Below are 56648 nucleotides of genomic sequence, written 5' to 3' on the forward strand. Positions count from 1 at the left end.
CACGCGCCTCCTGCGCGAATGGCAGGGTGTCGAACAGGTTGTCACCGTCACCGCCGATGGCTTCGAGTGGCAGGGGCGGCCCTACAAGTCGCTGTCGGCCATCGCTCGCGCCATCACCGGCACGCGCTGGAACGGCTGGGTCTTCTTCGGGCTCAAGAACCACAGGGGCCGGACATGACGAAGCTGCCGGAAAAATCGAAACCCGTCCGCAAGCTGCGCTGCGCGGTCTACACCCGCAAATCCTCAGAGGAAGGGCTGGAGCAGGAGTTCAACTCGCTCCACGCCCAACGCGAGGCCTGCGAAGCCTATATCGCCAGCCAACGCTCCGAGGGCTGGGTGCTGGTCCGCGATCAGTATGACGATGGCGGCATCTCGGGCGGCACGCTGGAACGCCCCGGACTGAAGCGGCTGCTGGAGGACATCGAGGACGGGCTGGTCGACGTGGTCGTGGTCTACAAGATCGACCGGCTCAGCCGCTCGCTGGCCGATTTCGCCAAGCTGGTCGAGGTGTTCGACCGCAACGGCGTGACCTTCGTGTCGGTCACGCAGAGCTTCAACACGACCACGTCGATGGGGCGGCTGACGCTGAACATCCTGCTGTCCTTCGCCCAGTTCGAGCGCGAGGTGACGGCCGAGCGCATCCGCGACAAGGTCGCCGCCAGCCGGAAGAAGGGCATGTGGATGGGGGGCGTGCCGCCCTATGGCTACCGCGTGGAGAACCGCAAGCTGGTGATCGACGACGAGCATGCCGAGCACGTCCGGTGGATCTTCGCCCGGTTCATCGAGATCGGATCCTGCACGGTCCTCGCGCGCGAGGTGGCGAAGCGCGGCATCCGGACGCCGCGCGGCAACCGGATCGACAAGAAGTATCTCTACCGGATGATGTCGAACCGCGCCTACCTCGGCGAGGCGGTCCACAAGGGCGACAGCTACCCCGGCGAGCACGACGCGATCATCGACCGCGAGACATGGGACCGCGTCCACGCCATCCTGCAGGAGAGTCCCCGGAAGCGCGCCGCCCGGACCCGCGCCGACACGCCCGCGCTGCTGAAGGGGCTCCTGTTCGGGCCAGACGGCGCGGCATTCTCACCGACCCACACCCGGAAGGGCGGGAGACTGTACCGCTATTATGTCAGCCAGACGGTGCTGAAACATGGCGCCGGATCCTGTCCTATCGGGCGCGTGTCCGCGGGCGAGGTCGAGACGGCTGTCATCGACCAACTGCGTGCAGTCTTCTGCCAGCCCGAGATTATCGCGGGCACGTGGAAGGCAGCACGCGCCGACGCCAGCATCAGCGAAGCCGACGCCCGAGCAGCTCTGCAGCAGCTCGATCCGCTGTGGGACGAACTGTTCCCCGCGGAACAGAGCCGCATCGTGGCGCTGTTGGTCGAGCGCGTCGAAATCGGCATAGATGGGCTGAACGTCCGACTGCGCGTCGATGGGCTCGGAGGTCTGGCTCGCGAGATGCTGGCCGGGGGCATTGGGGAAGCCGCATGACCCGCGCGGCTCCGATCCCCGAGACGGTGACGCTCCACGTACCGTTCCGCGTCGTGAAGCGCGGCGGGCGGAAAGAGATGCAACTGCCGAACGGTGCATCGCCGCCACGCCGGACGGACAACACGCTGGTTAAGGCGCTGGCGCGAGCGTTCCGCTGGAAGCGCATGCTGGAGTCCGGCGACTTCGCCACCATCGCCGAACTGGCCGAGCGCGAGGGCATCGCAACCTCCTACATGACGCGTGTCCTGCGGCTTACGCTGCTGGCACCCGACATGATTGAGGCAATCCTGGACGGCACGCAACAGCCGGAGGTGACGCTGGCGCAGGTGCTGGAGCCATTTCCATTAGCGTGGGCAGAGCAGGCTGGTCGCCTAGACCAACTGGTTGAGGCGAGGTTTCTTTCAGCTGCTATCATCCGACGAGACTGACCTTCAGCAGCTTTTCTTTCGGCAGCGCCGCGGTCCGTTTGTTCTCGGAGTCGGACAGGCACAGCGACGCTTACTAGACGACGATGAAGAGACATACGTAGCAGCCGCGGACAAAGAATGCGGCTGGACGTAAACAAGTCACCCCTTTACATCCCTTTTGTTATCAATGGGGACTTCAGAGGGAGGATCCAAGAGGAACGAAGATGCCTACGGCCTTAGAGCACAACGAAAAAATGTCGCGTAAAAGCGCTCGGGTCCACCGGCATTCCCTCGTGGAGGCTGGGCGGCTTCCGGTCGAACAGCTCGTCGCATTCGCCATTCGCGAGGGGCGTCGGCCTCGGCCGATCTACACCGCACATAAATGGTTCGCACGCAGACTTGGATCGGTCTTTCGTAGCCTCCTTATCGGCGTTACCTCCGGGCCGGATGCCGATTTCAACGAGCTATACTATGGAAGTGCGGACCTCACCGACCTGAAGGTGCTGGATCCGTTTGTCGGCGGTGGCACATCGGTGTTCGAGGCGTCCCGACTCGGTGCCACGGCATATGGCTGCGACGTGGATCCCGTAGCCTGCGCCGTAAGCCGCTTGGAGTTGGGGGCCGCCGACCTGCCAGATCTCGGTCCGACCATCGCCGAGCTGAAGGCGAAGGTCGGGAGCCGCCTGGCCGAATTTCACCGTAAGGACGACGACGTGGTGCTGCATCATTTCTGGGTGCAAGTCGTGGAATGCGCCGGCTGCGGAAGCCATTTTGACGCGCATCCCAATCATGTGCTAGCCGACGATGGTACCACGCGCCACGCCTTCTGCTCTGCCTGCGGCACGATCCACGATCTGCCGACGCGCACCGCGTCGTTCGAATGTGTCAATTGCGGACACCATACCGACTGCGATCGAGGATCCGTCCTGCGGGGACGGGCCGCATGCCCGCACTGCAAGCATGCCGACCAGCTGATCGAGTATGGACGGCGAGGCGGAGCCCCGCGCTGGCGGCTGTTCGCGGTGGAGACAGTCGCGCGAGGAGTTGGTACGCGCATGGTTCCTATGTCAGAGCGTATGTTCCGGAAGGCAACTGACGAGGACGTAAGCCAATACGAGCGTGCGGAAGCGGCGCTGGTGGATGCAGAACTAGCAGGAGATGTGCTGATCCCAGACGACCGGATCGACACTTCGGGCTGGTCCGACGAGCGCCTAAGCGCCTATGGTTATGGCCGCTGGCGTGACCTCTTTAATGCGAGGCAATTGCTGCACCTCGGCCTGCTTGCAAAGGAAATCGCACTTCTCGACCAGCCTCTGCGCGGCGCCGTCGCGATGGCGTTCAGCGACCATCTGACCACGAACTGCATGATGGCGTCCTACGCGGGGGGCTGGCGGCGCCTTACGCCACTGTTCTCGCTTCGGGCGTTCCGGCACATCCAGCGACCGGTTGAACTCAATCCTTGGATCGAGCGCGCGGGTCGAGGCACGTTTCCGAATGCGGTCCGCAAGCTCAACGCTGCGGCCGCCTACGCGCGTAGCCCCAAGGAGCCGATTGGCGCGAAGTCCTTTGTCGACGTGCCCACCCGGGCCCGTCGGCGAAAGACCCAGATTCACATGGGAACGGCAGGCAATCTTGCCTTTCTAGCAAGCGGATCAATCGACGTTGTCATGACGGATCCTCCCTACTTCGACAACATCGCCTATTCGGAACTCGCGAGCTTCTTCGGCCCTTGGCTGAAATGTCTAGAAGTGCTCGATGCGCGCGAACAGCACGACATTCTGGCCAACAGCCTCGTCGCTAACAGATCCCGTGTCGGGAGCGTAGAACGCTACACCGAGGGTCTTGGTCAGGCTTTCGTGGAGATCTCCCGGGTGCTGAAGCGCAACGGAATCGTCGCGTTCTCTTACCGGCATACCGACGCTCCTGCCTGGCAAGCGCTCGCGGAAGCTATAGCCCGCACGGATTTGCGGATCACGAGCGTCCTTCCGATGCCAGGTGAGGCAGGCGCTGGCCTTCATGCGCAGGGCGAGCGCGGGCTGTGGGACGCGCTGTTCGTCCTTCGTCACGGAGCAGGTCCTACGCCCATCTTGCAGGTTAGCGAGCTAGAGGTCGCCGATGTCGAAGCGGAGGTCGAGGGGTGGCTCGAGCGGTATGGTGAACTGACGCTACCGTTCAACGCGATCGACGCAGCCGCGCTGCGTAGAGCCGCGCTTGTGGGCAAAGCTCTGGCGCCGCGGCGAATACTGGGGAGGTCAAAATGGATCGCCCTTGAGGACGCGCTGCGCTGAACTTAGACTGCGCTGACGTTTTTTGGAGGAAAGTCGTTGCCATATCTAAGCAAGCGGGTCATTAGCAATTATTTCCGCACCGACTGCCCTCGTCAACTTCGTCTTCTCCTCTCTCCAGAAAACCAGCAGTACCAGTCGGAGCGCGATGCCCAAGGCATGCCGCCGAAGACCGTCGCGCGCGCCGGAATGGCGGCGTTAACTCAGGAGGGCAGCCGCTGGGAACAGGAGAAGCTGAAGGATCTTCAGAGCACCTTCGGTGGCACGTCGGTCATCGGCACCATGACTGGAACGGAGTTTCAGGATCAGAAGCTTCAGAACGTGATGTCCAAGGCGCAGCCTGGCGCCTTCTTGGTGAGGCCCGAGTTCGACGTCGGCCCAAGCTTCCGGACGGCGATCGGCATCGATGCCCTGGTGGCCACGCACTCGCTGGGCTTCGCCAAGCTAGTGCCAGATCTGATCCAAGTGCTTTCCCCCGCGGACGTGGGTCGGATCGTGGAGGCGAATGGTTCCGTCCACGACGCGGATGGCCGAATCGGCCTGCGGGTGATCGACATCAAGATGACTGCGGAGCCAAGCGCGTCTTACTTCGCCGAGATCACGTATTATTCGCTCGCACTGGCCGGATGGCTTCACGATAACGGTTACGCTGACCGGTTTGCCGTCGTCGCCGAGGCGGCTATCTGGCCGGGATCGCACGACGCTGCAGCGATCGTCCGGCTCAAGGCAGAGAGAAGCAAAGCAGGGTTTACGCCGACAGCCGACGAGTTGGCCGCCGCCTTGGCAGATGACATTGAGACGCTAGAAATCGACGTTTTTTCGCCGCGCCTCAGGCACTTCTTCAACGTGGAACTTGCCGAGGCACTGGCCAGCCCTTGGAAGGACCTCGACTGGCACGTGGGCACTGGCTGCAGCGGGTGCGAGTACCTAGGCTATGCGTGGAGCGCGACCACCCCTGAGCATCCGGATCACTGCATGCCGATGGCGAAGGCGCAGGGGCATCTCAGTTCTATAGCCTTCCTGCCTCGCGGCGCTCGGCGCGCGCTTGGCGATCGCAAGATCAATACTACCGCCTCGCTGGCACCATTGAAGTCCGACGACTTGGCCTTTGACTGCCATCCTAAGCTGCGCGCCACACGGACGGTAGTTGCGGGACGTGCGCAGTCGCTGGCGACCGGCAGCAGCGATATTCCTGCGGGTTCGGGCACGTCGGCCGTCATCCCGAACTGGGCGGACCTCAACCTCTATCTTTCGGCCGACTTCGACGTCGGGAGCGGCCTGACGCTCGCCTTCGGCGTCGGCGGCTACTCGAATGCGAGTGGACAGCGGGAGAAGATCGCCGCGCAGGTCTTTGTAAATGACACCCGCAGCGTCCAGAGCGAGAGCCGAGAACTGCTGAGCTTCCTTGCCTATGTTGAGAAGGCGCTTTCCGACGCGACCAAGGCCAAGGCGGACGCAACAGTACAAATCTACATTTGGGACAGCGTCACCTACGAACACATGCTCCGCGTAATTGGTCGCAACCTCCATCACATTCTTGCCGACGGCAGCCTGAAGAAGCTTGCATGGCTGTTCCCGCCCGAAGAGATTATCGAAAATGCCAAGCTGCGCTCGGTTAGCGCGCCGATCACCATTGTCCGCAACGCGGTCCAGGCGCTCGTAGCGGCGCCTATTCCCCATTACTACTCGCTGCTTGGACTGGCACGAGCCTATGCACCTCCGTCGAAGCAGGGCGCGACACCGTTCGAGTTCCGCGTGCCGGTGATCTTCGAGGATCCGCTATCTGATCAGGTACCCTCGGAGCGGGCGCACGAGATCTGGACCCGTATGGGTCAGCCTCGTCCATGGAGTCAGCAGGTCACCCAACTGCGCTCGACGGTAACGATGAAGCTGCACGCGCTTCATTCCATCTTGTGGCGACTTCGCCTCGACCTTAAGGGCCAACTACGCAGCCGAGCTCCTAAGATCACGGACATCAAACCGCCGGCGATGCTGCGCAGCGTGAGTTCTGACGGGCAGATCTGGTACGCCTACGCTCGGCTCAACGCGCAAGTCGTGGGCCTAGAGCACGGCATATCTTTGGCCATGCCCGTCCACGAGCGGGAGGCGAAATACCTCGCCGCGCGGCTTGAGGCGGAGCTTACGGGACTTGACTTGGCGCGCGCCGCGCGGACGCTTGGCGTCACGCTGCGTCCTGGGTTACGGGTTTACACGCTTGGGGAAGGATCACGCGAAGCCAAGTTCGAGGAAGGGGACTTCCTCTGCGCACTCTCCCCCGATTCAGTGCCAGACTTCTATTCTCGGCGGCTCAGCGACTTCACTGGCGGCGTGCCGCTTGCTCCGGATCTACCAAGCTGGATCAACGAATTCCGATCCCCAGGAACACTGACAGCGACGCAGCTGCTCGCCATCGACCGCGACGCCCGGCTTGTCGCAGTGTATTTCAAGCCCGAGGTCGATGCCTACCTGCGACGGATCGAATCCACGCTTGACCTGCGCCGCGACGTCGTCCTCGACCGACAGGTGCAAGACTTCCTGACGGGAAGGCTCGAGACCGCGCTAAAGGCCATTGGCAACCCGCCCGTGGCGATTAGCGCCGGCACGCCGACGGCCAACGTCATCGGGAAATCGGCACCCAAGACCGCTACCGCCCATGTGCCCGTGGCGGACGTGCTCTGGGATACACAAAAGACGGCGCTCGCTCTCACGGGCAGGAATGCCGCCGTGACTCGGACGACACTAGAGGCGCTCGGCACCGAGCTCAACGACAGCCAGTGGGACGCATGGCGGGAAGCGATGGAGAAACGCCTCGCCCTCATCTGGGGTCCGCCTGGCACAGGGAAGTCGCAGACGCTACGCGCCATTCTGCTTGGGCTGCTGCTGGAAGCTCACGCCGCCGGAAAGGCGATCCGGATCCTGGTGACGAGCAATACCTACGACGCGGCCGACAACGTTGTACTGCGCACCTTCCGACAGATCGTTTCGCTCGGAGAGGCGACGACCGGCAAAGTGCGCTTGGCCCGTCTGCGTTCCGGCTCAAAGGAAGATGCTCCGGGCCTGCCGGAGGGCGTCAATCTCCTCAACGATAAGGATGCACCTGGCATCCGGAACCTGCACGATCTGCTGACTGCCGGGACGACTTCCGCGATCGTGTCGGCGCCGCCGCAGCAGGTAACCAAGTTCGCCGGCCTAAGGGGCAACTTCGCGCCACCTCTCTTCGACGTGGTCCTGATCGACGAGGCGTCGCAGATGGACATGGCCAACGCCGTGCTTGCCTTGGCGCCGCTCGCCGAAGGAGGCTCAACGATCGTCGTCGGGGATCCCAAGCAGTTGCCGCCCATTCACGCGGTGCAGGCGCCACTTGGCCTCGAGAAGCTCGTTGGATCCGTCTATGACTTCGTCGCGGACCATCGCGGAGTGACCTCGAAGGATCTGCTGGAGAACTACCGTTCGAACAGCACGATCGTCGGCCTAGGGCGCTTCGCTGGCTATCCAGCCGGTCTTACCGCCCACTTCCCGGATCTGCGCATGCGGCTGGAGACACCGCTCCCTGCGGCGGTGCCGGCGAACTGGCCCGGGAATCTCGCGTTCGGTACCGAGTTTGCCCGGCTGCTGGAGCCTAGCCAGCCCATTTCTGCCTTCATCTATCCGGAAGGGCGCAGCAGCCAGTGGAATGACTTTGAGGCCCAAGCTGTGGCGGCGCTGCTCTGGATGCTTCGGGGCCACCTAGGTATCGGTCTCCATGGCGACCCGCAGGCGAGCAGTGCGGGGCTACATAATGCGACCAGTTTTTGGACGGACGCCGTTGGCGTGGTGACACCGCACCGCGCCCACAAGGCGCTGATAGTGTCCAAGCTGCAAGCATTATTTGAACCTCTCGGCGACGAAGGCAGGCTCATCCGCGACGCGGTGAACACCGTGGAACGCTTCCAAGGACAACAGCGTGACATTATCATCGCCAGCTACGCTCTGGGCGATCCCGATGCGATCGCCGACGAGGACGAGTTCCTCCTGTCGCTCAATCGGTTCAATGTTATGGCCTCACGACCACGCGCCAAGCTCGTAGTTTTGGCTAGCCAAGAGGTAATCAATCATCTGCCTGGCGATTTAGAGGTAATGCGCGATTCGCGACTTCTGAAGTACTTCGCCGAGACATTTCTCGACGATCGCACCGACTGCGATATCCCGTTCATGGATGGAAATAGTGTCGTGCGAAAAAGCGGCTCGTTCAGGGTTCGCAACTAGATGCTATTTGAGCAAAGTGAACGAACGGCCGAGTCTGAGATCAAAACATATTCTCCACCAGGAGAACGCGCCGCAGCAACTTTTCGCCGCTCCGCACCGACAAGGTCGACTGGGACCAATCACCGTGACGTTCGATAGCGTGGTTGCTCCCGGCGAACGCGGCGAACGACAGCTTCGGGCTGAACATCTTTGATTTGAGGCGGGTCCCACTTTTGGCAAATGTTCGATTTCTGTTCCATTTCATCGGATGCCACTGACGTCGAAGTGTTCAGCCTACAGCGCCGAAAGCCACTTAGTTTCAGAGCCTTGCAAGAAGTTCACCAAATCCGCGCAGTCATCAGGTCCGGAGAATATCGGCCCTAAGAGAACGCTTCCGGGCCATCGCGCACCGGGGCCAGTGCTCAGCCCCTCGCGCATAACCCTCGAAAACAACGAGAAAATCCGGCCGCAGCCGGATCGGGAGAACGCTTTCGCAAGGGCAAGTGGCGGAGGGGATGGGCCTGAGAGACAACCTTCTCCATCTAGGGAAAGTCATCGCAGGGTGAGTTGAGGCCAGCCTTTCGGACGTAATATCAGTCTATTACGAGAAGTCGCCGCTAACGCGGCCGACTTGATGCGTCCGCTCGTGCGGGATGTTGATGATTTGACGCCAGCACACGAAATGGCGCTCATAGCATCGGCAGTGAAACTCGAGGCGGCCTCGTCGTTGCCGGCGTAGTCGGCCGCGACCGCATAGCCGGCGTCAATGAGCGCGATCGAAGCCGCAGGCGACGGCGCGCTTGCGCGTCACGCTCGCATGACCGCGTTTTCCCGAACTCACGCGAACCCGTAATTCGGCTTCTGCTCGGTCGAGTTGAGCCACGCAGGTGGACCACGGGCCGTGCCGCCGCGCGCAAGTCAGCATTCCGGAAAATTCACGGCGAGGCCGCCAAGCGAGGTTTCCTTATACTTCTCACGCATGTCTAGCCCCGTCTGCCGCATGGTCTCAATACAATTGTCCAGCGGCATGAAGTGGGTTCCGTCGCCGTGCAGCGCCAGCGAGGCTGCCGAGACCGCTTTGATCGCGCCGAGCCCGTTGCGCTCAATGCAGGGAACCTGCACCAAGCCCCTCACCGGATCGCACGTCATGCCGAGGTGGTGCTCAAGCGCGATCTCGGCGGCATTCTCGACTTGGGCGTTGGTCCCGCCGAGCGCCGCGCACAGGCCGGCGGCGGCCATCGCCGAGGCCGAGCCGACTTCGGCCTGGCAGCCGAGCTCCGCGCCTGAGATCGAGGCGTTCTCCTTGACGATGCCGCCGATCGCTGCGGCCGTCAGCAGGAAGACCTCGACCCCGGGGTCAGTCGCGCCGACGCAGTGGCTGCGATAATAGCGGATCACAGCCGGCACCACGCCGGCGGCGCCGTTGGTAGGCGAGGTCACGACCCGCCCGCCGGCGGCGTTCTCCTCGTTGACCGCCAGCGCGTAGGCGGCGAGCCAGTCGTTGACCGCGTGCGGCTGCGCCGCGCTCGTGCCCCGCGCCGCGACCAGGCGGTCATGGATTGCCTTGGCCCGACGCTTGACCTTCAGGCCGCCAGGCAGCTCGCCCTCAGTCCTGAGCCCTCGGTCGATGCAGTTCTGCATCGTGGCGTGCAGGGCGGCGAGCCCCTGCCTCACGGCCTCGGGACTTCGCGCAGTCTCCTCGTTGGCCAGCTTCATCTCGGCGACCGTTCTGCCGGATTCGCTCCCCATCCGGAGCATCTCCGCCGCGCTGCCGAACGGGTAAGGATAGCCGAGCGATTGCTGCTGGGCGCCTGGCGGGGCGGATTTCCGCGACCGCGAGGCCAGCAGTTCGGACTCTGTAGCGATGAAGCCGCCGCCGATCGAGTAGTAGGTCTCCTCGAGCAGGACCGCGCCGTTGCTGAGCGCGCGCAGCTTCATGCCGTTTGCGTGCATCGCGAGCGGCGGACCGTAGTCGAAGATGACGTGGCGCTCGGGATCGAAGGCCACCTCGGGCAGGCCGGGCGGCGCGAGCCGACCGGTCGCGCGCATCTCGGTCAGCCGGGCCTCTGCGACATCGGCGTCGAGGCTCGCCGGCTCGAACCCCATCAGCCCGAGAATCACTGCACGGTCGGTGGCGTGCCCCTTCCCGGTGAACGCCAACGAGCCGTAAAGCTGAGCCTCAAGCGCCGTGAGCTTTGCCGGATCGAAGGCGGCGCCGCCGTCCTGCACCGCCTTCAGGAACGCCGCCGCCGCCGTCATCGGTCCCATGGTGTGGGACGACGACGGGCCGACGCCGATCTTGAAGATGTCGAACACGCTGATGAACATGTTTCCCCCTTCCGCCGGTCGGCCTGCGGCGATCAGCCGAACATGCTGTAGAGGATGCCGGACATGGCGATGAGGCCCGCGACGACGACGAACACGTTGCTGATCTGTCCACGGTACTTCGCGAGCGCGGGCACCTTGTAGATCGCGTACATCGGCATGAGGTAGAGGATCGCCGCGATCACCGGCCCCGCCAGCGTCTCGATGATGCCGAGGATGCTGGGGTTGAGGATCGCCACGCCCCAGGTCGTCAGGAACATGAAGACGGCGATGGCCTTGACGAGCGCCGGATCGGCGATCTTGCGCGCGTCGGGATCATACTGGCCGCGGACGATGCCGTGCAGCCCCTCGGTCGCGCCGAGGTAGTGGCCGAAGAACGAGGACACGATGGCCAGGAACGCGATGATCGGGCCGAAATAGGCGATGAACGGGCTGCCGTGCACATTGGCCAGATAGGACAGCACCGGCAGGTTCTGCGCCTTCGCCTCGGCCAGCTGCGTCGGGCCGAGCGCCAGCACGCAGGAGAACACGAACAGCATGACGAACCCGACCAGCACGGTCGCAGTCCGGCCGAGGATCTTGTCCGCCTTTTCCGCCGCATCGGATCCATAGTCCCGCTTCAGCGAAACCGAGAACTGCGAGATCGCCGGGGAGTGGTTGAAGGCGAAGACCAGCACAGGGATCGTCAGCCATACCGTCGCCAGCATGCTGCCGGGGGACGAGACCTGCGTCACGGTGGAGAGGTCCCAGCTCGGGATCAGATAGAGCGAGAGGAGCACGAGGATCGCCGCGAGCGGATAGACCAGCGCTTCGGTCACGCGCAGCATGATCTCCTGCCCGGCCATCATCACGGCCATCATTCCCGCGACCAGCAGGCCGGAGAGGATCCAGCGCGGGAGCGGGTCCATGCCGAGCTGGTTGACCATGAAGCTGTCGACGGTGTTGGTGATGCCGACGCCGTAGATCAGCACGATCGGGTAGATCGCCAGGAAGTAGAGAATCGTGATCGCCTTGCCGGCGCCGGATCCGAAATGCTCGACGACCACCTGGGTGATGTCGCTGCCCGGGATCGCGGACGAGCACACGAACCGCGACAACCCGCGATGCGACAGATAGGTCATCGGTCCGATCAGGACGGCCATGATGATCAAGGGCCAGAAGCCGCCGCTCCCCGCGTTGATCGGCAGGAACAGAATGCCGGCGCCGACCGCGGTTCCGAACAGGCTCAGGACCCATTTCGTATCGTGCTTCGACCAGGCTAGCGGCTTCGCGCCCTTGTTCGCCATCATGGCGTCGGTATGGCTTGTCACGACGTCCTCCTCCTCCGCTTCTATTTTGTCTTTGCAGGCGGCGTTCCGCCGCCTGGTTCTTTCCCTCGGTTCCTGCGCGCGCCTCAGGCCGGCTCGATGCGCGCGAGGGGCGCGCCGAAGCCGATGGGCTTGCCCGCCTCGGCCAGATGCCGGAGCCGGCCGGAGCGCGGCGCCTCGACCCGCGTCTCCATCTTCATCGCCTCCATCACCGCGATCACCGCGCCGGCGGCGACCTCCGCCCCGTCCTCAGCCTGCCAGACCTGCAGCGTTCCGGCAACAGGGGCCGTCACGACGTCCTGGCCTGCCGCCCCCGGCGCCTCCGCCGCCGCGGCAGCGCCGGGACCGGAACCGGAACCGGCGGCGAGCATCCCCGCCGGCAGGCCGATCTCGACGCGCCGGCCGTCGATCTCGATCGCGAAGCGCAGGAACGGCGCGGTCGCCGCCGGGGTCACCCGCGCCTCCCCGCCGATGGCCGCGAGCCGGTCGGCGAAATCCGTCTCGATCCAGCGGGTGTGGACGGCGAAGTCGCCCCCCTCGGCGCGGAACTCGGGCGCCGCGATCGCCGCGCGGTGGAAGGGCAGGACCGAGGCGACGCCGCCGATCTGGAACTCCGCCAGGGCGCGCCCCGCTCTCGCGAGCGCCTCCGTGCGCGTGGCGCCGGTCACGACGAGCTTCGCCATCAGCGAGTCGAAGCTGCCCGGCACCACCGAACCGGCGACGACGCCGCTGTCGAGCCGGACCCCGGGGCCGCCAGGCGCGTCCCAATCCGTCACCGGTCCCGGCGTCGGCAGGAAACCGCGGGCCGGGTCCTCGGCGTTGATGCGGAACTCGATCGCATGGCCGAGGGGCGCCGGGACCTCCTCGTCGGCGAGCCGCGCGCCGGCAGCCACGGCGATCATCGCGCGCACCAGGTCGACGCCGGTCGTCTCCTCGGTCACCGGATGCTCGACCTGAAGCCGAGTGTTGACCTCGAGGAAGGAGAGCGTGCCGTTCGCCGACAGCAGGAACTCGACGGTGCCCGCCCCGCTGTAGCCCGCGCGCGCGCAGATCGCCCGGGCGGAGGCGTGGATGCGGGCGCGCTGCTCCTCGGTGATGAAGGGCGCGGGCGCCTCCTCGATGAGCTTCTGGTTGCGCCGTTGCAGCGAACAGTCGCGGGTGCCGAGCACCTTGACCTGCCCGTGCCGGTCGCCGAGCACCTGCGCCTCGATATGCCGGGGCCGGTCGAGGAACTGCTCGATATAGCATTCGCCGCGGCCGAAGGCGGTCAGCGCCTCGCGGGTGGCGGACTCGAAGAGCTCCTCGACCTCCTCAAGATTCCAGGCGACCTTCATGCCGCGCCCGCCGCCGCCATGGGCGGCCTTTATGGCGACGGGCAGGCCATGCGCCTCGGCAAAGGCGCGGGCCTCGGCCGGGGTGGCGACCGGGCCGGGGGTGCCGGCAACCAGCGGCGCGCCGACCGCCTCGGCGATGCGCCGCGCTTCGATCTTGTCGCCGAGCGCCTCAATCACGTGGGGATCGGGGCCGACCCAGATCAGGCCGGCTTCCTGCACGGCGCGGGCGAATTCGGCGCGCTCCGACAGGAAGCCGTAACCCGGATGCACCGCGTCGGCGCCCGCGCGCAAGGCGATGGCGATGAGCTTGGCCGCGTCGAGATAGGTTTCCGCCGGGCGTTCGCCGCCGAGCGGATACGCCTCGTCGGCGAGCCGGACGAAGAGCGCGTCGCGGTCGCTGTCGGCATAGGCGACGATCGGGACGATCCCCTCGTCACGGCAGGCGCGGATGACTCGAACGGCGATCTCGCTGCGATTGGCGATGAACAGGCGGCGGATCGGACGCAGCGCGGCGCCGGGCTCGAACAGGGTCGTCGTCATGGCGTGGCCTCGATCGGGCTGAAGGGATGGTCGGCGGTGAAGCGGATGCGCGCGCCGGGGGGGATCTGTCCGGCGAGCGGCAGCGCGTCGGGCAGCACGGTGGCAATGACCGGATAGCCGCCGGTCAGCGGATGGTCGGCGAGGAACAGCACCGGCTGGCCGGAATGCGGCACCTGGATCGCGCCGTGCTCGGTCCCCTCAGAGGGCAGTTCGCGCGCGTCGTCGCGCACGAGCGGGTCGCCGGCGAGCCGGACGCCGACGCGCGAGGATTGCGCCGTCACCTCCCAGTCCTGGGCAAGCAGCAGCGCCACCGCAGCGTCCGGGAACCAGTCGGCGCGTGGGCCGAGGGTGACGGGCAGCAGGACCGTCTCGCCGGCAGCGGGCAGCCACGTGTGCGCGGCGGGCTCGCCGTCGACGGCGAGCGCTGGGTTGTCGGCGAAGCCGATCGCGGTGCCGGCGCCGAGCGGGTCCGGGCCGATCCCCGCGAGTGTGTCGGTCGCGGCCGAGCCGAGCAGGCGCGGCGCGTCGAAGCCGCCGCGCCGCGCGAGATAGCTGCGCATGCCGCGGGCGGGCGGCGGAATCACCAGAACCTCGCCGGGGTCGAGCGCGAAGGGGCGGGTCACGTCGACGGGGATGCGCGCGGGGCCGGCCTCGATCTCGGCCCGGTCGGCGGCGCCGTCGAGCACGAGCGTCGCGGGCGCATCGACGCTGAGCCGCGTCGGGCCGAGCGTGATTTCGAGCGCCGCGGCGTCGGGCGGGTTGCCCGCCCGACGATTGGCGCGCCGCAGGCTCGGCAGGTCCATCGCGCCGGAGCCGGAGATGCCATGCGCCGCCTGACCGGACCGCCCGGCGTCCTGCATCAGCACGGGGAAAGCCGTCGCGACCACCCGCAGCCCTACGACGGAGGCGGGGCGCTCGGCCGGGGCGGCCGGCGTCGCATGCACGGCGCTGCGCCGTTCGACGAAGCGCACGCGCCCGCCCGGGCGCAGCAGCGCCGGCGGGTCGCGCGCGAGGTCCCACATCGGCGTCGGCGTGGTCCCGATGAGCTGCCAGCCGCCGGGGCTCGCCTTGGGGTAGACGCCGCAGAACCGGCCGGCGAGCCCGACGGCGCCGGCCGGAATGCGCGAGCGCGGGCTCGCGCGGCGCGGCAGGTCGAAGCGGGGATCCTCGCAGGTCATGTAGGCGAAGCCCGGGGCGAAGCCGCAGAACGCCACCTGCCAGGTCGCCGCCTGATGCGCGGCGACGACCTCCGCCACGGTCAGGTCGAGATGAGCGGCGACCTCGGCGAGGTCCTCGCCGTCGTAGACGATGGGGATCTCAATCGCCTCCGCCTTGTCCTCGCGCCGGGCCGTCGCGCGGGACGCCCGCGCCGCGATCGCCGCCGCAAGCCGGCCGTCGGCGGCGGCGCCGGGCGCGGCGCGCACCAGCAGCGTGCGCGCGGCGGGGATCACCTCGGCGACGCCGGGGACCGGATCGGTGGCCAGCGCGTCGAAAAGCGCGAGCGTCGCCGCGAGATCGGGCAGTTCCACGAGAAGCGCGCGCGGACCGACGGGCAGAAACCGCAGCGTCATGCCTGCCACTCCCGATCAGGGACGTCGCTGACGAACATGTGCCCGGGCGCGTGGGTGATCGCGAAGGGCGGCTTTGACGCCATGACCGCCGCCTGCGGGGTCACGCCGCAGGCCCAGAAGACCGGAATCTCGCCAGGCCGTATCGCGACCGGATCGCCGAAGTCCGGCCGGCCGAGATCGGCGATGCCGAGCGCCTCGGGCGCGCCGACATGCACCGGCGCGCCATGCACCGCCTGATAGCGGCCCGAGATCGTCACCGCCTCGGCGACGCGATCGGCGGGGATCGGCCGCATCGAGACGACCAGCGGGCCGGCGAGCCGCCCGGCCGGCCGACAGGGCCGGTCGGTGAGATACATCGGCACGTTGCAGCCCTGCGCGATGTGGCGGATCTCGATGCCGGCCTGCATCAGCGGCGCCTCGAAGGTGAAGGAGCAGCCGATCAGGAACGTCACCAGATCGGCATGTTCGGCCCAGACCGCGTGCGCGTCGGCGGTTTCCTCGGCCAGCGCGCCGTCGCGCCAGACGCGGTAGCGCGGCAGGTCGCGGCGCAGGTCGGCGCCGGGGGCGAGCGCGGTCTCGAAACCGCCGGGCTCGGTGACGTCGAGCACCGGGCAGGGCTTGGGGTTGCGCTGCGCGAAGAGCAGGAAGTCCCAGGCCCAGTCCTGGGGCAGCGCGATGAGGTTGCACTGGGTGAAGCCCGTGGCGTGGCCCGAGGTCGGCGCGGCCCAACCCGCGCGACAGGCGGCGCGCAGCTCGGCGGGGTTCTGGTAGGTCATCGGGCGACCTCGTGGAACGGGGCGATCGCCACGCCCGCCGCGACGAGCCGGTCGCGGATGCGCCGGGCCAAAGCCACCGCGGCCGGGTTGTCGCCATGTACGCAGATGCTCTGGGCGTCGAGGCGCAGGAGCGAGCCGTCCGCCGCTTCGATCGTGCCTTCGGTCGCGAGGCGCAGCATGCGCTCCGCGACCTGCTCGGGATCGTGCAGCACTGCGCCCGGCTCGCGCCGGGCCACGAGTGCGCCCGCGGCGGTATAGCCGCGATCGGCGAAGGCCTCGGCCGCCACGGTCAGGCCCGCGGCGCGGGCGCGCCCGAGGATCGACGCGCCGGCGAGGGCCATCAGGATCAGCGTCGGGTCGACGGCGCGGATGCCTGCGATGACCGCATCGCCCTGGGCCGCGTCCTCGGCGATGGTGTTGTAGAGCGCGCCATGCGGCTTGACGTAGGTGATCCGCGTCCCCGCCGCCGCCGCCAGCCCCTGCAGGGCGCCGATCTGATAGACGACGTCGGCCTCGAGTTCGGCCGGGGTCACGTCCATCTTCCGGCGCCCGAAGCCGACGCGGTCGGGATAGGAGACATGCGCCCCGACCGCCACGCCGCGCTGCGCCGCCTCGCGCAGCGTCGAGAGGATGGTCAGGGGGTCGCCGGCGTGAAAGCCGCAGGCGACGTTGGCGGAACTGACGATCGCAAGCATCGCCGCGTCGTCGCCCATCCGCCAGGCCCCGTAGCCCTCGCCGAGATCGCTGTTGAGATCCATAGCCATTTTTTCCATCAGGCGCTAAGGAAAGCGAAAATTGTGCTGACCGACTTCAGCCCCATGTACCACGTCAGCGCGCAGACGATCACGCTCAACGCGAGCAGCGGCCGGCTGTAGCGGTAGCCGCCCATCAGGTCGGAGCGGGCGAAGCCGATCCAGGTGAAGATCGTGAGGCCGATGGGCAGGATCAGGCCGTTGAAGCCGCCGGCGAAGACGAGGAGCGCGGCGGGCGCCGTGCCGAGGGCGAGGTAGATCGCCAGCGAGACCGCGATGAAGATGACCGTCGCGACGTTGCGCGCGCGGTCGTCCATCGGGCGGAAAACGGTCATGAAGCTGACTGACGTATAGGCGGCCCCGATGACCGAGGTGATGGCCGCCGCCCAGAAGATGATCCCGAACACCCGCAGGCCCCACTGGCCGGCCGCCGCCTGGAACGCCTGGGCCGCCGGGTTTGCGGTCTGCGAGGCGAGGTCGAGCGTGACGCCCGAGGCCGTAACCCCGAGGATCGCGAGGAACAGCACGAACCGCATGACGCCCGTCACGGCGATGCCCGACAGCGCGCCGCGCGTGATGGCGGGCAGGTTCGCAGCGCCCGTAAGGCCCTTGTCGAGCAGGCGATGCGCGCCGGCATAGGTGATGTAGCCGCCGACTGTGCCCCCGACGATCGTCGTGATCGCGGCGAAGTCGACAGTCGAGGGCAGCACGGTCTGTCGCAGCGCCTCGCCGACCGGCGGGTTCGAGACGATGGCAACGAACACCGTCATCGCGATCATCAGGATCCCCAGCACGACGATGATCCGGTCGAGCAGCAACCCCGCGCGGTGCGACAGGAAGATGCCGATGGCGAGCAGCGCCGACAACGCGCCGCCGATCTTCGGGTCGAGGCCGATCATCGCGTTCAGCCCGAGCCCACTGCCGGCGATGTTGCCGACGTTGAACACCAGCCCGCCGAAGATCACCAGCACCGACAGAAGATAGCCGGCACCGGGAATGGCGGCGTTGGCGGTTTCGGAGGCGCGGCGGCCGGTCAGGGCGGTGATCCGCCAGACGTTCATCTGCACGACGAAGTCGATGAGGATCGAGGCGAGGATCGCGAAGGCGAAGGCCGACCCGAGGCGCGCGGTGAAGGTCGCCGTCTGGGTGATGAAGCCCGGGCCGATGGCCGAGGTCGCCATCAGGAAGATGGCGGCGATCAGGCCGCCGCGCAGCGTGGCTCCCGATGCGGTGACAGGGGGGGAGAGTTCGCTCATTGCCGGGCTCCACGCTTGCAGATTCGGAATGACGGCATTGTCTCAGACGCAAAGCGATTCGTCAATTATCCTCCTACCTTCACTTGTGTTTCGTCGAACAATCTTGTGCGCTTTGCACTATGAACGTGAGCGAGATGCTCAAACACGATGATGCTCCACGTGACATGGCGCGTGGAATCCTCGTAAAATGAGCCGACACATGAGGTGCAGAATGAGTGACCGAAAGCCAGGATTCGATGCCGCCGCGCCGCTTGTCGAGCAAATTGCGGCGCAACTCCGCACGATGGCGACGGAGGGGGAGCTGACGCCCGGGGAACGCCTTTCTGAGGCCCGACTGTCTGCCGATCTCGGTGTCTCGCGGAACACGTTGCGCGAGTCCTTCCGGTTGCTCACGCGCGAGGGGTTGGCGCGCTATGAGCCAAACCGCGGCGTGTTCGTGGCAATCCCCTCGATGCCGGCCATCATCGACATCTACCGTGTGCGACGTCTGATCGAGATCCCGGCGCTTGCCCAGGCCTGGCCGAAGCACGCCGCAGTCGCGGCTATGCGCGCCGCTGTGGTGGCAGCCGAGGCCGCGCGCGAGCGTGGAGACTGGCGCGCGGTCGGCTCCGCCAACATGGTGTTTCACGGCGCTGTCGTCGCGCTGATCGACAGTCCGCGTCTGACGGCCTTTTTTGCTCAGGTCGTCGCCGAACTCCGCCTCGCCTTCGGCCTCCTCCCCGACCCGGAGCTCCTGCACGAGCCCTTTATCGCCGAGAACGCGGCCATCCTTGCCGCCGTTGACCGGGACGATGCAAAGGGCGCGGCCAAGTTGCTCGCTGGCTACCTGGACCGTTCCGAAGGGGTTGTTCTCGCAGCCTTCGCGCGGCTGGAAGATCGACGCGTGACGCCGACACCGCGTGATGCGCCGCAGCGTAGGGTCAGGACAGCCTAACGGAGAGCGACCGGCGCCTAGCGTCGTTGGAACCCCGATTGAGCACAAGTGAGGCCATGATCGGGCGTTTCGTGCAGCCACTCATCTGCTGCAACTGCGTGTCTGGTCACGCAGTGCGCCGTAGTCGCTCAGCATCTCGGCAATGGCCGAACCGTGCGGCAGCCGCGCGAGCTCCTCGGCTGCGCGCGCCTGGAACTCGCGGCTGTACTCTACCACGGGCGGGCAGACGGTCGCGATGCCGGGCTCAGAACCGACCGTTGCGCAGCCGCTCAGCAAGCTCGTCGCGAGACCTAGGACGACGAGCCGTCGCCTCGAGCATCTGGCGTTGGACATCATTGGCTTTCTCCGTGGTCTGAAGGCGTTCAGCGAGGCGTCCCGCTCGCTCGCCGGACCGCCGAAGCGAAAGCAGGAACAGGAGCAGGGCGAGGATGATGGCGCCGTAGCGCAAAGCGGCCCGCATCCATGGGCTGGCGGCGAACCCGATCAGGAGCGGGGCCATCACCGCTGCCCTCGGCGCCAGTCATCGAGACGCGCGTAGATCGTGACCGCGATGCCGCCAAGCGCCACGGCGATGAATACCCAACGCAACGTGTCGAGATACGGCACAAGCGGCAAGATCGCGGTCTGGGTCTCGGCCAGCACCTGCTGCGCCACCTCGACGCCCGCCGCGCCCAGCGTCGCCACACCGGCTGCCCCGCCGCCCTTCATGGTGCGGCTGTCAGCCAGCACCTCGCGCGCGGGCGGCGTCTCGGCTGCAAATGCCGTCGCCCGGACCGGGAACCGCTCGCCCCACCGCCGCGCGGGCCCGAGATCGACATGGATGAACCCCGATCGCGGGTAGAAGCCGAAGCCGAGGAATCCGACCTCGCGCGCCGCCGCCTCGAACGCCACCGGATCGTGGTTCGCCATGGCGATGTCGAAGGCGGCGCCGTCGAGATGCTTCGACCGGCCCGCGCCCCCCACGGCACGGTTGTGCTCTGGGCTGCGGTAGGCGGAGCGGACGATCAGCGGCTTGCCCAGCCGGTCGCGCAGCGCCTGCAGCTTGTCGAGCGCGGTTTCGTTCACGAGCAGCTTGCCGGTGCCCCGGCATGCAATCTCGGCGGGCGAGAAATTCGGCCAGCGCCAGGCGCTCTCCGGCACATCACGCCAATGGCGGTGGAAGGTCGTGGTCATGAGGGTCCTCCGAAACGAAAAAAAACCGCCTCGAGGGCGGGTGCGGTTGGGCTGGTGAACGGGGGTGTTGAGCGGCTACGGGCCGCCGCCGAAGATCTTCAGCTTGATCGCTATACCCGCGAGCAGCGCCAGCATGACGCCGGTGGTGATCATGCGGACGGCGGTCTGCATCGCGGTGCGGCGGACCAGCTGGATGCAGTCGACCAGGGAGCGCAGATCGCGGATGTCGAGCGCGGCCTCGTCGCCGTCGAGGCCGACATCGGCCAGCGCACGCTTGGCGCCTTCCTCCGCCGCCCGGGTCAAGATCGCCTCGAACTCGGCGTCGGGCATGCGCACGAAGCCCTCGGATCGGGGTGGGTTCATCGGATCCTCCTTCCGCCGCTCAGCCGACCTTGCAGCCCCAGAAGGACGTGTGGTCGGCGGCGAAGTAGCCGTCCGCGACCCGGAAATACCCCTGCAGCTCGACGGTATCGCCTGCCGTCAGCGGCTTCATGGTCTGAAGCCAGATCGCGGTAGCGAGCGAGACATGAGTGGCGGAGATTTCGCCGAGGGAGCCGCGGATTTCGGTCGTGCCGTTCAGGACGAGCCGCCCGCGCATGCGCGCGGTGGTACTGGCGTTGACCTTGTACATGAGCGTCGCGCCGAAGAGGTAAGTGCCGTCAACCGGGGCGACGAAGTGATTGTTCGCGGCGTCGAACGCGCCCTGGTCGTTGTAGTCGGTGTTATTGAGGCCGATCTTCGTCCAGGTTCCGACGCCGACATAGTTGTCGTAGTTCGTGTACGCCTTGAAGCGTGGCAGTCGCGGCTGATCAACGATGCCGGTGGCGTTGTCGACGCTGAGCCCGTCGAAGAAGGTGCTGCCGTCGGCGGAGACCGCGAGCCGGAAGCGGTCTGAGCCGAAGAGGCCCACCAGCGCCTTGGTCACGAAGCCGGTCTGCAGGGTCAGGCCGAGATCGTCGCCTGCCGCCTCCTTGTTCATGGTGTAGAACAGGTCGCCGGTGCCGCCCTCGGCCACGGTCTTCGCCGCCCAGAGCGCGGCGTTGAGCTTGGCCGAGAACGGGTTCGACGCGTCCGCTGTGGTGCCAAGCCCCAGCAGCGCGAGGTTCTGCAACGCAGCCGGTGTCGTCCTAACCCAGCCCGCGCCGTCGTAGACCAGGAGCAGTCCCTGGTCCTCGACCCACGCGCGCCAGCCGGCGCGTGGCGGCAGGCGAAGCCAGGCACCATCGGTCCAGAGCGCGACGTTCAGGTCCCACCCCGCCCAGTCGCCCGTCGCGCCGGAGGCGACGATGTAGCGGTCGCCATCGGCTGGCGAACCAGGCGGCGCAGTCAGGTCCCGGTCGAGAACGGAGAGCTGGACAAGCCCGTCGAGGATCCGCAGCGCTTCGTTATGGGTGACGTGCTTCTGGGCCTGCGCCGCCAGAATGTAGGGCAGCAGGAGATGGGTGGTGGCGTCGGACATGGGATGGCCTTCAGACTATCCCCAACCAGTCCTCCATCCCCAAGGCGTTTCAGGAGTTCGACGAGGCGGGACGAATGCGCCCGTCGCCACTCTACGACCGGATCGTGGATGTCATGGAGGAGCTGGTGAAGTTCACGCTGCTCACGCGCGATCGGAAGGCGTATCTCGTGGACCGCTACTCCGAGCGCAAGGAAACGGCGGCCGCGCTCATGAAGCGGGTGAACCTCTCCGCCGCAACCTGAGCGCAGGGCGATGTCGCGAGGCCCGTTTGCGCCGCCTCATGTTCGCCTGAGGGCCAGCAGAGCGGCGAAGGAGGCAACCCCGATCCCGGCCGTCAGCCAGATCGCCGAGAGGCCCCATGTGGTCAGCGGGGCACCGAAGATCAGGGGCGCCGCTGCTTGCAGGATGCGGGCGGGCGCATTCAGCCAGCCGATCCGCCGCCCGTATCCCGCCGACCCGAACAACGCCAGCGGCAGAGTGCCCTTGGCTATCGTGAGGATCCCGTTCCCCGCCCCATGCAGGAGCGCGAAGGCATAGGCCGCGGGACCTCCGAAGCTCACCAGCGCCACCGCGGCGACGGGATGCGCCGCTGCCGCCACGCGGGTCGAGACGAGCGGGTGGAACCAGCGCAGCAGGCCGAACTCCAGCACCCGCGCTGCGACCTGCGCCGGGCCGATCAACGCTCCTGCCGCGATGGCGACAGCCGTGCTGGCCCCGGCGGCCTGCAGAAGGCCTGGCAGATGCGCGGCCATGGCGGTCGAGTTGAACCAGGTCGCGGCAAAGACGAAGGCCAGCAGCACAGCGCAAGGCGGGATGGAGGAGGGCCGTCCTCGACCGGCGTCGCCACTCCGGCTGCCGTCTTGGTGCCTTTCGGCAGCCACGCGTTCAGCGGCAACGCCACTGCCAGATGGATCAGCGCCCAGCCGAGGCAGGCTTCGCGCCAGCCCCATGTCGCCAGCATCAGCCCCGAAAGCGGCCAGCCGACCGTGCTCGCGATCCCGGCGATGAGGGTAATGCCGGTGATCGGACCTCGCGCGTCCTTGCCATAGATCCCGGCCAGCGTTGCGAACCCTGTCTCGTAGAGCCCTATGCCCATGCCGAGCCCGATCACGGCCCAGCCGGCGAACAGAACCAGGGGCGTCGCAGCCAGCGCGAGCAGCCCGAGCCCCGCTGCGAAGACAAGGTTCGCCGCCTTGAAGGGCGAGAGGTGATTGGCCCGACCGGCTCGATCCGGGTGTCGGCGAGCCAAGCGTTGAGATCGGCTCCGCTGAGCTTGGCCGTTTCGATCAGGGTGTAGGGCGGAAAGATGGAGAAACCAGCAGCCGTCAAGCATCTCTGCATAGGGTCACGCCGTCGCGCTTACCCCCAAACGATCTCGACCAAAGCTGAAGGTGATTATCCCGCCCGCACATAGCTGCCGGGTGCCGGCTCGATCGGTTTCAGCGCTCCGCTACCAGGCACATAGGCCGGAACCTTCTTGCCCTTGCTGTGGCTTTCGATCCACTCCGCCCAGTTCGGCCACCACGACCCCTGATGCGCCTCGGCCTTGGTCAGCCAGTCCTGCGGATCGGCCGGATAGGCAGCCGCGCTGGTCCAGAACCCGTATTTCGGCCGTTTTGCCGGCGGGTTGATCACCCCCGCGATATGCCCCGATCCGCCCAGAACAAAGGTCGTGTCACCGCCCAGCAAGCCGGTCGTCGGATAGATCGAGTTCCAGGGCGCGATGTGATCCTCTTTCGTCGCAACGACATAGAAGGGAATATCGATCTTGCCGATGTCGATGGGCAGGCCGTCCATGGTCAGGTGCCCGGCCTTGCGCAAGCCGTTCTCGATATAGATCTTTTCCAGATACCACAGCAGCATGGCCGCCGGCAGGCGGGTGCTGTCGCCGTTCCAGAACAGCAGATCGAAGGCGGGCGGCTTGCGGCCCATCAGGTAATTCATCACGTGGAAGGACCAGATCAGGTCATTTTCCCGGATCATCGAGAACATGTCCTGCAGATGGTGGTTTTCCAGATAGCCCTTTTCGGCCATGTGTTCGCGCAGAACCTGCAGCCGGTCGCGGTCGATGAAAACGCCGATCTCGCCCACATCGGTGAAATCGACCATCGTGGCCAGCGTCGTCGCGGTCTTGACCCGCTTGTCGCCCTTGGCCGCCATATAGGCCAGCGTCGCCGTCACCAGAATCCCGCCGATGCAGAAGCCGAGAATGTCGAACTCGTCCTCGCCGGTCGCATCGGTGATCGCGTCCAGCGCGGTCAGCGGGCCAAGGCGCATGTAATCCTCGAAGCTCAGCGCCGCGTGCTGCTTGGTCGGGTTGACCCATGAAATCAGGAAAACGCTGTGGCCCTGCTCCAGCATATAGCGGACAAGGCTGTTTTCGGGCTTCATGTCGAAGATATAGTATTTGTTGATCCAGGGCGGCACGAACAGCAGCGGGCGCTTGAACTGGGTCTTGGTCAGCGGTTCGTAGTGGATCAACTGGATCAATTCGTTCTGATAGATCACCTGCCCCGGCGTCGTGGCCAGATCGCGCCCGACCTCGAAGGCCTCGCGGTCGGTCATGTTGATGTCCAGCCGCCCGTCGCCGCGTTCCAGATCGTCCAGAAGGTTGCGGAACCCGTCCAGCAGGCTGCGGCCATCGGTTTCAAGGAAACGCTCACGCGCGGCGGGGTTCAACGCAAGATAATTGCTGGGCGACAGCGCGCTGAGCAACTGCCGGGTATAGAACCGCACGCGCAGGCTGTCCTTGTCACCCTTGGGCAGGGTCTCGATCAGGCGGTCGGCGGCGCCTTCGATGGCCAGATGCACGTCGCGCAGGCCACGGCTGACCGGATCGCTGGTCCAGCGGCCATCGCGGAAGCGGCGGTCCTTGCTGTCCTCGCCCTCGCCCGTCCATGCGCCTGCCCAGGCCTTGGCGCTGTTGGACCACAGATCGATCTGGAACTGCGCCAGCGCAAACGGGTTCTGCGCCAGCTTCATCCCCACGCGAGCATAGGCCTGCGCCACGGTCCCCGAATCCAGCACCGAGAATTCATTGCCCGTCGCTTTGGCCAGGGCACTGGCGCTGCTGCGCTGCGCAAGCTCCTGCGCCCGTTGCATCAGGCTGGCAAATTCTGCGGTCTGTTCGGCAATTTTGCTTCGGTCCATTCCGGGTCTCCTTGGGGGTAGACAGGACGACCGGCTCTGCTGGCAACGGCCGGCGGTGGTGGGGACTGGCAACCGGCAGGTTGTCAGTCTGTGCTTGCAACAAGGATCACATGCAGGAAGCCCGGCCCATGCGCCCCGCGCACATAGCTCCCCTCGATATCGGTCGTGCCGCTGGGTCCGGTGATCAGGATCGCGTTGCGCGGATGGGGCCGATCGGCCAGCTGCGCAGCATAGTCCTCGAGATGGGACAGGATATCGGATTCCTGCAGCACCACGATATGATGGAGGGGCAGGAAAGACAGCAAGATCGGCGTATCGGCGCCCGAATGCACGATCAAGGACCCGCTTTCGGCGATACCCCAAAGCGCCTTTCCGAGCGCTGCCGGCTGGTCCGGGGCAAGAGTGGTGCCGGTGTCAAGGCCCGTCCAGTCGAGTGCGGTCAGCGCCGGCGTCGGTTCCACGGCCAGGGACAGTGACAGGCCGTGTCCCGACAGATAGCGCCGCACAGCGTCGGGAACGGCTTCCATGCCGCCAACGCGGTCAATCGTCGTGCCGATCGCCTCAGCCTTCAGGATGAAGGCATCGAACAGCCCCTCAGCGACCAGTCGGGGGCGGCTGGTGTCGGGATCGGCCAGCAGGGCCTTGGCCTCGGCGGAGATGGCGTCGGGCGCCGGGCGTTCCTGTGGCAGGGCGGCGCGGATCGCGGACAGGATGCGGTCGCGGGCGGTCATGGGCGGCTCCCCTTGTGTGCCTGCTGGGCGCGATACTGTTCCATGAAGGTGCGGCCCGCCGGGCGCGGCAGGTCGCGATGGGCCGTCCAGCCGCCCGCCAGCGGCAGGCGCGCGATCCAGCCTCCCTTGCCGAACAACCGGAGGGCCCGCACGCCGATCCGGCTGGCCAGCCCGTAAAGACCGGGACGCCGGGCCAGAAAGGCCCAGATACCGATGCCGGCGCGAAGGCTTCCCGGTTCCAGCTTTTCTCGCCAACTGCGGATCCGCCAGGCGCGCAGCAGCGTGGGTATGGGAATCTCGACCGGGCAGACTTCGGCGCAGCGGCCGTTCATGGTGCAGGCATTGGGCAGGTCGCGTGAACCGGCAAGCCCGTTCAGCACTGGTGTCAGAACCGAACCCATCGGTCCGGGATAGGTGCCGCCATAGGCGTGCCCGCCGATCTGGCGATAGACCACGCAATGGTTCATGCAGGCCCCGCAGCGGATGCAGCGCAGCATCTCGCGGAACTCGTTGTCCAGCATTCTGGTGCGGCCGTTGTCCACCAGCACGATGTGCATCTCCTCGGGACCATCGGCATCGCCAGGACGTTTGGGTCCGCAGTGGAATGTCGTGTATTGCGTCAGTTCGCCGCCCGTGGCCGACCGCACCAGCAGACGCAGCAGGGACAGGGCATGGGCGGTGGTGGGCACGATCTTTTCGATTCCCGCCGTGACGATATGGATGCGAGGCGGCGTGGTGGTCAGTTCGGCATTGCCTTCGTTCGTGACCGTGCAGGTGGCGCCGGTATCGGCCACCAGGAAGTTCGCCCCCGAAATGCCGATATCGGCGCCCAGGAACTTGGCGCGCAATTCGCGCCGCGCGCTTTGCACCATGGTGGCGGGATCGTCGGCGGCGGGCGGCGGGTGATGCGCGACCTTGAACAGTTCGGCCACCTGTTCGCGGGTGCGGTGCATCGCGGGCCAGACAATGTGCGACGGAGCCTCTCCGGCAAGCTGGATGATGTGTTCGGCCAGGTCGGTCTCGACCCGCTCGATCCCGGCATCGGCCAAGGCATGCGGCAGGCCGATTTCCTCGCCCAACATGGATTTCGACCGCGTCACCAGCCTGGCGTTGGCATCCAGGCAGATGCGGGTGATGATCGCGCGCGCCTCGGCATCGTCCGACGCCCAGTGGACCGTCGCCCCGGCTGCGGTGGCGTTGCGCTCGAACTGCTCAAGATAATGATCCAGATGGGCGATCACGTGATCCTTGATCGCGCGGCCACGGGCGCGGGCGGCCTGGAATTCGGGAAACGCCGCCACCGCCACCGCGCGCTTGCGTTCGGCGGTGCCGGTGGTGCGGTCGATGGCGATCTTCAGCGTCCGGTCCGCCAGTGCCGACTTGGCACGGTCCTTGAACGAAACCTGCACGGCTGCCCCTGATGCGCTCATGGTTTCCGGCCCTCCTCGCCGATGGCGGGACCGTCGGCCCGGCCCGCCAGAACCTCGATGGTGTGGAAACAGCGCGTCCTTGCGCCCCGGCGGTTCAGCTTGCCTGCCATGTTCATCAGGCATCCCAGATCTCCCGCCAGAAGCAGGTCGGCCTCGGTGCGCTCGATCGCCTCAGCCTTTTCGGTGACGATCGCGTTCGAGATGTCGGAATACTTGACGCAGAACGTGCCGCCAAAGCCGCAGCAGACATCATTGCCTTCCAATCCCCGCATCTCCAGGCCCGCGACCTCGGCCAGAAGCGCACGGGGTTGCGCGGCGATGCCCAGTTCGCGCAGCCCTGCGCAACTGTCGTGGTAGGTGGCCGTCGCTGACAGGCGACGGCCCTTTGGCCGAAAACCCATCACATCAACCAGGAAACTGGTGATCTCGTGCGTTCTCGCGGCGAGGATCCGGGCGCGGGGCGCCCAGACCGGATCTTTGGCCAACAGGTCCGGATAGCCGTGCACGATGGTTCCCGCACAGGATCCCGAGGGCAGCACAATATAGTCGAAGCCCTCGAAAGCAGCGATGGTCTGTCGCGCCAGTGCTGCTGCATCCTTTTCGTCTCCGCTGTTCAAGGCCGGTTGCCCGCAACAGGTCTGTGCCTGCGGCACCTCGACCCGGCATCCGGCCTCCTCCAGAAGCTGGATGGCGGAAAACCCGATGCTGGGGCGGATTGCATCCACGAGACAGGTCACGAAAAGGCCGACGCGGGGATTTGGTTGTCCGGACATGACGACCTCAGCGTGTTTGGGTGGCGGAAACAGCCCCGCGATTGCGCGACATCAGGAACAGCACGGCGGCCGGCCAGATCAGCACGGCGATCCACCACAGGTTCGGCCCGCCCGCCAGGATAGCAAGACCAAGAAAGCCGCCCTGGACGATATAATAGAACATCGGGATCAGGGTCATGCGGATGATTTCGCCCTCGCGGTCCACAAGTCCCACCGTGGCCGAGGCTGCCACCACGTTGTGCACGCAGATCATATTGCCTGCCGCACCGCCGATGGCCTGCAGCGCAACAACCAATCCGGCCCCGGCCGCGCCCAGACCGATCTGTTCAGCGGTCGAGAACTGGAACAACGAGAACATCATGTTCGAAATCGTGTTCGATCCGGCGACGAAGGCGCCCATCGACCCGATCAGTGGCGCGAACATCGGCCAGGCACTGCCGACCACGGCCGAGACGCTTTCGGCGAGCACGATCGGCATCGACGCCATCGTGTCCGAGGCAGAGTTGATGAACACCTGCACCATCGGCACCGCCAACAGCAGTGCCGGGGCCGCCGCGATCATTGTCAATCCCGACGTACGCAATGCCTTGCCGTAATCGGCCGGACGCATTCGATGGAACAGGAAGGTGAACAGCGAAGCGAGGATCAGCACCGTTCCAGGCAGATACAGCCATTGCACGCGGGCATTGATGCCCGACCCGAACAGATCATCGAAGGCCATGGTCCGTTCCGGGGCGGTCAGCCAGGCCTTGAAATCGGGAATCGTGCGCGTCGCGACCAGCAGAAGAACCACGAATATGTAGGGCGCCCAGGCCTTGAGCAACGACATCATCTCAAGCCCGGCACGGTGATCCTCCAGATCTTCCAGCTTGCCGACCCATTTTCCGTCCCACTGTTCGCGGGGCGGAAAGTCGAAGACCTCCTTCGGGATCAGGAAGCCGGCCCGTGCGGCGGGAACGACGATCAGCAGCCCGATGATGCCGCCCACCAGGGACGGAAATTCCGGGCCAAGCAGGCTGGCAATGATCCAGTACGGAACGGTGAAGGCAAGCCCGGCGAACAGCGCGAATTTCCAGATGCGGAACCCTTCGGTGAAGGACCGCCGGGAACCGAAGAACCGCGTCATCATGCCGATCATGATCAACGGGATCAGAAAGCCGATCAGGCCATGCAGCGTGGCAACCTTGACAGCAATCTCGACCAGATAGTCAGCGAAGGCCATCGGTGTGATGGTCTGTTCGACAATCGCCTGACCCGAAAGCCCGGTATTGACACCGACAAGAATCGGCGTGCCGACTGCCCCGAATGACACAGGCGTGGACTGGATGATCAGCGATACCAGCACCGCTGCCATGGCCGGAAAGCCGATGGCAACCAGCAGTGGCGCAGCGATGGCCGCGGGCGTGCCAAACCCGGACGCCCCCTCGATCAGCGATCCGAACAACCAGGCGATGATGATCGCCTGTACCCGCCGGTCAGGCGAAATGCTGGTGAACCCTGCCCGGATCGACCGGATGCCGCCGCTTTCCTCTAGCGTGTAGAGCATCAGGATCGCGCCGAATATAATGTAGAGCAAGCTGACTGCGGTCAAGGCACCGTTCACGGTGGCGCCAAGAATCTTGTTGAGGTCCGTGCCCCAGACCAAAAGCGCGGTCGCGGCCGTGACCAGATAGGCAACGCCCATCGAAAGCTTGGCCGAACGCGCCAGAACCACCAGCAGCAGGAACACTGTGGCGATTGGCAGCAGGGCCATGACGAATGTGAAAACTTGGGGCATCTTTCCTCCTCCGAAGCGTCGGGCCAATCCGGCCCTTTGGGGGTCTGTTACAACGCAGCCGATATTCTCGGGCTTGCCGGATCCGCGGCGCACCATGGTCTGGGTCGAATGGTGATCACCAGCAGGAGCGCGCTGATGCTCTTGTGCGCGTCGCGGTACAGGATGGGGTCACCCGACCTCGTCGCTCAAGCGCCGCGCAAGTCCTTGACGGCCGCATCCACCTCACCTGCAAACCGTTTCTGAGTTTCGGTCATCGCCACCAGAGATTCCTCCGAAAGCCGCTGCATCAGCGCGACAGCCTTGTCGACCGCGTCCGAAAGAACCTTGATATTGTTCCCAGACGCCTCGGAGCGGACGGATGTGTCGAACCGCTTCATGCTGTCTGTTGCAGCAGCCGTCATGTCGTCGAAAATCCGGAACTGACGCTCGATCTGCAACCGGTAGAGGGATCTTGCGTGCTCGTTGGCACTGGCCAAGGCATCCAGCCGTTTCTGCCACATCTTCAGCATCAAGGCGGGATCGAGGCCGTCAACATTCTGACGGCGGAACGAGTCCGCCATGCCCTGAGAGTTCATGAACGGAAAAAGGAATGTCGGATCAAACGCCTTGAGCGCTTCATTGAAATCCATGGCGGGCTTCTTGTCGGTCATAGCAGGCTCCTGTTGCTGTGCTGACGGAAGGCATCGGGCGATCCGATGTGGCCGCCCGATCACGGTCAGTGACGCTTCTTCGGCGGCATCAGGTCGGTGATCGTGCCCTCGAACATTTCGGCAGCAAAGTTCACCGTCTCACTCAGAGTAGGATGCGGGTGGATCGTGTGGCCAAGGTCGACCGCATCGGCTCCCATCTCGATGGCCAAGGCCACCTCGGCGATCAGATCGCCGGCGTTCGGGCCGACGATGGCAGCGCCGATGACGCGTTGATCGGTTTCGTCGAAGATCAGCTTGGTGATGCCCTCGGACCGGCCAATTGAAAGCGACCGTCCAGAGGCAGCCCAGGGGAAAACGCCCTTGCCGACCTTCAGTCCACTGGCCTTGGCCTGGGCTTCCGTCACGCCGACCCAGGCAACTTCGGGGTCGGTGTAGGCGACCGAGGGAATCACGCGGGCGTCGAAGTGGCGGTTGTGCCCGGCCGCGACCTCGGCTGCGACCTTGCCTTCATGGACTGCCTTGTGCGCCAGCATCGGCTGGCCCACCACGTCGCCGATGGCGAAGATATGGGGAACATTGGTACGCTGCTGGCTGTCCACGGCGATGAATCCGCGGTCGTCCACGGCCACGCCCGCGGCGCCGGCGTTCAGCATCTTGCCGTTGGGCCGACGCCCGACCGACACAAGGATCTTGTCGAAGCGATCGGTGGTGGTGCCGCCCTTGTCGTCCTCGAAGGTGACGGTCAGCCCGTCCTCGTCGGCCGAGACCGCCGTGACCTTGGTCTTGAGCAGGATCTTCTCGTATCGGGCCTCGATCCGCTTATGCAGGGGCTTGACGATGTCCTTGTCGGCGCCGGGGATGATCTGGTCCATCAGTTCCACGACCGTTACGCTGGACCCCAGCGCGTCATAGACGCAGGCCATTTCCAGCCCGATGATGCCGCCGCCCAGAACCAGAAGGCGTGCGGGCACGCCTTCTAGTTCCAGCGCGCCGGTGGAATCGATCACGCGGTGATCGTCATGGGGAATGAACGGCAGCTTCACGGGTTCGGACCCGGCGGCGATGATGCACTGGTCGAAGCTGACCGTGGATTTCGCCCCGTCGATGTCGACCGCGATCATGTTGGGTCCGGCAAAGGTGCCAAAGCCGGTCACGACCTGAACCTTGCGGCCCTTTGCCAGACCGCTGAGACCGCCCGTCAACTGCGTGACGACCGAGTTCTTCCAGCCGCGCAGCGCATCGAGATCCACCTCGGGCGGCGAGAAGCGCAGGCCATGATGGCCCATCTCCTCGGCTTCCGAGATGACCTTGGCTGCGTGCAGCAGAGCCTTGGACGGAATGCAGCCGACGTTCAGGCAGACCCCACCCAGCGTTGGATAGCGTTCGATCAGCACGACCTTCTTGCCCAGGTCGGCCGCGCGGAACGCCGCCGTATAGCCGCCCGGACCTGAACCGAGCACGACCACCTCGGCATGGATGTCGCCGCGCGCCGAAGCGGACAGCGCTGCCGGGACGGGCTGAGCTGCGGCCGGGCTGCTGTCACGACCGCCGCTGCTGTCCTTGCGCGGCTCCTCCTTGCCCTTGGCGGGTTCGGCGGCGGCGCCGGCGGCGTCCAGCGTCAGGATCACCGATCCTTCGGAGACCCGATCGCCTTCCTTGACCGAGATCGCGGTGATCCGGCCTGCGGTGGGGCTGGGCACCTCCATCGTCGCCTTGTCGGATTCCAGTTCGATAAGCGGCTGCTCCTCGGCAACCTCGTCGCCCACGGCGACCAAGAGGGTGATGACCGGCACGTCCTTGAAGTCGCCGATGTCGGGAACCTTGACTTCCATCTGCGGCGTCCTCCTAGAGCATGATCCGGCGCACGTCGCCGAGCAGGTGTTTCAGCGTGGCGGCGAAGCGGGCGGCCAGCGCCCCATCGATTGCCCGGTGATCATAGCTCAGCGACATCGGCAGCATGTTGCGGGCCACGAACTGCTGCCCGTCCCAGACCGGCGCCATCTTCGAGCGCGTCAACCCGAGGATCGCCACCTCGGGCGCGTTCACGATGGGGGTGAAGGCGGTCCCCCCGATGCCCCCCAGCGACGAGATGGTGAAGGTCGCGCCCTGCATGTCCTGCGACTTCAGCTCACCGGCGCGGGCCTTGCCGCTCAGCTCGCCCAGCTCCTTCGAGATCTCGACGATGCCCTTGCGGTCGGCGTCCTTGATGACCGGCACCACCAGCCCGTTCGGCGTGTCGGCGGCAAAGCCGATGTTGTAGTAGGACTTGCGGATCAGCTTGTCGCCGTCGGGGTGAATCGACGAGTTGAACTCCCAGTGCTTGCGCAGCGCCGAGACGCTGGCCTTGATGACGAAGGACAGCAGCGTGACGCGGTAGCCGTCCTTCTTCGCGTCGTCGTCCAGTTCCTTGCGGTACTGGTCGATCTCGGTGATGTCGGCCTCTTCCTGGTGGGTGACATGCGGGATGTTCAGCCAGGACCGGTGCAGCGCCGGGCCGGACAGCTTCTTGATCCGCGCCATCTCGACATTCTCGATGGGGCCGAACTTCGAGAAGTCGATGACCGGGATCGGCGGGATCCCCATGCCGCCCGAGACGGCGCCGCCCGCCGCCGCCGCCGGAGCGGCGCTGGACTTGAGGAAGGCGGTGACGTCCTCGCGCAGGATGCGGCCCTTGCGGCCGGTGCCGTTCACCTTGGCGAGGTCGATGCCGAGCTGCCGGGCGAAGGCGCGGACCGAGGGCGAGGCGTGCGCCTTGCCGAAGCCGCTGTCGGTGACGGCCGGCGCCGCAGCCGGGCTGGCGGCCGTCGCTGCCGCGGGCGCGGCGGCCGGGGCCGGCGCGGCCGCCGCGGCCGGGGCGGGGGCAGCGCCCGCGGCGTCGCCCTCGACCGTCAGGATCAGTGCCCCTTCCGAGACCCGGTCGCCCTCCTTCACCGCGATCGCGGCGATCGTGCCGGCCACGGGGCTGGGTACCTCCATCGTGGCCTTGTCCGATTCAAGCTCGATCAGCGGGTCTTCCTTGGCGACGCTGTCGCCCACCTTCACCAGGATGCTGATCACCGGCACGTCCGAAAAGTCGCCGATGTCGGGAACATTCACTTCGATAGCCATTCTGCGTCTCCTCGTCCCTTGTCACACCAGCCGGGGATTGGGCTTGTCCCCGTCGATCTCGTATTTCTGCAGCGCCGCGGTGAGCGTCGCCTCGTCGATCGCGCCCTCGCGGAACAGGTCCACCATGGCGGCGGCGGCGATGTGGTTGGCGTCCACCTCGAAGAACCGGCGCAGGTTCACCCGGCTGTCCGAGCGTCCGAAGCCGTCCGTGCCCAGCACCGTGAACCGTCCCGGCACGAAGGCGCGGATCTGCTCGGCATAGTTCTTCATGTAGTCGGTGGCGGCGATGATCGGTCCGGTCGCGCGGGACAGGGCCTGCGTGACATAGGGCACGCGCGGCTCGGCCAGCGGGTTCAGCCGGTTCCACCGCGCCGCGTCCTGGCCGTCGCGGGCCAGCTCGTTCAGGCTGGTCGCCGACCAGATGTCGGCGGTCACGCCAAAGTCGGCCTGCAGCATGTCGGCGGCCTTCAGCGCCTGCATCAGGATCGTGCCCGACCCCAGCAGGTTGACGTGTTTCGCCCCCGGCTTCTTCGTCTCGCGGAAGCGGTAGAGGCCGCGGACGATGCCTTCCTCGCAGCCGGCGGGCATGTCGGGATGGGCGTAGTTCTCGTTCATCAGGGTGATGTAGAAATAGACATCCTCCTGATCCTCGTACATCCGCTTCAGCCCGTTCTGGACGATCACCGCGACCTCGTGCTGGAAGGTCGGGTCATAGCTGACGCAGTTCGGGATCGTGCCGGCCAGGATGTGGCTGTGCCCGTCCTCGTGCTGCAGCCCCTCGCCGTTCAGGGTGGTGCGTCCCGCGGTGCCGCCCAGCATGAAGCCCCGGGCGCGGCTGTCGCCGGCGGCCCAGGCCAGATCGCCGATGCGCTGGAACCCGAACATCGAGTAGTAGACGAAGAACGGGATCATCGGCACGCCGTGGTTCGAATAGGACGTCGCCGCCGCGATCCAGTCGGCCATGGCGCCGGCCTCGTTGATCCCCTCCTGCAGCACCTGCCCGTCCACCGACTCGCGATAGTAGGACATCTGCTCGCGGTCCTCGGGCGTGTAGTTCTGGCCCTGCGGGTTGTAGATGCCGACCGAGCGGAACAGCCCCTCCATCCCGAAGGTGCGGCTTTCGTCGGGGACGATGGGGACGACGTGGCGGCCCAGCTCCTTGTCGCGGATCAGCGTGGTCAGGACCCGCACGAAGGCCATCGTGGTCGAGATCTCGCGGTCGCCGGTCGAGGTCAGCTGCGCCTTGAACGCCTCCAGCGGCGGAGCCGTCAGCCGCGGGGACTGCGACTGGCGCTGCGGGAACGCCCCGCCGAGCGCGCGGCGCCGGTCCTCGAGATAGGCCTTCTGGGCATTGTTCAGCGTGACGAAGGGCGCCTTGGGCAGATCCTCGTCGCTGACCGGGATCTTGAATCGGTCGCGGAAGGCGCGCAGCTGGTCCTCGGCCAGCTTCTTCTGCTGGTGGGTGATGTTCTGGCCCTCGCCGGCGGTGCCCATGCCGTAGCCCTTGATCGTCTTGATCAGCAGGCAGCTTGGCTGGCCCTGGGTGTCCACGGCGCGGCGGAAGGCGGTATAGACCTTCTCGGGGTCATGGCCGCCTCGGTTCAGCGACCAGATCTGCTCGTCGGTCCAGTCCTCGACCAGCGCCGCCGTCTCGGGGTACTTGCCGAAGAAATGCTTGCGGATATAGGCGCCGTCCTTCGACTTGAAGGTCTGGTAGTCGCCGTCCACCGTTTCGTCCATCAGCTGCCGCAGCCGGCCGGTGGTGTCGTTCTCGAGCAGCTCGTCCCAGCCCTTGCCCCACAGCAGCTTGACGACGTTCCAGCCGGCGCCACGGAAGTTGCCCTCCAGCTCCTGCACGATCTTGCCGTTGCCGCGCACCGGGCCGTCCAGACGCTGCAGGTTGCAGTTGATCACGAAGATCAGGTTGTCCAGCCCCTCGCGCGCGGCCAGGTCGATGGCACCGCGGCTTTCCGGCTCGTCCATCTCTCCGTCGCCCAGGAAACACCAGACCTTGCGGTCGGCCATATCGATCAGCCCGCGATTGTGCATGTATTTCATGAACCGCGCCTGATAGATCGCCATCAGCGGGCCAAGTCCCATGCTGACGGTCGGGAACTGCCAATAGTCCGGCATCAGCCAGGGATGGGGATAGGACGACAGCCCCTCGCCCCCGACCTCGGACCGGAAGTTCAGCATCTGCTCTTCGGTGATCCGCCCCTCCATGAACGACCGGGCATAGATCCCCGGCACGACATGGCCCTGGAAGAAGACCAGATCGCCGCCGTGAATCGCCGACCGCGCGCGCCAGAAGTGGTTCAGCCCGACATCATACATCACCGCCGAGGAGGCGAAGGATGCGATATGCCCGCCGTATTCGCTGGATTCCTTGTTGCGGCGCACGACCGTCGCCATGGCGTTCCAGCGGTTGATGGTGCGGATGCGCCATTCCATGTCCAGATCGCCCGGAAACTCATACTGATCGTCCACGGGGATCGTGTTCTGGTAAGGGGTCGTTGCAGAGAACGGCAGCGTTGCCCCGGCGGCGCGGGCCTGTGCGACGGCTCTATCGAGAAGGAAATGAGCCCTGTTGGGGCCATCGCGTTCAATCACGTCGGCAATGGCGTCCTGCCATTCGCGGGATTCGATCGGGTCGATATCGGGACCGAGGTCTCTCATGGGTGTTTCCCTCAAACGAAGAACTGGCCGCCATTGGCGGAGATGGTGGAACCGGTGATGAAGCCCGCGTCGTCGGACGCCAGGAACACCACGGTGCGCGCGATCTCCTCGGGCTCGCCCAGACGGCCGACCGGGATCTGCGGGATGATGCGTTCGTTCAGGACCTTTTCGTCGATGGCCTTGACCATCTCGGTCGCGATATAGCCGGGGCAGATCGCGTTCACGGTGATGCCCGCCCGGGCGCCTTCCTGGGCCAGGGCCTTGGTAAAGCCCAGGTCGCCCGCCTTGGCGGCGGAATAGTTCGCCTGGCCGGCCTGGCCCTTTTGTCCGTTGATCGAGCTGATGTTGATGATGCGGCCGAACTTGCGGTCGCGCATCCCCGACCAGACCGGGTGGGTCATGTTGAAGAGGCCGGTCAGGTTGGTGTCGACGACCTCTTTCCACTGCTGCGGGGTCATCTTGTGGAACATCGCGTCGCGGGTGATGCCGGCGTTGTTGACCAGCACGGCGATCGGGCCCAGCTCGGCCTCGATCTGCTTGATGCCTTCCGCACAGGCGTCATAGTCGGCGACCGACCATTTGTAGGTCTTGATGCCGGTTTCCTCGGTGAATGCCTTTGCGGCGTCGTCGTTGCCGGCATAGGTGGCGGCGACGGTGTATCCCGCCTCCATCAGTGCCCTGGAAATTGCCGCGCCGATGCCGCGCGACCCCCCGGTAACAAGTGCAACCTTGGACATGAATCCCTCCCTTTTCAAGAATTTGCCGTCCCCGAAATATTGCTACAAGGATGGCCAAACGTGCGCAATGATATTGCGCACGTTTTCCTGCCTTACCGTTCCAGGCACATGGCGACGCCCATGCCGCCCCCGATGCACAGCGTGGCAAGGCCCTTTTTCGCGTCGCGCCGCTTCATCTCGAACAGCAGGGTGTTCAGGACGCGTGCGCCCGATGCGCCGATCGGGTGGCCGATGGCGATGGCGCCGCCGTTCACGTTCACGATCTCGGGGTCCCAGCCCATGTCCTTGTTGACGGCACAAGCCTGGGCGGCAAAGGCTTCGTTCGCCTCGACGAGATCCAGGTCGCCCACGGACCAGCCCGCCTTTTCCAGTGCCTTGCGGCTGGCCGGGATCGGGCCGGTGCCCATGATCGCCGGGTCAAGCCCTGCCGTTGACCAGGATGCGATGCGCGCCAGGGGGGTCAGGCCGCGGCGGCTGGCCTCGTCCTCGGTCATGACCATCACCGCCGCCGCGCCGTCGTTCAGGCCGGACGCATTGCCCGCCGTGACCGTGCCGTCCTTGGAAAACGCCGGGCGCAGCTTCTGCATGGCGTCGATGGTGGCGCCGTGACGGATGTATTCGTCCTTGTCCACGACCGTGTCGCCCTTGCGGGTCTTGACCGTGAAGGCCACGATCTCGTCATCAAAGCGGCCCGCCTTTTGCGCGGCCTCGGCCTTGTTCTGCGAAGCAAGCGCGAATTCGTCCTGCTGGTCGCGACTGATCTGCCATTTCTGGGCGACGTTTTCGGCCGTGGTTCCCATGTGATAGTTGTTGAAGGCATCCCACAGGCCGTCGCGGATCATGGTGTCGATGAACTGCATGTCACCCATCTTCTGGCCCGCACGCAGATAGGCCGCATGGGTGGACATCGACATGCTTTCCTGGCCGCCCGCCAGCACCACCGTGGCATCGCCCGTCGTTACCTGCTGGGCGGCCAAGGCAACGGCCCGCAGTCCAGACCCGCAGACTTGGTTCAGAAGCCAGGCCGAGGATTCGGCCGGCAGGCCCGCGTTGATATGCGCCTGTCGCGCCGGGTTCTGGCCCTGGCCCGCGGTCAGGACCTGGCCCAGGATCGTTTCGGAAACTTCGGCCGGGTCGATCCCGGCCCGGGACACGACTTCCTGCAGGACCGCTGCGCCCAGGTCATGCGCGGGGATATTGGCGAACGATCCCAGAAAGCTGCCGACGGGAGTGCGTGCGGCGGCAACGATTACGGCTTTGGTCATAGCATCGATCCTTTTCCTAAGGTCGTTTGAAAGGCGCTCAGTTTGCTGTGGAAGTGCCATCGGCAGAACAAAGCAACGCGGCTCGACATAGCCGATTTGATGGCCCCTCGCCCGAAAAGTCAGCGGCGCGGCACCGTGGACAGGCATGGCGGAGACGACCCGAGCGACTGACCGGCCAAGCAGGCCTGCGGTCCGGCCCGACCGCCTCGTGCTGCAGCATGGACGCCCCCTCCCAGAGTTGGTTCGGAGCGCTCAGCGTCCCGCCTACGTCATAACAGGTATATAAACTTTACCACTTATCCTAGTCAACAAGTTTATTTACCTTTAGATCAGGCGCCGTGAAAAGTGATCGTCGGTTGACGCAGCGTGCTCGGCAGTGTGAGGTTCACCGGATACCCCATGGATATCAAGAAAATACTGATTTTCAGTCAAAAAAATACACGACTGGAGAAGATGCTGTCCTTGAAATCAGACTCCGGTGAGGTAAATAATATTGATGTCTGTCTATCGGCACCCCTAAGGAGCTCGCCGCCCATGATTGCTGCGGAAATTTTTGAGCCGATTGATCACGAATCAGTCGTCGATACGGTTGTCGGCAAGGTTGAAACGATGATCGTCGATGGGGTTCTGAAGGACGGTGCTCGTTTGCCGTCGGAGCGCGAAATGGCCGACGCCTTCGGGGTGTCGCGGCCAAAGCTGCGTGAAGCGCTGCAGACGCTCGAGGCTCGCGGCCTCGTTCATGTCCGCCACGGTGACGGAACTTATATTGCCGAACTGACCGGCAGGGCCATGTCGCCGGCCATGTTGGCGCTTTATTCGCGCCATGGCGAAGCCTTTCACGACTATCTCGAATACCGGCGCGAGCAGGAAGCCTTCGCGACCCGCCTTGCCGCGCAGCGCGCGACAGCTGCGGACAAGGAGCGTCTGTCTGCGATCAGGGAAGAACTCGAAGCGGCCTGGCTTGGTCAGGACGCAGAGGCGGAAAGCGAAGCTGATTTCCGGCTTCACCATGCTGTGGTCGATGCCAGCCACAACACAACGCTGATCCACATGATGGCGTCGGTCTATGACCTGACACGTCGCGGAATCTTCTACAATCATGACCTTCTCCGCAGTATCGATGACAGCGGACGCAAGCTTCTCGATCAACACATAGAGATCATTGAGTCGGTTCTGTCCGCTGATCCTGTACGTGCCGAGGAGGCTGCGCGCGACCACATGGGCTATGTCGAGGAATCGATACGTCGCGGTCGGGAGCTGCAGCGACGAGAGCAGCGCGCTCGAATGCGATTCAAGACTGGGGTCTGAGTGAGCTGGCAATCCCCCCATATTCTATGGGGTGCATTCGTAGAACTTACGCGGCCGTTTTCAGTTTCATTGCGGGTGTGATGCCGCCGATGCCCATGTTCGGGTGGTCGTTGTTGTATGTCCAGAGCCATTCCGTCGCGTGATCCTGTGCCTCCTCGATGGTTTCGATGATGTATTGGTCGAGCCATTCATGCCGGATGGTGTGGTTGCAGCGCTCGATATAGGCGTTCTGTTGCGGCTGGCCGGGTTGGATGTGCTGGATGGTGATGCCCTGTTTCTCGGCCCAGATCAGCAGCTTGCCACTGATGTATTCTGGGTCGTAGCGTGTTGGGAACAACACGCCATGACCGGGCTCAGATCTCTATGGTGGTTTTGCGAACCACACCATCAACAAGTTGAAACGACGCAGCGCGACATGAAAACTGCCAACAAGGTCATGCCGAAAATGGGTGTGCAAAGGCGTCGCTTGCGAAACCGAAGGCCCACCATCCAACGTAAGCGTGACGCCGTCCCCCTCCTGCCGCTGGTGATCTGATCTGGTTATTCTCCGCGCACATTCGCGTTGGAGGCTTGGGCTTGGGACGAGACGGCGAAGTGGGCGTCTGTCGCGTTGCCCTTTAATCGGGTCATCCTCAATATGTGTGGTGGAGCGGAAGCATTCGAGCCCTGAGCAAGTTCGGGCCGGCCCGACCGTACATCGCACGCTTCAAGGTCTTCAGTCGGTTGATCTGGCTTTCGGCTTGACCATTGCTCCAATGCATTTCGATCGCATTCCTGACCGCATCAAAGTCCCTGTGTAAGGTGCGGGCGAACCGCACGATGGGCGCAAGGTCAGTTTCGGTCGCGTCGTCGATCCAGGCAGGAAGCGGGTCGCCGGCACGCCAAAACTCGTCCCAGAATAGGGCAGCCGAACTCTGACTTCGTTTTCGCACCCGAGCCGCTTGTCGATTTCGAGCAGGGTGATCAGCTCGCCAAAGACTTTGGAGATATTGGCCCGGTTGATCTCGTCGATGATGAGGACATGCCGCCGCGCACTGGCCACCGGCCGCTCGGCATTAGGATCGATCACCACCGATTCCAACGCATCCCAATCGATCCTGTTCGGATCGAGGCGATAGGCCGACTGACGGCGGAAGTTCCGGGCGTAGAAAGGTGCGCGCTCCGCTCCGTTGTCGTCCCGCCAGATCCATTCAACGCTGCGACGATGCGGATGGAAGTCGGCGTCGGCGTCAAAATAATATTCGCCGGTTACGCGTCCGAAGGCGCGATAACTGTCACGGCCACCCACGCGTCCCGTTCCTCCCGTGCGAGCCGGAACACCAGCGCCAGCGCGCGGGCCCGCTCGATCAACTCCCCCTTCAGCTTCTGGAGCCGGATGCGCCGCTCCTGCGCCTTCAGCACCTCGTTCGCGGTCTTCGCCTGCAGGAAGGTCGTCCCGCCGCCGACGGCGGGGACTGCCAGCCCCTGTTCGCGCAGCGTGTCGCCGACAGCGGCCACCGCCGCCTCGGGAACGGGTTTGAGCTTCGGCGCGGGCGCCCTGCGGGTCTTGGACGGGTCCGTCGTCTCGGCACGTCGGGCGTCGCTGGCGGCCGCGTTGATGCTGCCATCGGGATAGAGGACCAGCCGCTCGGCCGTCTTCGCCTTCTGGATCGCGCCCCGCGACAGCCCGACATGCGCGGCGTACTGGCGCTCGCTCATGCCCTGCATCGACGGCTCCGATTCTCATTCAGATTCATGTGCTTATCGAGTTGATAAGCCTCCGCGACGGAGCGAACGTCACTCCAACGAAGCGATGCAACTCACCAAGGAGCCACCAAGATGACCCGCCGCGCGACTGACAACCCGAAAGCCCTCGACGCCTTCATCGCCGCGAAGACCGAGATCGACGCGATGCTGGAGCGGCTCGCCGCGCTGAGCGCAGACCATTTCGAGACCCACCCCGACGAGATCAACTGGGGCCATGTCGGCACCCTGAACCACTACCGCGCCAAGTTGCGCGAGATCACCGACATGGCCTTCAGCGAAGGCGAACACGCCGCGTGAGACGACCCGCTCCCGGTCCCGCCCGCCGACTGGCGGGCTCGACCTCGTAGAAGGGCCCGCATCCCGCGCGCCCCGATACGGGAGACGACGATGACCCAGCTTTCCGACACCCAAGCCCTGATCCTGAGCGCCGCCGCCCAGCGGACCGAGCACATCGCCCTGCCGCTGCCCGAGAGCCTGCGCGGCGGGGCCGCCGCCAAGGTGGTCGGCGCGATGCTTGCCAAGGGTTTCCTGCATGAGGTCGACGCCGACATGCGCAAGGGCGAGCTCGTCTGGCGCGAGACCGGCGACGGCCATGGCGTCACGCTGGTCGCCACCGATGCAGGGCTCGCCGCCATCGGCATCGAGCCCGAGGACACCAAGACCGCGCCTGTGGGCGCGACGGACGCGCCGACCAAGGAGCCCGCACCGGACACCCCCAACGAACCGGAGGCCGCGCCCAAGACGCGCACGCCGCGCGAGGGCACCAAGCAGGCCACCCTGATCGCCATGCTGCGCGCGCCGGACGGCGCGACCATCGAGGAGACCAGCGCCGCGACAGGCTGGCAGTCACACACCGTGCGGGGCGCGATGGCCGGGGCCCTTAAGAAGAAGCTCGGGCTCGAGGTGACATCCGAGAAAGTCGAGGGGCGCGGACGGGTCTACAGGCTTCCGGCAGCCTGACTCCGTGAGACGATTGCTACGCCGCCGCCCCAACCGGGCGGCGGTTTTTCATTGCCACGACAGCAAATCACGGGCGGCGGCCTGCAGGATATCCTGCGCCATGCGGGGCTCGCATGTGTAGATGCCGCCCGGTTCAGGTTCGCCGACATGCTCCGCAAACCAGTCCCGTCCCTCGTCCGAAATCGGACGCAGGACGACGATGGTTCCGTGATCGTTGATCTCGATATGTTGCCAGCCTTCGGACATGCACCAATGCTACCAGCGGGATAGCCGATCCGCCAGCAGCCGCATCAGGCCCGCCGCAGCCGTTCGAACAGTCGCCGCAGGACGTAGGACCGCGCGATGCTCACCACGGTTTATGCTGAGCGCAGGATTATGCGGAGTCGTCCGGGCGTTGGTGTCGCAAGTATCTGACCCGCATTTGTTTTCCTGCCTGCATCGGTCGGCATAATCGGATTGTCCTTCGTGTGGCGCCGCAGTGGCGCCTTTCACGGAGGACAACATGAACGAACTCAACGCGCCGGTCACACGGCGACGCCTTCTGGATGCAGGACCGCACCAAGCCCTGGTTGACGATTATGCCCGGTATCTTGCCGCAACCGGGCTTTCGCACGTTTCGGTTCGGATCCATCGGGGCTCCGCCCTGCATTTCCTGGCCTGGAGCGTCCAGAGCGGCATCGCGCTGGATCATGCCGGGCAGGATATCGTGGCGCGGTTCGCTGCGCATGATTGCCAGTGCCATTCGTCGCCGCGCTCGCTCGGGCAGTACTACATCAACCGGGTCGATGGCTTCGTGCGCTACCTCGCGGCGCGGGGTACTCTGCCGCCGCAGCCTGTGGCCGAGGCACCGGCGGTGGACCACAACGTTGCGGACTGGCTCGATGCGCAGGCCCGGCAGCGCGGGTTGGCAACGGTCACCATCGCGCGGCACAGTCGGATGCTGGCGCAGATCCTGCCGCTGATCGGCAGCGACCCATCGCGTTACACGCCCCGGATTATCCGCGACGGTTTGATCGAACACGCCCGGACGGCGCGGTCCGTGCATTATCCGAAGATGGTGGCAAGCGCGCTGCGCCTGTATCTGCGCCACCTTGCGCAGCGCGGGGTCGCCGCGCCCGGCCTTGACCGTGCGGTTCCCACGGCAAAGACTTGGCGACTGGCGAGCCTGCCGCGCTATCTGGAGCCGGACGCGGTCGAGCGGCTGATCGCGTCCTGCGATCCCGAGACCCCGGGCGGCCGCCGTGACCGGGCGATCCTTCTGCTGCTGGCCCGCTTGGGGCTTCGGGCGCGCGATGTGGCAGAGCTGCGCCTGGCCGATATCGACTGGCGTGCGGGGAACATAGCTGTCTGCGGCAAAGGTCGCCGGGAAGTCCGGTTGCCATTGCCGCAGGATGCAGGCGACGCCCTGATTGCCTGGCTGAGCGGGGCGCGGCCAGCCGCCTCGGGCGATACTGTATTCTCGCGGCTCTTGCCGCCCTTCGATCCCATCAGTTCCGGCGTAGTCGGCGGTGTGGTGCGCCGGGCGGTCGGTCGGGCCGGCATCGAGAATGCGCCCTCGCGCGGCAGCCATCTGCTCAGGCACTCGGCCGCCATCGCGATGCTGCGCGGCGGCGCCACGCTGGACGCCATCGCCACCGTGCTGCGGCACCGGTCGACCGACACCACGGCGCATTACGCGAAGGTGGATGTCTCCATGCTGGGGGACGTGGCGCAAGGCTGGCCGACCGACGGACCGGCATGCCCAGTGGCACCACCGCTCTTCGGCCTGGTCTGGCCGGAGGGCGCGCCATGCTGAGCCGCGACCTCGACGACTACATCGCGCTGCAACGGGCCCGCGGGTTGAAGTTCACGACCCAGCCCTGTCTGCTCAGGAGCTTCGTGGCTGCGGCCACCTTGGCAGGCGATACGCATGTGACGACCGCCCGCGTGCTCGACTGGGCGGTGCGGACGACATCCGACGTACAGGCGCGCAATCGCCTGGCCGTTGTCCGGCGCTTTGCCGAACATCTGGCCGTCGCCGACCCGGCACACGAGGTCCCGCCCGCCGATGCCCTCGGGCGCTGGCGCTTCGAACGGCGGATGCCGCACATCTATACGGGCGACGAGATTGCCGCGCTGATGATGGCAGCCCGGCGGCTCGGTCCTCCGGGTTCGATCCGGGGCGAGACGCTGGCCACGGCGATCGGCCTTCTGGCGGCAACAGGCCTGCGTGTCTCCGAGGCGCTCGGACTCGACACGAGGGACATGACGTCCGAGGGGCTGGTGATCCGCGAGACCAAGTTCCGCAAGAACCGCCTCGTCCCCTTGCATCCCACCGCACGGACGGCGCTTAAGTGCTACATGCGGCGGCGTGCGCAGGTCCGGGGCGCGGGCGATGCACTGTTCGTGAACGACCACGGCCGACGGCCGTCCTATGTCACGATTTACGCGCTCTTCCTGCGGATCGGCCGCGAGACCGGCATCCGCGGCTTGCCCGGCGAGAAAGGGCCACGGCTCCACGACCTGCGCCACACCTTCGCGGTGCGCTCGCTCGAGGCCTGCGACGGCGACCGCCGCGCGATCTCGCGGCACATGCTGGCGCTGGCCACTTACCTTGGCCATGCCGATCCCAGCCACACCTGGTGGTATCTGCAGGCGACGCCGACGCTGATGAGGCATATTGCCGATGCGGGCGAGGCCCTGATGGCGGAGGGTATGGCATGACGCCCCTCGCTCCGCATCTGTCCGCCTTTCTGCGCGACCACCTGCCGCGCGAACGCGGCGCCTCGCAACATACCATCGCATCCTATGCGCATTGTTACCGGCTGCTTCTGAGCTTCGCGGCCGAGCGACGAAAGACGAGGCCCAGCAGGATCGTCATCGAGGATCTCGATGCGACCCTGATCTGCGCCTTCCTGGATCATCTCGAGGCGGAGCGGTCCAACACGGCCCGCAGCCGCAATGCCCGGCTCGCGGCGATCCATTCGCTGTTCCGCTACGTCGAGTATCGCGTGCCCGCTTGCCTCGATCAGGCGCGGCGGATCCACGCGATCCCGATGAAGCGCAGCGCGCAGCCGCTGGTGGGTTACCTGACGCGGGCCGAGATGCAGGCCCTGTTTGCCGCCCCCGATCTGCAAACGGCCGCGGGGCTGCGTGATCAGGCCATGCTGCATCTTGCCTTCGCGGCGGGCTTGCGGGTCTCGGAACTGACCGGCCTCCGGTTGGACCAGTTCGACGATGCCGCGTTGCCCAGCCTGCATGTGATCGGAAAGGGGCGACGTGAACGCATCCTGCCGCTCTGGCAGGACACGGCCCGCGCCGTCCGGCGCTGGATTGCGGTGCGCCCGAAATCGGCCGACCCGCAGTTGTTCCTGAATGCCGCCGGTCGCATGATGACGCGATCGGGGTTCGAATACATCCTGCGAAAACACGCCGCCGCTGCGGCGAAGGCGGCCCCCTCGATCGCGGCCAAGCGGGTGACACCGCATGTCCTGCGCCACAGTTGCGCCATGCACACGCTGCAAGCCACCGGAGATGTGCGCAAGGTCTCGCTCTGGCTTGGCCATGCCAGCGTCCAGACCACCGAGATGTACCTGCGCGCTGATCCAACAGAAAAGCTCGAAGCGCTGACCGCCATGGGGCCGCCAACCCTGCAACGCGGCCGCTTCACCGTGCCGGACAAGCTGATGGCAATGCTGTCCGACGCCGGTAACGGCCGTAATTATGCGGAGTGAACTCCGCCGAAAAACACCGTGGCGTCGGGTATCGGCGCCGCGGACTCCGCATAATCCTGCGCTCAGCATAAACTGTGTTATGCCGAGCTCGGCATAACACCGTGAACACCGCGCCCATCTTCAGGTTCTGCGCCAGCGTCGTGTGCAGCCCGAAGACCGGGAAGATCAGGATCTGCGTGACGACCGCGACGCCGTAGCCGACGACCACGTTGGCGACGGCCTCGACCAGCGACATGGCCCGGCATTGTTTCATCGCGCCCCCTCATCCATCGGCCAGCAATTGAGCTGCGAGAGTTCGGAGCGCATGCGCAGCGACCAGCGGGACCACTCCATTGCCACAGAGGCGAAGCCGGTCCACCCGGTGGGCCAGCCCATCAGCGCCTCGACGAACTGCGGGTTCAAGGTTCGGGGCGTGTCGCAGGAACGCCCGCCAGCCGTCGGCGTCACCAGGACCTTGTGTGGATGCCGCCCGGTTTGCAAGTTGATTTGCCTTGTTCTGAGTTTCTGATCGAGTGCGTGCTTGTGTCAGGCCTGATAGTGCGGCCTTTCACGCGCCGCCGGCCGGTATGGTGATCCGCGGGCCAGGTCCAAATCTGGCGGGCGAGCGAGTGGCTCTGTGTCCTGGACTGGTTTTCCTGACCCTGATCTGTTCGATCATTTTCCCATGAAGTTTGGCACCTCTCCCTACATCCTCGGCGTACCGGTTTCAGATGATGGTCGTCGCGGTATCACGCCGCCATCAACTGCCCCGGATCTCGATAATCCTCCTTGCGCGTCAGCATCGCCCAGATGCCACGAGCCATCTTGTTTGCCAGTGCGACTGCCACGAGCATTCGCGGCTTCGTCGCCAGCATACGCGCCAGCCATGTCCCCGGACGGGCGCCTTTCTGACTTGTCCACCGCACCACGGCCATCGCGCCGATGATCAGCAATCGCCGAATGTCTTGCTGGCCCATCTTCGACGTTCGACCGAGCCGCTGTTTGCCCCCGGTCGAGTTCTGCCGGGGCACGAGACCCAGCCAAGCGGCGAAGTTTCGGCCGCAGCCGAAGGTTTCCATCGGCGGCGCGAAGGTTTCGATAGCCAGAGCGCCGATCGGCCCGATGCCCGGCATTGTCTGCAATCTGCGGGTCGTGTCCGCCGTGCGGGCCAGTTCGCCCATCCGCTTCGTCAGCGCATTTATCCGGGCGGTTTGAGCGGAGATTTGTGAGAGCAGATCAAGGCAGGTCTCGCGCGCCAGCAGCGGAATATCCGTATTTTCATCATCAAGAATTTCCGCGATGCGCGGAAGATTGTGGATCCCCTGTGGTGCCACATACCCAAATTCGTAGAGATGCGAACGCAGCGCGTTCACCAGCTCGGTTCGTTGCTTCAGAAGTTGCTCACGGGTCCGGAACACGACGGCGCGGGCCTGCTGTTCTGCACTCTTGACCTCGACGAACCGCATCGTCGGACGGGTTGCCGCCTCGACAATCGCCTCGGCGTCGGCCGCGTCGTTTTTCTGCCGCTTGATGAACGGCTTCACGTAGCGCGCCGAGATCAGCCGCGCTTCATGGCCCAGTCGCACAAGTTCACGCGCCCAGAAATGTGCCCCGCCGCAGGCCTCCATGACAACGGTGCAATGCGGCTGCTCCGACATGAAACGGTGAAACTGTGGTCGGCTGAGCTTCTTGCGAAACAGAACGGTCCCGTCCGCCGATGACCCGTGCAATTGAAAGCTGTGCTTTGCAAGATCGACCCCGACGATGATACCTTTTTCCATGGATGCCTCCTTTTCCTCTCGTGGAACCAAGCACCACGAATGTGGCACATGGCGTTGCCGCCGAGGAAGGGCGGCATCCACCCCATCTGGCGGCCAAGCAGGCCGTTCACCGGCGTGTTCGCCAGTGTCGTCGCCCCGTCCTTGTGATCCCGCGCCGTCGGCGTCATCCAGAGCCGCGTCGCATCGCAGAGCGTCGTGCCGTCGTTGCGTGGGCGCGCCGTCTCGCTGCGATTGCTCGTCCGGTTCCGCGTTCCCTTGCTGTCGCCCGCCAGCGGCGTCGGCCAGAGTCGCATCATCTCGGTGCGGTTGCCGCCGCTCGACCGCGTCCCAGAGCAGGCGCGCGGGGTCGGCCAGGTGGTCGCGCTCGCGGTGGGCGAGGATGAAGAGCCGTTCGCGCCGGTGGGGTGCGCCGACTTCCGCCGCCGTGAAGAGGCCCGCCGCAAGGCGGTAGTATCCGTCTTGGTCAAGCGGGTCTGTCGGCCCATTTCCGGCCGTCGCGCAGCAGCGCATTGGCGAGGAGGACGAGCTTGCGCATGACGGCGGTGATCGCGAGCTTTGGTGCTTTGCCGCTTTCAAGCAGCTGCTGGTATTTTCGCTTGAGGTCTGTGTTGAAGCGGATGGCGACGAGGGCGGGCATGAAGATCGCGGCGCGCAGGCTGGCGCGTCCGCCGCGGATCATTTCCTTTCCCTTCCACTTGCCCGAACGGCGCGTGAAGGGTGCCAGCCCGGCGAGGCTCGCGGCCTGTTTCGGCTCGAGGGTGCCGAGCTCCGGCATCTCGATCAGCAGCATGCACGCGGTCACGGCGCCGATGCCGGGAATAGAGGTCAGGATGTCGAGACGCTCGGCCAGGGCGGGGTCCGCTGCGATCAGGGTGGAGATGGTTTCGTCAACTTCGGCAAGCTGCTTCTCGATGATGGCCAGCCGCGCCTTCGCCTGGCGGCGGATCAGGCTGATCGCTGCTGTTTCAGCACGGTTTCCTGCCGCCGTCCGATCCTTGATCAGCGCCAGCCGCGCGACGTGCAACTCCCTCAGTTCGTTCATGAGTTCGCCACGAACCGGCCGCGGCGGCAGGTCGAGTGCGAGCCCCATCCGCGCCAGCAGCATCGCATCCACCCGATCTGTCTTGGCCTGCGTGCCAGTGGCCTCCGCGAAGCGCCGCGCCTGGCGAGGATTGACCTTGACCAGCGCATGTCCCGCCTTTGCGAGCGCTTCCTCCATTCCACGATGATAGGGGCCGGTCGGCTCGTAGACGATCCGCAGTCCTTCGGTGTTGCCGATCCATTTCAGCAAGGTCTTGAACCCGGCCTTGTCGTTTCCGAAAGAGTTGTGTTGCCGATCCGAGAGCCGGAACGCGTCCAGCCGGTCTTTCGAGATGTCGATGCCGATGATATCCTGCATCCGTCTTTTCCTTACCTCTGCTTGTCATGCAGGCCCGAAGCCCTGCTATCCGTTCAGGTCATGAGAAAAGACGGGGGCGATCACACTACCGCACGGCCCGCAACGGCCGACCCATTCTCGATCCGTCCCCCGCCGCTGCCCGGCATATTTGGGGTGCCGGGCAGCGGCTCCCTTATCGCAAGGAAGCCGAGGGAAGTCATAAGACAAGCCCATGCCGACCAGACCTCCGGCGACTTCGGGGAAGCCGAGCCGGAGATGATGGGCGACGTTCTCGAGGAAGACGAAGGGCGGTTCGACCTCGGCGATGATGCGGGCGACATGCGGCCAGAGGTGGCGCGGGTCGTCCGCACCCCGGCGCTTTCCCGCGACCGAGAACGGCTGGCACGGATAGCCCGCAGTAATGATGTCCACCGCGCCGCGCCACGCGCGGCCATCGAAGGTTCCAACGTCGTCCCAGACAACAGCCTGATCCAGGGACGCGTCTTCCATCCGCGCCACGAGAGTGGCTGCGGCGAAGGTTTCCCGTTCGACATGGCCCACAGCGCGATATCCGGGGATGGCGATGGTGAGCCCGAGGTCGAGCCCGCCCGCGCCGGAGCAGAGGGAGAGGCCGAAGAGGCATGCGTCTCCGGCTCCGGAAGCGCTTCCGGAGGAAGGTAGAGCCAGGTCATGCATGTCACGCTGCGGTCTTGCGCTTTCGCGCGGGTTCGGGTTCGGCATCCGTGTCCAGCGTCTCGGCTGGTGGTTCGGCATCGCCGCCTAGCCGCTCGGTTTTCACCTGCGCGAAGGTCCTGCCGTCGCCGTCGAGGATCGCCTCGCGGCCGGTCTCGGCCTGCCAGCGTTCCACGGCGACATCGACGTAGGCCGGGCTGATCTCCATTGCGAAGACGCGACGGCCATTGGTCTCGCCCGCCATGATCTGCGAGCCGGAGCCGGAGAACGGCTCGTAGCAGAGGCCGCCCCGCGCCACATGCTGGCGCATCGGGATGCCGAAGGCGTCGAGCGGTTTCGGCGTCGGGTGGTCGGGCCGCTCGTCCTTTGCGAAGCTGGGCAGCGCCCATGTCGATGGCAGCGTTTCCTCGGCCACCTTCGGCGGGCGGTTCGGGCGGCGCCAGCCCATGAAACAAGGCTCGTGCTTCCACAGGTAGTGTGAGCGGGTCAGAACCCCGCGGTCCTTCACCCAGATGATCTGCTGGTGGACGAACGCCCCCGCCTTTTCCCAGCAGGCTTCCAGCATCGCCTGGCGGCGTGACGCGTGCCAGCAATACCACGCAGCATTTTCGGCAATGGCTTCTGCCACGGCCGCTGCGATGAAACCGTCGTAGAGTTCGGCCCCCTGCGAACTGTCGTCCCACGTCGTGCCGTAGGACGCCGACCAGTCCTTGTTCCGGGTCGGGTGGTTCGAGCCGTCGTAATCGACGAGATACGGCGGGTCGGTCGCGAACAGCACCGCCCGCTCGCCATTCATCAGACGGCGCACATCGGAAACGCTGGTGCTGTCGCCGCAAAGCAGCCGGTGATCGCCAAGAATCCACAGATCGCCGGTGCGCGACGCCGGATTGCGCGGCGGTTCGGGGATGGTCACCGGCGGCACGGAGCCCCCGGTGCCATCTTCTTCCCCGTCCCCCTCCGGCACGTAGGCCAGCAGCTTGTCCAACTCGCCGTCCGAGAAGCCGACCAGCGACAGGTCGAAATCCTCGGCCAGCAGGTCGTTCAGTTCCGCCGACAGCAGCGCCTCGTCCCAGGTGCCGAGTTCGGTCAGCTTGTTGTCCGCGATCCGGTACGCCCGGCGCTGCGCCTCGGTCAGATGGCCCAGCACGATCACCGGCGCTTCGGTCAGCCCCAACTGCGTCGCGGCCAGGACGCGCCCATGCCCTGCGATCAGTTCGCCGTCCTCGGCGACGAGGCAGGGCACGGTCCAGCCGAACTCGGCCATGCTGGCGGCGATCTTGGCGACCTGGTCCGCGCCATGCGCCTTCGCGTTCTTCGCGTAGGGTTGGAGCTTGGCCAGCGGCCACATCTCGATCCGCTCGGGGGCGAAGGCGAGGGTCATGAGGATGATCCTGTTCGATAGGTTGGCCAGCATGCGCCCAGTGAGGCGGGGCTGCGCAGTGGATTCCGCTGATGGCTTACGCCTGGACCCCGAAGCTGGACTCTGACTGGCTTCCGGGGTCCAGGGTATCCACCTCGGAGTCCACCCGCCAAGTCTTTGTTATGGCGTCGTTATCGGGCGTTCAGGAAATGGATTCCACGCAGGGTGGACTCCCAAAAAATCGGCCCTGACGCTGGCGATATGCCGCGCTTCGCCCGCCAGCATACGAATATCGCCAGGAAGGAACCGGAAACCCCCTCGGGGTGGACCCCGGCCGGACCCTCGCTGGATGCCGGGGTCCAGGTGGCCCCCGTCAACGCAAAGGGGAGAGCGAGCTTTCCAGCGCACTCTCCCCATCTTGCCTTCGGAATAGCAAGGATCTGTTGCAGATGTCGAAGGAAAAAGTGTTGCAACACATTGGAGTCACTGCGCATTCAGCCGCGCAGCGATCTTGGTCAGGGCCAGTTGCCAGCGACGCCAGGCGGTCGTGCGGTCGCAGCCGAGCTCACCGCTGATCTGCTTCCACGGCACGCGGGCTGCGCGCGACCAGACCAGCTTGCGCTCCGCCTCCTCGATCCAGAGCACCCAGTCGAAGGTCTGCTCGAGCCGGGTGATCGCGGCGGCCGAGGGCCAGACCCGCATCGGCTGCGGCTCCATCGCCGCGATCTCGCGGCTGGTGCGCACGAGGTCGGGCCAGGTGTTGAAGTAGCCCTGCGCCTTCACCGGCGGCAGCTTGCGCAGGGTGCGGAACGCCTCCTCGAAATGATCGGCGACGCAGTCGGCGGTCCATTCGCGATCAACCATGGCGCGCCTCCCTGTCGGAAGGGCGCGGACCATAGAGCTTCTCGCCCAGCTGGCGGACCAGTTCGCGCTCGGGCCAGGTGAGGCGGTCGTCATCGGCTGAGACCGCCAGCAGCCCCTGTTCCTGCCAGCCCTCACGCTTGACCTGCTCGGGATCCCGGCGCTGGCCGCCGTAGCCGGGGGGATGGAATCGCATGGTCTTCATCGCTGCACCTCCGGCATCAGGGCGGCATAGCCGATGACATCGATCAGGCTGTCGCGGTGGCCGGGGTCGTGGGCGAGGCGGACCATCTTCAGGTCGATCATGCAGAGCACGACCTGCGCAGGGGTGACGGGCTGGCCGAGGGTAAGCGACCAGCGGGCGGCGATGGCACGCAGGGCGGTGTCGGCCGGGCCATAAGCCTCGGATCGGCTCTCCAGCACCGCAGCCGCGTGGGTGAGGATCGCAGGGTGCGTCATGCCAGACCCCCGTTCGTCTCGATCGCCCAGAGCAGAATGGCGATGGCATCCGCCTCGTTGTCGTCGGCGGGGCTGAAGCCGCGGGCGCGAGCGGCGGCGATCATGGCGGCCTTGTCGGCATTGCCCTTGCCGGTGGCGTGACGCTTGATGGTGCCAACCGGCACGCCCTCGTAGGGCACGCCGCGCAACTCCGCCCATGCGGTCAGCGTCGCCATCAGCCCGCCGTAGATGTGGCTCGCATCGGTGCCGGCGTGGCGACGGACCTCCTCGAACCAGATCGCCGCGATGGGACCGGACAGCCGGTCGATCTCGGTCAGCCAGTTGGTGAAGCGCAGGTAGCGCATTCCGCCGCCGTCGAAGCGGCCGGGACGAAGCGAGACGGTGCCGCTGGTGATCAGACCGTCGTAGGCCCGGATCGCCCAACCGGTCGTGGTGCCGAGGTCGAGGGCGAGGATGCAGCGACCCGCTCCATCAACGCCTTGAAGACCGGGGGCAGCGGTGACGGGTGTGACGGATGTGACGGATGGTTCCCTATCCGCTCCACAGGCGCGCGCATGCGCGCGCGTAACGGTCATATAAGTATGATCCGTCACATCCGTCACACCATCTGAATTCATTGGCATTTTCCTATTCTCCCGAGAAAAGGTCAGAGTTGCTGTCATTGGGGGCGATGCCGCGAAACCCCTTGGCCGCACGGGTGTTGTGGCGCTCGAACCCGCGCACGATCAGCGCCTCCGAGAACCGCTTGACCGAGCCGGCGAATTCGCCGTTCGTCTCGGCCCAGGCCTTCCAGTCCGCGAACATCGTGGTGGTGGCCGCGCTCAGGTGCGATCCGAGCGAGCAGCGTTCATCGATCCAGCGACCGATGGCGTCCTCTGCCTCGAAGTAATCCTCGGTCGCGGCCATCACGGCGGGCGGTGGGCGCAGCCCCGTCCGCTGCCATTCGATGCAGCCTTCGAGCGCCCATGCGAGGATCCCGTCGCGTTCGGCGAGCAGCCTGTCCGCCAGGTGCTTGTCGCGCCGCGCGGGCGGGATGGTGACGGTGAACGGCACCATGTGCAGGCGCCGCTTCATCGCCTCGTCCACGTTGCGGATGGAGGGCTTGTGGTTGCCGACGATCAGCAGCTTGAACTGCGGGATGAACTCGAAGAAGTCCTGCCGCATGAAGCGGGCGGTGATCTTGTCGCCCCCGGTCAGCGCCTTCAGCTTGCTCTCGGCCCAGCGGCTGCCCTGTTCGGTCTCGATCGAGGTGACGATGCGCGCCCCCCGCAATCCCGCCATGTCGGTCGGGTGACGATCACCCTGTGTGGCCATGAACATGTCCATCGGCGCGACGGTGGCGTAGTCGCCGAGGATGGCGGTCAGGGTGTTGGCGAAGACGGATTTGCCGTTGGCGCCGGTGCCGTAGAGAAAGAACAGCGCATGCTCGGTGGTGACGCCGGTCAGGCAATAGCCCGCCATCCGCTGCAGGTAGGATTGCAGCTCGCCGTCCCCGCCGGTGACGGTCTCCAGAAAGCCGAGCCAGACGGGACAGGCGGTTGCGACCGATGCCCCGGCAATGCGAGTCATGAAGAGGCCGGGATCATGTGGCCGGGATGCGCCGCTCTGGAGGTCGACCACACCGCCCGGCGTGTTCAACAGCCAGGGATCACGGTCCCACGGCTCGGTCGTGGTCGCGTGGCGGCGGTCGGAACGGGCGAGCCGCTCCACGGCCGAAACCGTCGCGGCGGTGGAGAGCTTGGCCTTGAGCCTTGCGGATCCCGCGCGCGCGGCCGCCTCGCGGCAGATCATCCGCGCCAGATCGAAGGCCTGCAGCGTCTCCTCACGCCGCCACAACTTGCCCGACCAGGTCAGCCATTGTCCCCAGCCCGCGACATAGCGCCAGGTCACGGCATGCCGGACGGCGAAGGCGGCGGCGAGCGCATCCTCGGTGAAGCGCACCGGCACGGGGCCATCGTCGTCACCACCGGCCGTGCCGCCGCCATCGGGACCTTCGTCCTCGTCATCGATCTCGCCGTTGCGGGCGGCGTCGCGTTTCCAGAGCCGTTCGGCTTCTTCCCGCAGCCGGTCCTCCGGCCAGGGAGGGGCGACGCGCGCCGCGTTGTAGGAGACGATTTCTTCCCAGGCCTGTTCGCGCGGCACATGGCCTTCGCGGGCGCGGCGGATCCAGTAGCCCATCACCCGCGACAGCGCGTCGAAGCGCGTGGTGCCGTCGACGCCGCCTTCGCGGACCTGACGGCCGAAAAGCTCGGTGACGCTGCCGCGCTCGGGGGCGGCCATGTTGAAGTCGAGCCCGGCCTCGCCTTCGAGCGGCGGCATGGCGATGATCGCCTCCAGCAGTTCGCCCAGATCGTAGTCGCGGGGATCGTGGTGCAGGATCTCCACCAGCCGACGTCGGCCCTGTTTGGCATGGATCGATCCGGCCACACGGATCGGCTGGTGGGCGGACCGGAAGGACGGATCGCCGCCGACCTTGGCGGCGATCATGTGCCGCGCCCGACAGACCGTGCCGATGTCCTCGCCTTCGGCGGGTTCGGACAGACGCCAGTAGAGGTGCAGCTTGCGCTGGCCCTCGGCGGTGACACCGCCGGACGCCACTTCAAGCGTCGGGCATCCGAGATGCTGCACGAGGTGGTCGCGTTTCGCGCCGATGTCGCCATGGTCGAGATCGACCAGCACGACCTGCGTTTGCACGATGCTTTCCGCCCGGGCGTCGCCGGGAGCCACAACCGTACCGGGCGCCACGAACAAGGCCATGCCGGCGTCGCTCGCCCACGTCGCCTGAAGCGCCAGTTTCGCGGCGAGCGTGGCGTCCGCTTCGATGAAGGGGACGTGCGGCGGGCCGTCGCCCGCGCCTTTCTCGGCCAGTGCACGGACCGGCACCCAGCCGTCGCAGTATCCGAAGATGACGTCGGCATAGATCGCGATCATTTCCGCGTCGGGCGCGACGTCGTCGGGGGCATTGGTATCGGACGACACGCTCATGCCCAGCACCGTTCCCGCCAGGCGCAGAACCGGCATTCGAAGTGTTCGGGGTCGGCGGTGTGGCGCGGCAGCAGTTCGCCGGCATCGCAGGCGCGCAGGATCGTCACCGCCTTGTCGCTGGCCGACTGGGCGAGTGCGGCATCGAACGGCACGGTTTCGTGCCAAATCTCGCAGGTGTCCTTGTTGATGGCGGTGAACAGCGCCGGGTGCTCGGTTAGCCCCAGGTAGGCCTGGTAGAGCGCGATCTGGGCGGTGTAGACCGGCTTGGCTCTCGCGACACCATGCTTCGCGATCTCGCGCCAGTTCTTCGCATTGGCCGACTTGCACTCCCAGAGCGCGGGAACAGCCATGCCGTTCGGCGCGGCGACCACCACGCCGTCGGCATGCCCCTGGACCCGACCACCGACGACCGAAAAGCCGAACTGATCGCCATGGCGATTGCGCGTGCGCAGGTCGAAACCCGCCTTGCGCAGCCAGGCGATGGCCAGATCCTCAAGCACATGCCCGAGCGCGAAGATCCGGAGAGACTGGCCCGAGAACCCGGCGTCCGGGTCTTTCGGCGTCTTCAGGTATTCATATTGCAGCCTGCGCTGGCAGATATCGCCCAGCCGGCTGCCGCCGAGGTAGTCGCGTTGGGGGCGTTCAGCCTGTTCCGCGACAAGGGCGGTGTCGATGCAGGTGTTGACAGTATCCGCGAAACTCGGCGGCTTCTCCCGATGGTTGAAGTCGAAACCGGCGTCCATCAGAACGGCACCTCCGGATCGGGCCGGGGTGCGCTGGCCATCATCGCTTCCTGGAAGCCGTCGACGGCGGCGGTGGCGAGGGCGAGCGCCTGCGCCTCGCTGAGATCGGCGAACCGAGTGGTCCAGCCGATCTCGGCCATCAGTTCGGCCATGTTCTTCAAGGCGGCGCGCAGGGCTGCCTGTTCGCGTTCGTCGGGATCGATCATGCGCCGGCCCCGCTAGTGGGCGCTGGCGTGCGGGAATGCGGGATGGCGCGGCGCGCCGGGTAGATACTGTTCATGGGAGAGCTCCAGATGCTCTCCTCACCTACCGGCGCGCCGTCCGAACTGTCGGATGCAAGCTGGGGAACACTTTGGGAACATGAACTTGTGCGCGAACGGGTCCACCGGTATCCTGATCCTTCCCCGATTAACCTTGGAGCCGAGTCGCGCATGGCGTCATTCAACCCGAAAGTATTCATCCGGCCTGACGGCCTGAAACGGATTGCCAACGTTCACCTGATCGATCTTCTGGAGCCGTGGCGCGAATACTTCGCGGGACGCGAA

50 protein-coding genes and 5 pseudogenes (2 of these 55 cut by a window edge) are annotated in these 56648 nt (G+C 65.8%); 14 read left to right on the top strand and 41 right to left on the bottom strand.

Annotated elements, in window-relative coordinates; translation table 11 throughout:
- The 5 genes from JHW45_RS06620 to JHW45_RS06640 all read left to right on the top strand — a co-directional run.
- Positions 1-178: the end of a DUF2924 domain-containing protein gene (locus JHW45_RS06620; protein WP_272860111.1), read on the top strand. 278 nt of this gene lie to the left of the window's left edge; 178 of the gene's 456 nt are visible here — the last part of the coding sequence; its start codon lies beyond the left edge, outside the window; it ends in the stop codon at positions 176-178.
- Positions 175-1497: a recombinase family protein gene (locus tag JHW45_RS06625; RefSeq protein ID WP_272860112.1), complete on the top strand. Its 1323-nt coding sequence runs from the start codon at positions 175-177 to the stop codon at positions 1495-1497. The genes JHW45_RS06620 and JHW45_RS06625 overlap by 4 nt, the downstream gene beginning before the upstream one ends.
- Positions 1494-1925, top strand: coding sequence for a hypothetical protein (locus tag JHW45_RS06630; protein WP_272860113.1), 432 nt, complete (start codon positions 1494-1496; stop codon positions 1923-1925). Before JHW45_RS06625 ends, JHW45_RS06630 begins: the two co-directional genes overlap by 4 nt.
- Before the next feature lie 203 nt (positions 1926-2128).
- Positions 2129-4192 (top strand): hypothetical protein, encoded by a 2064-nt coding sequence (locus JHW45_RS06635; RefSeq protein WP_272860114.1) that lies wholly within the window; start codon positions 2129-2131, stop codon positions 4190-4192.
- A gap of 36 nt (positions 4193-4228) precedes the next feature.
- Positions 4229-8434, top strand: coding sequence for a DEAD/DEAH box helicase (locus JHW45_RS06640; protein WP_272860115.1), 4206 nt, complete (start codon positions 4229-4231; stop codon positions 8432-8434).
- A 675-nt stretch (positions 8435-9109) separates the two neighbouring features.
- Here the strand turns inward: JHW45_RS06640 and JHW45_RS06645 are convergent.
- The 8 genes and pseudogenes from JHW45_RS06645 to JHW45_RS06680 form a co-directional block, all read right to left on the bottom strand.
- Positions 9110-9190 (bottom strand): annotated as a pseudogene (locus tag JHW45_RS06645) (beta-ketoacyl-ACP reductase); the annotation flags it as partial.
- Positions 9191-9331: 141 nt separating this feature from the next.
- A complete protein-coding gene (locus JHW45_RS06650) occupies positions 9332-10741 on the bottom strand; it encodes an L-serine ammonia-lyase (protein ID WP_272860116.1) in 1410 nt (469 codons plus the stop codon).
- Positions 10742-10773: 32 nt separating this feature from the next.
- Positions 10774-12048: an aromatic amino acid transport family protein gene (locus JHW45_RS06655; protein ID WP_272860117.1), complete on the bottom strand. Its 1275-nt coding sequence runs from the start codon at positions 12046-12048 to the stop codon at positions 10774-10776.
- 83 nt (positions 12049-12131) lie between these two features.
- A complete protein-coding gene (locus tag JHW45_RS06660; protein WP_272860118.1) occupies positions 12132-13919 on the bottom strand; it encodes an acetyl/propionyl/methylcrotonyl-CoA carboxylase subunit alpha in 1788 nt (595 codons plus the stop codon).
- The gene (locus tag JHW45_RS06665; RefSeq protein ID WP_272860119.1) at positions 13916-15490 is read right to left on the bottom strand and encodes a 5-oxoprolinase subunit B/C family protein; all 1575 of its coding nucleotides are present in this window, start codon (positions 15488-15490) and stop codon (positions 13916-13918) included. Before JHW45_RS06665 ends, JHW45_RS06660 begins: the two co-directional genes overlap by 4 nt.
- Positions 15487-16266 carry a putative hydro-lyase gene (locus tag JHW45_RS06670; RefSeq protein WP_272860120.1) on the bottom strand — a complete coding sequence of 260 codons (780 nt, stop codon included), beginning with the start codon at positions 16264-16266 and terminating at the stop codon, positions 15487-15489. Before JHW45_RS06670 ends, JHW45_RS06665 begins: the two co-directional genes overlap by 4 nt.
- The gene (locus JHW45_RS06675; protein WP_272860121.1) at positions 16263-17024 is read right to left on the bottom strand and encodes a LamB/YcsF family protein; all 762 of its coding nucleotides are present in this window, start codon (positions 17022-17024) and stop codon (positions 16263-16265) included. The genes JHW45_RS06670 and JHW45_RS06675 overlap by 4 nt, the downstream gene beginning before the upstream one ends.
- Positions 17025-17038: 14 nt before the next feature.
- On the bottom strand, positions 17039-18274 hold the full coding sequence (locus tag JHW45_RS06680; protein ID WP_272860122.1) for an NRAMP family divalent metal transporter: 1236 nt from the start codon (positions 18272-18274) through the stop codon (positions 17039-17041).
- Positions 18275-18485: 211 nt separating this feature from the next.
- Here JHW45_RS06680 and JHW45_RS06685 point away from each other — a divergent pair, with 211 nt between their 5' ends.
- Complete coding sequence (locus tag JHW45_RS06685) at positions 18486-19208, top strand: GntR family transcriptional regulator (protein WP_272860123.1); 723 nt, start codon at positions 18486-18488, stop codon at positions 19206-19208.
- 244 nt (positions 19209-19452) lie between these two features.
- On the opposite strand, the gene JHW45_RS06690 is transcribed toward JHW45_RS06685, so the two are convergent.
- The 4 genes from JHW45_RS06690 to JHW45_RS06705 all read right to left on the bottom strand — a co-directional run bounded on the left by JHW45_RS06690 (position 19453) and on the right by JHW45_RS06705 (position 21840).
- The gene (locus tag JHW45_RS06690) at positions 19453-19707 is read right to left on the bottom strand and encodes a hypothetical protein (protein ID WP_203561091.1); all 255 of its coding nucleotides are present in this window, start codon (positions 19705-19707) and stop codon (positions 19453-19455) included.
- On the bottom strand, positions 19707-20381 hold the full coding sequence (locus JHW45_RS06695) for a YcbK family protein (protein ID WP_272860124.1): 675 nt from the start codon (positions 20379-20381) through the stop codon (positions 19707-19709). The genes JHW45_RS06690 and JHW45_RS06695 overlap by 1 nt, the downstream gene beginning before the upstream one ends.
- A 75-nt stretch (positions 20382-20456) precedes the next feature.
- Positions 20457-20744, bottom strand: coding sequence for a DUF6127 family protein (locus tag JHW45_RS06700; protein WP_272860125.1), 288 nt, complete (start codon positions 20742-20744; stop codon positions 20457-20459).
- A gap of 19 nt (positions 20745-20763) precedes the next feature.
- Positions 20764-21840: a DUF2793 domain-containing protein gene (locus tag JHW45_RS06705; protein ID WP_272860126.1), complete on the bottom strand. Its 1077-nt coding sequence runs from the start codon at positions 21838-21840 to the stop codon at positions 20764-20766.
- On the opposite strand from JHW45_RS06705, the pseudogene JHW45_RS06710 reads away from it, so the two are divergent.
- Positions 21840-22082, top strand: a pseudogene (locus JHW45_RS06710) (arsenical resistance protein ArsH); the annotation flags it as partial. The gene JHW45_RS06705 and the pseudogene JHW45_RS06710 sit on opposite strands and share 1 nt — an antisense overlap.
- Before the next feature lie 36 nt (positions 22083-22118).
- Here JHW45_RS06710 and JHW45_RS06715 read toward each other — a convergent pair.
- The 12 genes from JHW45_RS06715 to JHW45_RS06770 form a co-directional block, all read right to left on the bottom strand.
- On the bottom strand, positions 22119-22640 hold the full coding sequence (locus JHW45_RS06715) for an MFS transporter (protein WP_233253160.1): 522 nt from the start codon (positions 22638-22640) through the stop codon (positions 22119-22121).
- A gap of 595 nt (positions 22641-23235) precedes the next feature.
- A complete protein-coding gene (locus tag JHW45_RS06720; RefSeq protein WP_272860127.1) occupies positions 23236-24990 on the bottom strand; it encodes a PHA/PHB synthase family protein in 1755 nt (584 codons plus the stop codon).
- Positions 24991-25073: 83 nt separating this feature from the next.
- On the bottom strand, positions 25074-25721 hold the full coding sequence (locus JHW45_RS06725; RefSeq protein ID WP_272860128.1) for a LutC/YkgG family protein: 648 nt from the start codon (positions 25719-25721) through the stop codon (positions 25074-25076).
- On the bottom strand, positions 25718-27151 hold the full coding sequence (locus JHW45_RS06730) for a lactate utilization protein B (protein WP_272860129.1): 1434 nt from the start codon (positions 27149-27151) through the stop codon (positions 25718-25720). The genes JHW45_RS06725 and JHW45_RS06730 overlap by 4 nt, the downstream gene beginning before the upstream one ends.
- The gene (locus tag JHW45_RS06735; protein WP_272860130.1) at positions 27148-27924 is read right to left on the bottom strand and encodes a (Fe-S)-binding protein; all 777 of its coding nucleotides are present in this window, start codon (positions 27922-27924) and stop codon (positions 27148-27150) included. The genes JHW45_RS06730 and JHW45_RS06735 overlap by 4 nt, the downstream gene beginning before the upstream one ends.
- A 7-nt stretch (positions 27925-27931) precedes the next feature.
- Positions 27932-29677 (bottom strand): L-lactate permease, encoded by a 1746-nt coding sequence (locus JHW45_RS06740; protein WP_272860131.1) that lies wholly within the window; start codon positions 29675-29677, stop codon positions 27932-27934.
- Between the two features lie 209 nt (positions 29678-29886).
- Positions 29887-30351, bottom strand: coding sequence for a hypothetical protein (locus JHW45_RS06745; RefSeq protein ID WP_272860132.1), 465 nt, complete (start codon positions 30349-30351; stop codon positions 29887-29889).
- A gap of 65 nt (positions 30352-30416) precedes the next feature.
- The gene (gene lpdA / locus JHW45_RS06750; RefSeq protein ID WP_272860133.1) at positions 30417-32183 is read right to left on the bottom strand and encodes a dihydrolipoyl dehydrogenase; all 1767 of its coding nucleotides are present in this window, start codon (positions 32181-32183) and stop codon (positions 30417-30419) included.
- Positions 32184-32196: 13 nt separating this feature from the next.
- A complete protein-coding gene (gene aceF, locus JHW45_RS06755; RefSeq protein WP_272860134.1) occupies positions 32197-33459 on the bottom strand; it encodes a dihydrolipoyllysine-residue acetyltransferase in 1263 nt (420 codons plus the stop codon).
- 21 nt (positions 33460-33480) lie between these two features.
- Complete coding sequence (aceE, locus tag JHW45_RS06760) at positions 33481-36135, bottom strand: pyruvate dehydrogenase (acetyl-transferring), homodimeric type (protein WP_272860135.1); 2655 nt, start codon at positions 36133-36135, stop codon at positions 33481-33483.
- Between the two features lie 11 nt (positions 36136-36146).
- Positions 36147-36872 (bottom strand): acetoacetyl-CoA reductase, encoded by a 726-nt coding sequence (gene phbB, locus JHW45_RS06765; RefSeq protein WP_272860136.1) that lies wholly within the window; start codon positions 36870-36872, stop codon positions 36147-36149.
- Positions 36873-36964: 92 nt separating this feature from the next.
- Entirely contained in the window at positions 36965-38137 is a 1173-nt protein-coding gene (locus JHW45_RS06770) for an acetyl-CoA C-acetyltransferase (protein ID WP_199257853.1), read from the bottom strand.
- A gap of 399 nt (positions 38138-38536) precedes the next feature.
- On the opposite strand from JHW45_RS06770, the gene JHW45_RS06775 reads away from it, so the two are divergent.
- Positions 38537-39445: a FadR/GntR family transcriptional regulator gene (locus JHW45_RS06775; RefSeq protein ID WP_272860137.1), complete on the top strand. Its 909-nt coding sequence runs from the start codon at positions 38537-38539 to the stop codon at positions 39443-39445.
- Between the two features lie 46 nt (positions 39446-39491).
- On the opposite strand, the pseudogene JHW45_RS06780 reads toward JHW45_RS06775, so the two are convergent.
- The 3 pseudogenes from JHW45_RS06780 to JHW45_RS06790 form a co-directional block, all read right to left on the bottom strand.
- A pseudogene (locus JHW45_RS06780) lies at positions 39492-39761 on the bottom strand (integrase core domain-containing protein); the annotation flags it as partial.
- A gap of 316 nt (positions 39762-40077) precedes the next feature.
- A pseudogene (locus JHW45_RS06785) lies at positions 40078-40314 on the bottom strand (transposase); the annotation flags it as partial.
- 412 nt (positions 40315-40726) lie between these two features.
- Positions 40727-41152: pseudogene (locus tag JHW45_RS06790) on the bottom strand (hypothetical protein); the annotation flags it as partial.
- A gap of 111 nt (positions 41153-41263) precedes the next feature.
- On the opposite strand from JHW45_RS06790, the gene JHW45_RS06795 reads away from it, so the two are divergent.
- Entirely contained in the window at positions 41264-41488 is a 225-nt protein-coding gene (locus JHW45_RS06795; protein WP_272860138.1) for a hypothetical protein, read from the top strand.
- Between the two features lie 90 nt (positions 41489-41578).
- Positions 41579-42151 carry a DUF3489 domain-containing protein gene (locus JHW45_RS06800; RefSeq protein WP_272860139.1) on the top strand — a complete coding sequence of 191 codons (573 nt, stop codon included), beginning with the start codon at positions 41579-41581 and terminating at the stop codon, positions 42149-42151.
- 48 nt (positions 42152-42199) lie between these two features.
- On the opposite strand, the gene JHW45_RS06805 is transcribed toward JHW45_RS06800, so the two are convergent.
- Positions 42200-42397, bottom strand: coding sequence for a hypothetical protein (locus JHW45_RS06805; protein WP_165054615.1), 198 nt, complete (start codon positions 42395-42397; stop codon positions 42200-42202).
- Between the two features lie 44 nt (positions 42398-42441).
- Entirely contained in the window at positions 42442-42504 is a 63-nt protein-coding gene (locus JHW45_RS17940) for a hypothetical protein (RefSeq protein WP_419181858.1), read from the bottom strand.
- A gap of 149 nt (positions 42505-42653) precedes the next feature.
- On the opposite strand from JHW45_RS17940, the gene JHW45_RS06810 reads away from it, so the two are divergent.
- Genes JHW45_RS06810 through JHW45_RS06820 form a run of 3 tightly spaced genes read left to right on the top strand, consistent with a single transcriptional unit; the run spans position 42654 to position 45864 of the window.
- On the top strand, positions 42654-43946 hold the full coding sequence (locus tag JHW45_RS06810) for a tyrosine-type recombinase/integrase (protein ID WP_272857731.1): 1293 nt from the start codon (positions 42654-42656) through the stop codon (positions 43944-43946).
- On the top strand, positions 43940-44854 hold the full coding sequence (locus JHW45_RS06815) for a tyrosine-type recombinase/integrase (protein WP_272857732.1): 915 nt from the start codon (positions 43940-43942) through the stop codon (positions 44852-44854). Before JHW45_RS06810 ends, JHW45_RS06815 begins: the two co-directional genes overlap by 7 nt.
- Complete coding sequence (locus JHW45_RS06820; RefSeq protein ID WP_272857733.1) at positions 44851-45864, top strand: tyrosine-type recombinase/integrase; 1014 nt, start codon at positions 44851-44853, stop codon at positions 45862-45864. The genes JHW45_RS06815 and JHW45_RS06820 overlap by 4 nt, the downstream gene beginning before the upstream one ends.
- Here the strand turns inward: JHW45_RS06820 and JHW45_RS17945 are convergent.
- The 12 genes from JHW45_RS17945 to JHW45_RS06875 form a co-directional block, all read right to left on the bottom strand.
- The gene (locus JHW45_RS17945) at positions 45797-46117 is read right to left on the bottom strand and encodes a DUF7220 family protein (RefSeq protein ID WP_419181837.1); all 321 of its coding nucleotides are present in this window, start codon (positions 46115-46117) and stop codon (positions 45797-45799) included. The two genes, JHW45_RS06820 and JHW45_RS17945, sit on opposite strands and share 68 nt — an antisense overlap.
- A gap of 475 nt (positions 46118-46592) precedes the next feature.
- A complete protein-coding gene (locus tag JHW45_RS06825; RefSeq protein ID WP_272857729.1) occupies positions 46593-47624 on the bottom strand; it encodes an IS110 family RNA-guided transposase in 1032 nt (343 codons plus the stop codon).
- Between the two features lie 463 nt (positions 47625-48087).
- On the bottom strand, positions 48088-49023 hold the full coding sequence (locus JHW45_RS06830; RefSeq protein WP_074555568.1) for an IS110 family RNA-guided transposase: 936 nt from the start codon (positions 49021-49023) through the stop codon (positions 48088-48090).
- 45 nt (positions 49024-49068) lie between these two features.
- Positions 49069-49698, bottom strand: a complete 630-nt coding sequence (locus tag JHW45_RS06835; protein ID WP_272860140.1) for a DNA cytosine methyltransferase — start codon at positions 49696-49698, stop codon at positions 49069-49071.
- 1 nt (position 49699) lies between these two features.
- Positions 49700-51076, bottom strand: coding sequence for a site-specific DNA-methyltransferase (locus JHW45_RS06840; protein ID WP_272860141.1), 1377 nt, complete (start codon positions 51074-51076; stop codon positions 49700-49702).
- A gap of 462 nt (positions 51077-51538) precedes the next feature.
- Positions 51539-51919: a DUF6362 family protein gene (locus JHW45_RS06845; protein ID WP_272860142.1), complete on the bottom strand. Its 381-nt coding sequence runs from the start codon at positions 51917-51919 to the stop codon at positions 51539-51541.
- A complete protein-coding gene (locus JHW45_RS06850) occupies positions 51912-52121 on the bottom strand; it encodes a hypothetical protein (protein WP_473087555.1) in 210 nt (69 codons plus the stop codon). The genes JHW45_RS06845 and JHW45_RS06850 overlap by 8 nt, the downstream gene beginning before the upstream one ends.
- Entirely contained in the window at positions 52118-52375 is a 258-nt protein-coding gene (locus JHW45_RS06855) for a DUF6378 domain-containing protein (RefSeq protein ID WP_272860143.1), read from the bottom strand. The genes JHW45_RS06850 and JHW45_RS06855 overlap by 4 nt, the downstream gene beginning before the upstream one ends.
- The gene (locus JHW45_RS06860) at positions 52372-52950 is read right to left on the bottom strand and encodes a hypothetical protein (protein ID WP_272860144.1); all 579 of its coding nucleotides are present in this window, start codon (positions 52948-52950) and stop codon (positions 52372-52374) included. Before JHW45_RS06860 ends, JHW45_RS06855 begins: the two co-directional genes overlap by 4 nt.
- Before the next feature lie 52 nt (positions 52951-53002).
- Positions 53003-55360 (bottom strand): phage/plasmid primase, P4 family, encoded by a 2358-nt coding sequence (locus JHW45_RS06865; RefSeq protein WP_272860145.1) that lies wholly within the window; start codon positions 55358-55360, stop codon positions 53003-53005.
- A complete protein-coding gene (locus JHW45_RS06870) occupies positions 55357-56103 on the bottom strand; it encodes a hypothetical protein (RefSeq protein WP_272860146.1) in 747 nt (248 codons plus the stop codon). The genes JHW45_RS06865 and JHW45_RS06870 overlap by 4 nt, the downstream gene beginning before the upstream one ends.
- Positions 56103-56309 carry a DUF6511 domain-containing protein gene (locus JHW45_RS06875; protein WP_272860147.1) on the bottom strand — a complete coding sequence of 69 codons (207 nt, stop codon included), beginning with the start codon at positions 56307-56309 and terminating at the stop codon, positions 56103-56105. Before JHW45_RS06875 ends, JHW45_RS06870 begins: the two co-directional genes overlap by 1 nt.
- A gap of 72 nt (positions 56310-56381) precedes the next feature.
- Here JHW45_RS06875 and JHW45_RS06880 point away from each other — a divergent pair, with 72 nt between their 5' ends.
- Positions 56382-56648, top strand: the 5' portion of a protein-coding gene (locus JHW45_RS06880) for a hypothetical protein (protein ID WP_272860148.1). Its footprint extends 1080 nt past the window's final position; only the first 267 of its 1347 coding nucleotides appear in the window; the start codon lies at positions 56382-56384; the stop codon falls past the right edge of the window.

It is taken from the genome of Paracoccus stylophorae, assembly GCF_028553765.1.
Classification (GTDB): domain Bacteria; phylum Pseudomonadota; class Alphaproteobacteria; order Rhodobacterales; family Rhodobacteraceae; genus Paracoccus; species Paracoccus stylophorae.

Coding starts and splice junctions, on each gene's coding strand:
- phbB (WP_272860136.1), bottom strand. CDS start 36,872: ATGTCCAAGGTTGCACTTGTTACCGGGGGGTCGCGCGGCATCGGCGCG.
- JHW45_RS06865 (WP_272860145.1), bottom strand. CDS start 55,360: ATGAGCGTGTCGTCCGATACCAATGCCCCCGACGACGTCGCGCCCGAC.
- JHW45_RS06705 (WP_272860126.1), bottom strand. CDS start 21,840: ATGTCCGACGCCACCACCCATCTCCTGCTGCCCTACATTCTGGCGGCG.
- JHW45_RS06870 (WP_272860146.1), bottom strand. CDS start 56,103: ATGGACGCCGGTTTCGACTTCAACCATCGGGAGAAGCCGCCGAGTTTC.
- JHW45_RS06875 (WP_272860147.1), bottom strand. CDS start 56,309: ATGATCGATCCCGACGAACGCGAACAGGCAGCCCTGCGCGCCGCCTTG.
- JHW45_RS06795 (WP_272860138.1), top strand. CDS start 41,264: ATGACCCGCCGCGCGACTGACAACCCGAAAGCCCTCGACGCCTTCATC.
- JHW45_RS06740 (WP_272860131.1), bottom strand. CDS start 29,677: ATGGCCCTGCTGCCAATCGCCACAGTGTTCCTGCTGCTGGTGGTTCTG.
- aceE (WP_272860135.1), bottom strand. CDS start 36,135: ATGAGAGACCTCGGTCCCGATATCGACCCGATCGAATCCCGCGAATGG.
- JHW45_RS06830 (WP_074555568.1), bottom strand. CDS start 49,023: ATGCAGGATATCATCGGCATCGACATCTCGAAAGACCGGCTGGACGCG.
- JHW45_RS06850 (WP_473087555.1), bottom strand. CDS start 52,121: ATGAAGACCATGCGATTCCATCCCCCCGGCTACGGCGGCCAGCGCCGG.
- JHW45_RS06815 (WP_272857732.1), top strand. CDS start 43,940: ATGCTGAGCCGCGACCTCGACGACTACATCGCGCTGCAACGGGCCCGC.
- JHW45_RS06630 (WP_272860113.1), top strand. CDS start 1,494: ATGACCCGCGCGGCTCCGATCCCCGAGACGGTGACGCTCCACGTACCG.
- JHW45_RS06680 (WP_272860122.1), bottom strand. CDS start 18,274: ATGAGCGAACTCTCCCCCCCTGTCACCGCATCGGGAGCCACGCTGCGC.
- JHW45_RS06700 (WP_272860125.1), bottom strand. CDS start 20,744: ATGAACCCACCCCGATCCGAGGGCTTCGTGCGCATGCCCGACGCCGAG.
- JHW45_RS17945 (WP_419181837.1), bottom strand. CDS start 46,117: ATGAAACAATGCCGGGCCATGTCGCTGGTCGAGGCCGTCGCCAACGTG.
- JHW45_RS06730 (WP_272860129.1), bottom strand. CDS start 27,151: ATGAGCGCATCAGGGGCAGCCGTGCAGGTTTCGTTCAAGGACCGTGCC.
- JHW45_RS06670 (WP_272860120.1), bottom strand. CDS start 16,266: ATGACCTACCAGAACCCCGCCGAGCTGCGCGCCGCCTGTCGCGCGGGT.
- JHW45_RS06720 (WP_272860127.1), bottom strand. CDS start 24,990: ATGGACCGAAGCAAAATTGCCGAACAGACCGCAGAATTTGCCAGCCTG.
- JHW45_RS06625 (WP_272860112.1), top strand. CDS start 175: ATGACGAAGCTGCCGGAAAAATCGAAACCCGTCCGCAAGCTGCGCTGC.
- JHW45_RS06820 (WP_272857733.1), top strand. CDS start 44,851: ATGACGCCCCTCGCTCCGCATCTGTCCGCCTTTCTGCGCGACCACCTG.
- JHW45_RS06745 (WP_272860132.1), bottom strand. CDS start 30,351: ATGACCGACAAGAAGCCCGCCATGGATTTCAATGAAGCGCTCAAGGCG.
- JHW45_RS06825 (WP_272857729.1), bottom strand. CDS start 47,624: ATGGAAAAAGGTATCATCGTCGGGGTCGATCTTGCAAAGCACAGCTTT.
- JHW45_RS06805 (WP_165054615.1), bottom strand. CDS start 42,397: ATGTCCGAAGGCTGGCAACATATCGAGATCAACGATCACGGAACCATC.
- JHW45_RS06855 (WP_272860143.1), bottom strand. CDS start 52,375: ATGACGCACCCTGCGATCCTCACCCACGCGGCTGCGGTGCTGGAGAGC.
- JHW45_RS06835 (WP_272860140.1), bottom strand. CDS start 49,698: ATGCATGACCTGGCTCTACCTTCCTCCGGAAGCGCTTCCGGAGCCGGA.
- JHW45_RS06675 (WP_272860121.1), bottom strand. CDS start 17,024: ATGGATCTCAACAGCGATCTCGGCGAGGGCTACGGGGCCTGGCGGATG.
- JHW45_RS06800 (WP_272860139.1), top strand. CDS start 41,579: ATGACCCAGCTTTCCGACACCCAAGCCCTGATCCTGAGCGCCGCCGCC.
- JHW45_RS06860 (WP_272860144.1), bottom strand. CDS start 52,950: ATGACCGTTACGCGCGCGCATGCGCGCGCCTGTGGAGCGGATAGGGAA.
- JHW45_RS06810 (WP_272857731.1), top strand. CDS start 42,654: ATGAACGAACTCAACGCGCCGGTCACACGGCGACGCCTTCTGGATGCA.
- JHW45_RS06840 (WP_272860141.1), bottom strand. CDS start 51,076: ATGACCCTCGCCTTCGCCCCCGAGCGGATCGAGATGTGGCCGCTGGCC.
- JHW45_RS06770 (WP_199257853.1), bottom strand. CDS start 38,137: ATGACCAAAGCCGTAATCGTTGCCGCCGCACGCACTCCCGTCGGCAGC.
- JHW45_RS06660 (WP_272860118.1), bottom strand. CDS start 13,919: ATGACGACGACCCTGTTCGAGCCCGGCGCCGCGCTGCGTCCGATCCGC.
- JHW45_RS06725 (WP_272860128.1), bottom strand. CDS start 25,721: ATGACCGCCCGCGACCGCATCCTGTCCGCGATCCGCGCCGCCCTGCCA.
- JHW45_RS06665 (WP_272860119.1), bottom strand. CDS start 15,490: ATGACGCTGCGGTTTCTGCCCGTCGGTCCGCGCGCGCTTCTCGTGGAA.
- aceF (WP_272860134.1), bottom strand. CDS start 33,459: ATGGCTATCGAAGTGAATGTTCCCGACATCGGCGACTTTTCGGACGTG.
- JHW45_RS06775 (WP_272860137.1), top strand. CDS start 38,537: ATGGATATCAAGAAAATACTGATTTTCAGTCAAAAAAATACACGACTG.
- JHW45_RS06735 (WP_272860130.1), bottom strand. CDS start 27,924: ATGTCCGGACAACCAAATCCCCGCGTCGGCCTTTTCGTGACCTGTCTC.
- JHW45_RS06650 (WP_272860116.1), bottom strand. CDS start 10,741: ATGTTCATCAGCGTGTTCGACATCTTCAAGATCGGCGTCGGCCCGTCG.
- JHW45_RS06690 (WP_203561091.1), bottom strand. CDS start 19,707: ATGGCCCCGCTCCTGATCGGGTTCGCCGCCAGCCCATGGATGCGGGCC.
- JHW45_RS06685 (WP_272860123.1), top strand. CDS start 18,486: ATGAGTGACCGAAAGCCAGGATTCGATGCCGCCGCGCCGCTTGTCGAG.
- lpdA (WP_272860133.1), bottom strand. CDS start 32,183: ATGGAAGTCAAGGTTCCCGACATCGGCGACTTCAAGGACGTGCCGGTC.
- JHW45_RS06635 (WP_272860114.1), top strand. CDS start 2,129: ATGCCTACGGCCTTAGAGCACAACGAAAAAATGTCGCGTAAAAGCGCT.
- JHW45_RS06845 (WP_272860142.1), bottom strand. CDS start 51,919: ATGGTTGATCGCGAATGGACCGCCGACTGCGTCGCCGATCATTTCGAG.
- JHW45_RS06695 (WP_272860124.1), bottom strand. CDS start 20,381: ATGACCACGACCTTCCACCGCCATTGGCGTGATGTGCCGGAGAGCGCC.